Annotated in this window: 45 protein-coding genes and 2 tRNA genes; 19 read left to right on the forward strand and 28 right to left on the reverse strand. The window is 68.7% G+C overall.

Annotated features, from left to right (window positions below; translation table 11 throughout):
• From AAGI91_11555 to coaD, 11 genes are all read right to left on the reverse strand, one after another.
• On the reverse strand, positions 1–285 hold a 285-nt coding region (locus AAGI91_11555), incomplete at its 3' end, for a hypothetical protein (protein ID MEM1043252.1).
• A 154-nt stretch (positions 286–439) separates the two neighbouring features.
• Complete coding sequence (locus tag AAGI91_11560; GenBank protein ID MEM1043253.1) at positions 440–1000, reverse strand: hypothetical protein; 561 nt, start codon at positions 998–1000, stop codon at positions 440–442.
• 107 nt (positions 1001–1107) lie between these two features.
• Positions 1108–2277, reverse strand: a complete 1170-nt coding sequence (locus tag AAGI91_11565; protein ID MEM1043254.1) for an alanine--glyoxylate aminotransferase family protein — start codon at positions 2275–2277, stop codon at positions 1108–1110.
• Between the two features lie 80 nt (positions 2278–2357).
• Positions 2358–3650 carry an isocitrate lyase gene (gene aceA, locus AAGI91_11570; protein ID MEM1043255.1) on the reverse strand — a complete coding sequence of 431 codons (1293 nt, stop codon included), beginning with the start codon at positions 3648–3650 and terminating at the stop codon, positions 2358–2360.
• A 69-nt stretch (positions 3651–3719) separates the two neighbouring features.
• Entirely contained in the window at positions 3720–5444 is a 1725-nt protein-coding gene (locus AAGI91_11575) for a malate synthase A (protein ID MEM1043256.1), read from the reverse strand.
• A gap of 222 nt (positions 5445–5666) precedes the next feature.
• Complete coding sequence (locus AAGI91_11580; protein MEM1043257.1) at positions 5667–6731, reverse strand: hypothetical protein; 1065 nt, start codon at positions 6729–6731, stop codon at positions 5667–5669.
• A gap of 91 nt (positions 6732–6822) precedes the next feature.
• Positions 6823–8562: a FlgD immunoglobulin-like domain containing protein gene (locus tag AAGI91_11585; GenBank protein ID MEM1043258.1), complete on the reverse strand. Its 1740-nt coding sequence runs from the start codon at positions 8560–8562 to the stop codon at positions 6823–6825.
• On the reverse strand, positions 8559–9347 hold the full coding sequence (locus AAGI91_11590) for a choice-of-anchor X domain-containing protein (protein MEM1043259.1): 789 nt from the start codon (positions 9345–9347) through the stop codon (positions 8559–8561). Before AAGI91_11590 ends, AAGI91_11585 begins: the two co-directional genes overlap by 4 nt.
• A gap of 346 nt (positions 9348–9693) precedes the next feature.
• A complete protein-coding gene (locus AAGI91_11595; GenBank protein ID MEM1043260.1) occupies positions 9694–10944 on the reverse strand; it encodes a site-2 protease family protein in 1251 nt (416 codons plus the stop codon).
• Positions 10945–11226: 282 nt separating this feature from the next.
• Positions 11227–12441, reverse strand: a complete 1215-nt coding sequence (locus AAGI91_11600; GenBank protein MEM1043261.1) for a pyridoxal phosphate-dependent aminotransferase — start codon at positions 12439–12441, stop codon at positions 11227–11229.
• A gap of 131 nt (positions 12442–12572) precedes the next feature.
• Positions 12573–13064: a pantetheine-phosphate adenylyltransferase gene (gene coaD / locus AAGI91_11605; protein ID MEM1043262.1), complete on the reverse strand. Its 492-nt coding sequence runs from the start codon at positions 13062–13064 to the stop codon at positions 12573–12575.
• On the opposite strand from coaD, the gene infC reads away from it, so the two are divergent.
• The 15 genes from infC to AAGI91_11680 all read left to right on the forward strand — a co-directional run bounded on the left by infC (position 13063) and on the right by AAGI91_11680 (position 25128).
• A complete protein-coding gene (gene infC, locus AAGI91_11610; GenBank protein ID MEM1043263.1) occupies positions 13063–13791 on the forward strand; it encodes a translation initiation factor IF-3 in 729 nt (242 codons plus the stop codon). The genes coaD and infC overlap by 2 nt on opposite strands.
• Before the next feature lie 127 nt (positions 13792–13918).
• A tRNA-Ser gene (locus AAGI91_11615) sits at positions 13919–14004 on the forward strand.
• Positions 14005–14030: 26 nt separating this feature from the next.
• Positions 14031–14146: transfer RNA gene (locus AAGI91_11620), tRNA-OTHER, on the forward strand.
• 316 nt (positions 14147–14462) lie between these two features.
• Entirely contained in the window at positions 14463–14657 is a 195-nt protein-coding gene (gene rpmI / locus AAGI91_11625) for a 50S ribosomal protein L35 (protein MEM1043264.1), read from the forward strand.
• A 59-nt stretch (positions 14658–14716) separates the two neighbouring features.
• The gene (gene rplT / locus AAGI91_11630; protein ID MEM1043265.1) at positions 14717–15064 is read left to right on the forward strand and encodes a 50S ribosomal protein L20; all 348 of its coding nucleotides are present in this window, start codon (positions 14717–14719) and stop codon (positions 15062–15064) included.
• Between the two features lie 178 nt (positions 15065–15242).
• Entirely contained in the window at positions 15243–16268 is a 1026-nt protein-coding gene (gene pheS / locus AAGI91_11635; protein ID MEM1043266.1) for a phenylalanine--tRNA ligase subunit alpha, read from the forward strand.
• A 2-nt stretch (positions 16269–16270) separates the two neighbouring features.
• The gene (locus AAGI91_11640) at positions 16271–16663 is read left to right on the forward strand and encodes a hypothetical protein (GenBank protein ID MEM1043267.1); all 393 of its coding nucleotides are present in this window, start codon (positions 16271–16273) and stop codon (positions 16661–16663) included.
• Positions 16660–19143 carry a phenylalanine--tRNA ligase subunit beta gene (gene pheT / locus AAGI91_11645; GenBank protein MEM1043268.1) on the forward strand — a complete coding sequence of 828 codons (2484 nt, stop codon included), beginning with the start codon at positions 16660–16662 and terminating at the stop codon, positions 19141–19143. Before AAGI91_11640 ends, pheT begins: the two co-directional genes overlap by 4 nt.
• A 181-nt stretch (positions 19144–19324) precedes the next feature.
• Complete coding sequence (locus AAGI91_11650; protein MEM1043269.1) at positions 19325–19633, forward strand: hypothetical protein; 309 nt, start codon at positions 19325–19327, stop codon at positions 19631–19633.
• 12 nt (positions 19634–19645) lie between these two features.
• Positions 19646–19936, forward strand: coding sequence for a cell division protein ZapA (locus AAGI91_11655; GenBank protein MEM1043270.1), 291 nt, complete (start codon positions 19646–19648; stop codon positions 19934–19936).
• Positions 19937–20342: 406 nt separating this feature from the next.
• Positions 20343–22037: a ribonuclease Y gene (rny, locus tag AAGI91_11660; GenBank protein ID MEM1043271.1), complete on the forward strand. Its 1695-nt coding sequence runs from the start codon at positions 20343–20345 to the stop codon at positions 22035–22037.
• A gap of 99 nt (positions 22038–22136) precedes the next feature.
• On the forward strand, positions 22137–24644 hold the full coding sequence (gene ccsA / locus AAGI91_11665; protein MEM1043272.1) for a cytochrome c biogenesis protein CcsA: 2508 nt from the start codon (positions 22137–22139) through the stop codon (positions 24642–24644).
• Between the two features lie 21 nt (positions 24645–24665).
• Complete coding sequence (locus AAGI91_11670) at positions 24666–24845, forward strand: hypothetical protein (protein MEM1043273.1); 180 nt, start codon at positions 24666–24668, stop codon at positions 24843–24845.
• Entirely contained in the window at positions 24842–25057 is a 216-nt protein-coding gene (locus AAGI91_11675) for a type II toxin-antitoxin system RelE/ParE family toxin (protein ID MEM1043274.1), read from the forward strand. The genes AAGI91_11670 and AAGI91_11675 overlap by 4 nt, the downstream gene beginning before the upstream one ends.
• A complete protein-coding gene (locus AAGI91_11680) occupies positions 25000–25128 on the forward strand; it encodes a type II toxin-antitoxin system RelE/ParE family toxin (GenBank protein MEM1043275.1) in 129 nt (42 codons plus the stop codon). Before AAGI91_11675 ends, AAGI91_11680 begins: the two co-directional genes overlap by 58 nt.
• Before the next feature lie 17 nt (positions 25129–25145).
• Here AAGI91_11680 and AAGI91_11685 read toward each other — a convergent pair whose 3' ends face one another.
• The 6 genes from AAGI91_11685 to AAGI91_11710 are packed head-to-tail and all read right to left on the reverse strand — an operon-like array spanning position 25146 to position 30232.
• Complete coding sequence (locus tag AAGI91_11685) at positions 25146–26255, reverse strand: metal ABC transporter permease (protein MEM1043276.1); 1110 nt, start codon at positions 26253–26255, stop codon at positions 25146–25148.
• Positions 26252–27445 carry a metal ABC transporter permease gene (locus AAGI91_11690; GenBank protein ID MEM1043277.1) on the reverse strand — a complete coding sequence of 398 codons (1194 nt, stop codon included), beginning with the start codon at positions 27443–27445 and terminating at the stop codon, positions 26252–26254. The genes AAGI91_11685 and AAGI91_11690 overlap by 4 nt, the downstream gene beginning before the upstream one ends.
• A 26-nt stretch (positions 27446–27471) precedes the next feature.
• Positions 27472–27843, reverse strand: coding sequence for a four helix bundle protein (locus tag AAGI91_11695; GenBank protein MEM1043278.1), 372 nt, complete (start codon positions 27841–27843; stop codon positions 27472–27474).
• A gap of 34 nt (positions 27844–27877) precedes the next feature.
• A complete protein-coding gene (locus AAGI91_11700; GenBank protein ID MEM1043279.1) occupies positions 27878–28621 on the reverse strand; it encodes a metal ABC transporter ATP-binding protein in 744 nt (247 codons plus the stop codon).
• A 4-nt stretch (positions 28622–28625) separates the two neighbouring features.
• Positions 28626–29567 (reverse strand): zinc ABC transporter substrate-binding protein, encoded by a 942-nt coding sequence (locus AAGI91_11705; GenBank protein ID MEM1043280.1) that lies wholly within the window; start codon positions 29565–29567, stop codon positions 28626–28628.
• On the reverse strand, positions 29567–30232 hold the full coding sequence (locus AAGI91_11710; GenBank protein ID MEM1043281.1) for a metal-dependent transcriptional regulator: 666 nt from the start codon (positions 30230–30232) through the stop codon (positions 29567–29569). Before AAGI91_11710 ends, AAGI91_11705 begins: the two co-directional genes overlap by 1 nt.
• Positions 30233–30304: 72 nt before the next feature.
• Between AAGI91_11710 and AAGI91_11715 the strand changes: the two genes are divergently transcribed.
• Genes AAGI91_11715 through AAGI91_11725 form a run of 3 tightly spaced genes read left to right on the forward strand, consistent with a single transcriptional unit; the run spans position 30305 to position 33917 of the window.
• Positions 30305–30754: a thioredoxin family protein gene (locus AAGI91_11715; GenBank protein ID MEM1043282.1), complete on the forward strand. Its 450-nt coding sequence runs from the start codon at positions 30305–30307 to the stop codon at positions 30752–30754.
• 18 nt (positions 30755–30772) lie between these two features.
• Positions 30773–33055, forward strand: coding sequence for a TonB-dependent receptor (locus AAGI91_11720; protein MEM1043283.1), 2283 nt, complete (start codon positions 30773–30775; stop codon positions 33053–33055).
• A 1-nt stretch (position 33056) separates the two neighbouring features.
• On the forward strand, positions 33057–33917 hold the full coding sequence (locus AAGI91_11725; protein MEM1043284.1) for a class I SAM-dependent methyltransferase: 861 nt from the start codon (positions 33057–33059) through the stop codon (positions 33915–33917).
• Here AAGI91_11725 and AAGI91_11730 read toward each other — a convergent pair.
• From AAGI91_11730 to prmC, 3 genes are all read right to left on the reverse strand, one after another.
• Positions 33904–34857: a WD40 repeat domain-containing protein gene (locus AAGI91_11730; protein ID MEM1043285.1), complete on the reverse strand. Its 954-nt coding sequence runs from the start codon at positions 34855–34857 to the stop codon at positions 33904–33906. The genes AAGI91_11725 and AAGI91_11730 overlap by 14 nt on opposite strands.
• Before the next feature lie 65 nt (positions 34858–34922).
• Complete coding sequence (locus AAGI91_11735; protein ID MEM1043286.1) at positions 34923–35597, reverse strand: ATP-binding protein; 675 nt, start codon at positions 35595–35597, stop codon at positions 34923–34925.
• Positions 35598–35605: 8 nt separating this feature from the next.
• Positions 35606–36463, reverse strand: coding sequence for a peptide chain release factor N(5)-glutamine methyltransferase (gene prmC / locus AAGI91_11740; GenBank protein ID MEM1043287.1), 858 nt, complete (start codon positions 36461–36463; stop codon positions 35606–35608).
• A 67-nt stretch (positions 36464–36530) separates the two neighbouring features.
• On the opposite strand from prmC, the gene AAGI91_11745 reads away from it, so the two are divergent.
• Entirely contained in the window at positions 36531–37313 is a 783-nt protein-coding gene (locus AAGI91_11745) for an SDR family oxidoreductase (GenBank protein ID MEM1043288.1), read from the forward strand.
• Here the strand turns inward: AAGI91_11745 and AAGI91_11750 are convergent.
• From AAGI91_11750 to AAGI91_11785, 8 genes are all read right to left on the reverse strand, one after another.
• Positions 37310–37933: a PHP domain-containing protein gene (locus AAGI91_11750; protein ID MEM1043289.1), complete on the reverse strand. Its 624-nt coding sequence runs from the start codon at positions 37931–37933 to the stop codon at positions 37310–37312. The genes AAGI91_11745 and AAGI91_11750 overlap by 4 nt on opposite strands.
• A 150-nt stretch (positions 37934–38083) precedes the next feature.
• A complete protein-coding gene (locus AAGI91_11755; GenBank protein MEM1043290.1) occupies positions 38084–39148 on the reverse strand; it encodes an ATP-grasp domain-containing protein in 1065 nt (354 codons plus the stop codon).
• Complete coding sequence (locus tag AAGI91_11760) at positions 39142–39777, reverse strand: PIG-L deacetylase family protein (GenBank protein ID MEM1043291.1); 636 nt, start codon at positions 39775–39777, stop codon at positions 39142–39144. The genes AAGI91_11755 and AAGI91_11760 overlap by 7 nt, the downstream gene beginning before the upstream one ends.
• 7 nt (positions 39778–39784) lie before the next feature.
• A complete protein-coding gene (locus AAGI91_11765) occupies positions 39785–40093 on the reverse strand; it encodes an acylphosphatase (GenBank protein ID MEM1043292.1) in 309 nt (102 codons plus the stop codon).
• Between the two features lie 123 nt (positions 40094–40216).
• Positions 40217–40603: a hypothetical protein gene (locus AAGI91_11770; protein ID MEM1043293.1), complete on the reverse strand. Its 387-nt coding sequence runs from the start codon at positions 40601–40603 to the stop codon at positions 40217–40219.
• Positions 40604–40606: 3 nt separating this feature from the next.
• A complete protein-coding gene (locus AAGI91_11775; protein ID MEM1043294.1) occupies positions 40607–41449 on the reverse strand; it encodes a phenylalanine 4-monooxygenase in 843 nt (280 codons plus the stop codon).
• A 74-nt stretch (positions 41450–41523) separates the two neighbouring features.
• A complete protein-coding gene (locus AAGI91_11780) occupies positions 41524–41703 on the reverse strand; it encodes a hypothetical protein (GenBank protein ID MEM1043295.1) in 180 nt (59 codons plus the stop codon).
• Positions 41704–41748: 45 nt separating this feature from the next.
• Positions 41749–41976 (reverse strand): hypothetical protein, encoded by a 228-nt coding sequence (locus AAGI91_11785; GenBank protein MEM1043296.1) that lies wholly within the window; start codon positions 41974–41976, stop codon positions 41749–41751.
• Positions 41977–42184: the final 208 nt, after the last annotated feature.

Genomic DNA, 42184 nt, shown 5'->3' on the forward strand with positions numbered 1-42184 from the left:
CACGACGCGGGGTCCCTGCTTGAGCAAGTACGGCAAGTGCCAAAACTGCGAAGCGTACGGTCCTTCGAGGATGCCCGGGTAGTTGGTGCCGAAGACGTAGGTGAGCGGGGTGAACTGCGTGCCGTTGTTGGTGTCGACGCGTGACTTGAGGCAGAAGAAGAGGTCGTCGCCTTGGTTTTCCTGAACAAAGGCATCGATGAGCGCGATCTCGTCGGCGAACAAGGTGCCATCAATAATTTGCGCAAAGGGCGCGTCGAGAGTCAGCGTGTTCAACAGCAGCTCCATCAATTCCAACGAAGAGCACGCCGACGTTTGGAACTGCGGCAACGGCAAGTCGATCTTCTGGTCGATCTCGAGGAAGCGCGGCTGCTAGTCGGTGAGAAGGCGCACGCCCCTGTCAGGTGGCGTGCCGCGGCGGAAGGGGTAGAAGGCAGGACCATCAGCGCGGTGCCGTTCGCCAGAAGAGGTCGTTGTAGTCCGAGGCGCCGAAGCCCGCCCGGACCTGCGTGCCCCCGTAGGGGCTGTAGTAACCGTACGGGCTGGCATACCCGCCGAACGGACTCTGCTGCACCTGGAACTGGATCAGCGAGTTCTCGGTCGGGCGGTACGCGATCTGCGCGTTGCGAATGAAGACCCGGGCCGGCGTGTCCTGCCCGAAGCCAAGCTGCTGCTGCAGGCCGTCCGAGCCGAACGGCGAGTGGGCAACGCCCACGTCGACGCGCGCGGCGAGCCGGTTTGTCGGCTGGAATCGGAGGCTCGTCGTTAGCACGCCGAGGCCGAGGCTCTGGCCGCCGAAGCTCGAGAACGACATCTCGTACGAGTTGCTGATCTTGAAGTGCTCCGGGTTGACGAGCGAGCCGAGCGAGAAGCCCGTCGGGGCCTGGTAGACCGCGACCGGGGCCGCGCCGGTTTGCGGCAGGTCGGCGCGAAGCTGGGCGTGGGCGGGAGCGGCCAGGTAGAGCAGCGCCGCGAGGACGAGGACCGAGGAAGCGTAGCGCATCAGCGAAGCGATGGGGTTTGGGGCATGATAGACCGCACAGCGGGATTTGTCAATAACGAACGCTGCCCGCCGAGGTTCTGGTATTTCTGCCTGCCCCATCGCAGGCGCTACGCGACGGCGGCACCGAGAGCCTGCTCGGCTGCGTCCAGCCCGCCGCTGCGGTCCAGGACGGCTTCGAGGGCGTCGACGCACAGCCGGACGTTCTCGGGCCGGCAGGCGTAGCCCATCAGCCCGATCCGCCACACCTGCCCGGCGAGGGCGCCGAGGCCCGCGCCGATCTCGAGGTCGTACTCGTCGAGCAGCCGGCGGCGCACGGCGGCTTCGTCCACGCCCTCCGGCACGCGGACCATGTTGAGCTGCGGCGTCCGCTCCGCCTCGGGGACGACGTATTCCAGCCCGAGCGCTTCGAGGCCGGCCTTGAGTGCCTCGTGCGTCCGGCGGTGCCGCGCCCACGACGCCTCGATACCCTCCTCGCGCAGCATCAGAAGCGCCTCGTGGAGCGCGTAGACGCTGTTGACCGGCGCCGTGTGGTGGTAGGCCCGCGTCCGCCCTTCGCCCCAGTAGCCGACGACGAGCGAGAGGTCCATGAACCAGCTCTGCACTGGCGTCTCGCGCTGCTGCACGCGCTCGACCACGCGCTCGGAGAACGTCACCGGCGAGAGGCCCGGCACGCACGAGAGGCACTTCTGTGTACCAGAGTAGACCGCGTCGAGGCCCCAGGCGTCGACCTCCAGCGGCGAGCCGGCGAGCGAGGTGACCGTGTCGGCGACGATGAGGCAGGCGTGCTCGCGCCCGATCCGCGCCAGCGTCTCGGCGTCTGAGAGCACCCCGGTCGAGGTCTCGGCGTGGACGAACATCAGCACCTCGGCGTCGGGATGGGCCTGTAGCGCGGCCTCGACTTTCTCTGGCGAGACGGCCCGGCCCCACGCGTCCTCGACGAGCACGACCTCGCCGCCTGCGCGCTCGGCCATCGCCTTCAGCCGCCCGCCGAAGACACCGTTCTGGCACACGACCGCCTTCGTCCCCGGCTCGACGAGGTTGGCGACGCAGCTCTCCATCCCAGTCGTCCCGGGTCCCGAGACGGGCATCGTGAGCGCGTTCTCGGTGCGGAAGGCGTACTGGAGGAGTTGCTTCGTCTCGTCCATCACGTCGATGAAGCGCGGGTCGAGGTGGCCGAGCGTAGGCCGGGCGAGGGCGGCGAGCACGCGGGGAGACACGTCGGACGGGCCAGGCCCCATGAGCGTGCGTTGGGGCGGGACGAAGGACTGGAGTTCCATAGGGCGAGGCGGCTGAAACGGTGCAGGGGCGACGCGGTGCGCCGCCCCCACGGGTGTGATGCCGGAAAGGTAAGACCGGTTTAGTGGAACTGCTCAGTCTCGGTCGAGTCGGCCATGGCACCGGTCGAGGCCTCGCCGCCCGAGATCACGTCGCGCACGGCGTCGAAGTAGCCGGTGCCGACCTCGCGCTGGTGCTTGGTGGCGGTGTAGCCCTCGGCCTCGGCGGCGAACTCGGCCTGCTGGAGGCGCGAGTAGGCGGCCATGCCCTCGGCCTTGTAGCCCTTGGCGAGCTCAAACATCGAGAAGTTGAGCGCGTGGAAGCCGGCGAGTGTGATGAACTGGAACTTGAAGCCCATCGCCCCCAGCTCGCGCTGGAATGTGCCGATCGTGTCGGCGTCGAGGTGCTGTTCCCAGTTGAAGCTCGGGGAGCAGTTGTAGGCGAGCATCTGGTCCGGGTACTCCTTCCTGATGGCCTCGGCGAAGATGCGGGCCTGCGCCAGGTCGGGCTTGCCGGTTTCCATCCAGAGGAGGTCGGCGTAGGGCGCGTAGGCGAGGCCGCGCGCGATGCAGGCCTCCATCCCGTTCTTGACGCGGAAGAAGCCCTCCGGCGTGCGCTCGTCCGAGGTAATGAACGGGCGGTCGCGCTCGTCCACGTCGCTCGTGATGAGGGTCGCGCTCTCGGCGTCGGTGCGGGCGATGAGGACGGTCGGGACGCCCATCACGTCGGCGGCGAGGCGGGCGGCGTTGAGGGTCTGAACGAACTGGCTCGTCGGGACGAGCACCTTGCCGCCGAGGTGGCCGCACTTCTTCTCGGCCGCGAGCTGGTCCTCGAAGTGGACGCCCGAGGCCCCGGCCTCAATCATCGCCTTCATCAGCTCATAGGCGTTGAGCGGCCCGCCAAATCCGGCCTCGGCGTCGGCCACAATGGGGGCCATCCAGTAGGTGTCGTCGCCCTGGCCCTCGCTGTGGGCGATCTGGTCGGCGCGGCGGAGGGCGTTGTTGATCCGGCGGACGACGCTCGGGACGGAGTCGGCCGGGTAGAGGCTCTGGTCGGGGTACATCTGCCCCGCGAGGTTGGCGTCGGCGGCGACCTGCCAGCCGGAGAGGTAGATCGCCTTGAGCCCGGCCTTGACCTGCTGCACGGCCTGGTTGCCGGTGAGCGCACCGAGGGCGTTAACGTAGTCGTCGGTGTGGAGAAGGTCCCAGAGCCGCTCGGCCCCGCGCTCGGCGAGCGTGTAGTGGATCGGGAACGAGCCGCGGAGGCGCACCACGTCGGCGGCGGCGTAGCGGCGCTCGGCGTGCTGCCAGCGAGCCTCCTCGGCCCACTGGTGTTCGAGGTCGGCAGCCGACCGGGTTTGCGTGTTGATCTGCATGGGTTGTGAAGGTGAAGCGTTCGGAGGATGGAGGCAGGGGAGGAGCCTGCCCGTGCGTGTAGAAAGACGTCAGTGGCAGGTGCCGGTTTCCTTGACCCGGCGCTGCTGCTCGGCGTCGCCGACGCGGTCGGAGACGCAGGCGAGGAAGGGGCGCATCGTCTCCTCGGTGAAGACGAGCGACGCGTCGGCGGCGGCTTGGCGGTAGCGGTCGAGTTCTTTTCCGACGGCCTCGCTGGCCGCGCCGTTCATCGCCTCGCGGATCTCGCCGAGGATATTGTCCAACTCCTCCTCGAAGACTCGCCCAACGAGGTCGCGCGTGACCTGGGTGCCGCCGTCGAGCGTGATGCCGTGGTGGAGCCACTGCCACGTCTGGGCGCGCGAGATCTCGAGCGTCGCGAGGTCCTCCATCAGGTTGTCCCACGCCACGCAGCCGATGTCCTGGTTCCAGCCCTTCATGTAGGCGATCCCGACGCGGACGTTTGTGCGGAGGCCGTCCATCGTGCGCGGGCCGCCGCCCTCCGGGAGGAGGTCCGGCTGCATCTCGATGTCCGGGTCCACGCCGAGTTGGTTGCGCTTGCCGCCGAGCGCGTCGAGGAAGGGCTGCAGCGCGTGCTCGATAAAGTACGGGTGCGAGACCCAGCAGCCGTCGTGCCCGATGCCGGCCTCGAACTCCTTGTCGGCGACGACCTTCGCGGTCTGCTCGGCGCGGAGTTCGGGCGTGCGGCCGGGGGTGAACGCCGCCATCCCGCCCATCCCGAAGGCACCGTGCTTGTGGCAGACCTTGATGAGGCGCTTGGCGTAGTTCGACATCCACGGCCGGTTCATCCCGATTGAAGCCCGGTCGGCCATGACGCGGTCGGCGTGCTCGCGGAGAACCTTTATGTCGGAGAAGATCTTGTCCCACCGGCCGCCGTTGAGGCCGGCGGCGTGGGTGCGGTACTCGTAGAGGATCTCCTCCATCTGGAACGCCGCCGGCAGGGTCTCGATGAGGAACGTCGCCTTGACGGTCCCCTCGGGGAGGCCGAGGTGCTCCTCGGTGAGTGAGAAGAGGCGGTTCCACCAGCGCGCTTCGAGGTAGTGCTCGCACTTGGGGACGTAGTAGGTCGGCGTCTTGCCTTTGGCGATGAGCGTCTTGGCTGTGTGGACCATGCAGAGCGCGAAGTCGAGCAGGCCGCCCGAGACCGGCTCGCCGTCGACGCGGAGGTTCGACTCGTCGAGGTGGAGGCCGCGGACACGGACCATCAGGAGCGGCATGTCGTCCGGGTCGAGCGTGTACTCCTTGAGGACGTTGCCCTCGGCGTCGCGCTTGGCGAAGTGAAGCGTGCCCTCGGCCGCGCCGATGACGTTCTCTACCCCTTGCATGACGTTGGCCCACGAGGGCTTCATCGAGTCCTCGAAGTCGAGCATCGCGGCGTCGGCGCGGTGGCCGTCGGCGGTGCGGCTGAGCATGTTGATGACCATCTTTGGGTCCGAGACCGGCCCGGTGATCTCGACGCGGCGCGTGAGGAGGTCGTCAGGGAGGTCGGCCACCTGCCAGTCTCCGCGCGCCTCGGGGTGCTCGTCGGCGGGGAGGTAGCCGGGGAGCGCGCCGGCGTCCCACCGGGCCTGGCGCTCGCGGCGGGCGAAGAGGAGGCGCTGGCGCTCGCTCTCGAGCGCGCGGTGGAGCGCAGCGACTACTGGAAGCGCTTCCGAAGACAGCACACGTTCAGCCTGCGCGGTGTAGGCGGTATCGTTGATCGAGACGCCGTGCGTAAGGAGCCGGCTGGGCGTTGAGGTGAGCGGTTCGACGTTCATGGGACTGGAGGTAGAGGGGAGATCGGAGCCGGGAGGATACGACACGATCTCCAGGACACCGTGGAAATATTTCGGCGCGCGCTGCTTCCCGCGTCTCGCGGTGCACGCCGACCGCGGAACGGTCGCCTCTGCGGGTATCCTGCCGGAGTCCCGCGCGCCCCGATACCCGGCCTCGATGGAACCGCGCGTTGACCGTCCGCGCGGCAGTAGCAGAGGCCGCGCCTACAGGTCGAGGTGGAGCGCGACGAAGTGCATCACACCGAGACCGTAGGGTTCGAGCACGGCGGTGTAGTCGATCCGGGCGGCGATGTCGCCGAGCGGCTGGCGCACGGCGAACCCGGCGGCGGGCGAGGCAGCCTCGAAGGCTCCCGCCCCGAGCCGGTCCACGCCCGCGCGGATCCCGAACGGCTGGACGAGCCAGTACTCCCCGCCGAGGTGAAAGCGCGTATCGGTCAGGCCGACGGTCTCGTTCTCGGTAAAGACGGTCGGGATGCCGTTGAGCTCGCTCACGCGCTCGGTGCGCCGCTCGGCCGTCTGGAACTGCGTCTCGATCTCGGCGGTGATCGTGCCGCGCCCGCCGCCGAGGCGGTAGGCCCCGCCGAGGCGCACGCGGACCGGGAACTGGTCGGTCGTGGTCGTCCCGCCCGCGCCGAAGGCGTCGGACGTGTCCCACCGGTAGCGCCCGATGAGGTCGTCCACGGCGAGGCCGAGGGCGAGGTTCTCGGAGACCTGCGCCGCGAGCCCAAGCGAGAGCGCGATGCCCACCGCGGGGTCGACCGTGTCGAAGAGGTCGGCGTGGTAGAACCGCAGGCCGAGGCCGGCCGAGACGCGCTGGCTCACCTGGGCCCCGAAGGCGGCGAAGATGACGTACTCATTCGTCGAGAGGTCGTCGGTGTGGAAGCCGGAGTTGTCGCGCCCGTCGATGTTCTCGACGCCGGCCCGGATCACCCCGAGGGCCGCCCCGGCACGCGGCGGGAGCGGGAACGCGAACTGGAGGTACTGCAGGCTGCGGTCGAACGACAGGAAGCCCGCCGCCGCGTCGAGGCCCTGGCGCTGGACGCGCGGGGCGAGCGCGGGGTGGTAGTAGGGGCTGGACTCGGAAAACACGTCGGCCACGAGCCCGCCGCCCATCGCGATGCCGCGCGCGCCGAACCCGATGCGTGCGTACGACCCGGCGTACTGCGCCGAGACCGGGGCCGCGGCGAGGAGCAGGAGGAGAATAGGGAGAAGACGTTTCGTCATGGCGTAGGCTGCGAGGTTGCTCGCCGCTACCGTCTCAGCAGTCATCTCCGCGCAGGCGGGGACCCACTGGGTTGCAATCCCTCTGGACTCCCGCCTGCGCGGGAGCGACGTCGTGTTTGTTTGGGAGCGCATCTCTTTATTCCAAAACCAGAATCTTACCCCGCAGCGACTCGCCGGCGGCGTCCACCTCGTAGAAGTAGACCCCGTTGGCGACGCGGTTGCCGCTGTCGTCGAAGCCGTCCCACACCTGCTCGTTCGGCGTCGCGCTCGAGATCGTGCGGACGAGGTTCATGGCGAAGTCGAAGATGCGGATCCGCGCCGTCGGCCGGTCGTAGCGGATGCGGACGAACGTGTCGGCGTTCGGCGAGAAGGGGTTGGGGTAGGCGTAGGTCTCGACCTCGGGCGCGCGCTCGGTCGGCGCGGCGGGACTCGTGGGCACGTCGACGCGGAAGACGGTCCAGGTCACTCCCCCGTCCTCGCTCTTGAGCAGCCCGTCGCCGGTGCCGACCCACAGCGCGCTCGGCGTCGCGGCGACGGCGAACACGCGGGCGTCGCGGCTGACGAAGCGGCCCGGCACGTCGCGGTCGCGGAAGTCGCGGACGCTGCGCCACGTCCGGCCCTCGTCGTCGGAGATGAACAGCCCGTCGTCGCCCGCGGCGTAGACCGTGCCGGGCGTGCAGCCGGAGGTCGCACCGTCCGGGCAGAAGGCGAGGTCGTAGAACCGCCGCCCGCCGACGAGTACCGGCTCGAACGTCTCGCCGCCGTCCTTCGTCACGACGAGGGCAAAGCGCTCCGACGGCTCGCTCGCCCGCCACACCGACAGCCACACTGGGTTGCGCGGGTTCTCCGGCGTCCCCACCGCGAACGTCTCGTCGCCGACCGGCTGCTCCTCAATCGCAATCACCCAGTCGCCCGGCAGCCCCTGGCTCGTCCCGTCGAAGCTGGTGCGCTGCCAGCCTCGCTCCACGAGCGTGTCGATGGGCACCGTCCCCGTCGTGTCGAAGACCACCAACTCGACGACATCCTCGGGCCGCGAGCGGTTGACCCCGGCAACGGTTCCGGCCCAGACCGTCCCGGTCTCGTCCACGAGGACCGAGAAGCCCAGGAAGTTGAGCGCCTCCTCGTTTTCGTTGACCTCGGGCGCGAGGGGGAAGAAGTAGGGCTGGGTCGGCGAAATCGCGTCGAGGGTATCGGGCGGGAGGACAATACGCTCGAAGGACGGGGCGTAGGCGTTCGAGTCCGGGAGGAGCGAGAGACGCCGGATGCCGCTGGCGAAGCCCGCCACCCACACGTCGCCCGTGGTAGGGTCGAAGTCGATGTCGAATGGCGGGCTCTGCTGCGGGACGATGACGGGCAGCGCTGGGAGTTGGGGCGCTAGAAAATCACACCCGAGGATCGGATTGAGCGCACCGGTCTCCAGCGCCTCGGGCGTGAGGGCGTTGCAGCCGTAGACCTGGAGCGTGTCCTCGGGCTGGTCGAGTTGGGGGAACTCGTAGGTCCAGGTCTGGCCGCCGTCTTCGGAGTGGGCGAACCCGGCGGCGCTCTGCGGGCGGCTTGCGATCGCCGGGTCCTGGAAGCCGAGGCCGACCCAGATGTTCGGCCCCTCGATGTCGAGCGAGTAGACGATCGCCGACGGCGCAATCGGCGGCGTCAGCACGTCGTCGTCGACCAGGAACCACGATGCGCCGCCGTCGGCGGTGAAGGTGAGCTGCTGCCCGGCCCAGAGCGTGTCGCCCTCGGCGTCGAGGTTGTCGACGATGTTGCGCTGCGGGCCGCTGACCGGCCGCAGGTCCTGCGCGCGCGCCGCGTCGAACTGCGCGAGCGCCGGTGCGGCGACGGCCATCGAAAAGAGCAGGAGGAAGAGCGGCCGCGTCATCCGGGGTCAGGGCTCGTGAGCGGTTCGAGGATCGTGATCGTGAAGGGCACGTCGTCACTCACGAGCCCGTCGCGGTCGAAGGCGCGGAAGACGAAGGTCTGCGGCCCCGGCGTGGCCTCGGGCACGTCGAACGAGGCGGTGTAACGCCCGTCACCTGCCGTCTCGTCGCCGGACGTCTGCCCGTCGTCGAAGAGTTGGAAGATGGCCCCCGTGGCCCCGGTCACTTCCACGCGGGCGATGTCCGAGAGCCCGTCGGGGTCGGAGACGACGGCAACGAGCACGAGCAGCCCCGGCGGCTGGAACTCTGCCGGCGCGTCGATGGCCTCGACAACCGGCGGCCCGAGGCCCCGGCCCGCGAGTTCGAACTGGCCGCGCACCTGGTTGCTCAGCAGCCCGTCGTCGTCCACGGCGTAGACGAGCAGCGAGTAGAGGCCGCGCTGCCCCCGCCCGAGCAGAAGCGGTGCCGTCGCCGCGTACCGTCCGTCGTCGCCGAGCGCGAGCGCGCCCGAGGCAATGGTCCCCTCGAACTGACCCTGGACTGAGAACTGGACGCGGTCGACGGTCCCGTCGGGGTCGGCCGCGCGGACGCTGAGCGTGAGCTCGATGCCGGCCGAATCGCCGGAGACGAGGGCGTCGTCGAAGAAGACGCTGTCCGGGGAGAAGGCGAAGTCCGAGACCTCGGGGGGGCGCCCGCCGAGCGGCTGCGGGTCGGTGGCGGAATCGCAGCCGGCGAGCGCAAAAAGCGCGGCCAGCGACGCGCCGAGAAACAGACGGAGACCGTGCATCGAGAGCAGAAGGTGGAGCCGCGAGCAGAGCGGCGGGAAGATAGCGTCTCTCGTAGCGAAAGGTCCGGGCGGCGCGGGGTCAGGTCGAAGAAGGTTGGACTAGAAACGGCTGCGAACCTACGAACGGCAGTGGCCTGGAACAAGCGCAGGGCCGGGGTTTTACCCTACCCCACAGACTGGGCACGGCCCTCATTTTCCTGTCAGCCTGAGCGAAGGTCCACAGGGGCTAGAGTCGAATGGGTCTCTACCGGCACGTCACCAAAGACCTGTTCGACCGCGCTCGCTGGCGCTCGCTCCGCTCAGGGTGACAGAGGGGAAACGGCGCGCCTCCCTTTTCATTGCCCGCTCACGCGATGTAGAGCGGCTTGAAGCTGAAGCACAGCACGAACAGCAGGAGCGCCAGGATGCCGAGCACCCGGCGGCCCCGCGTCAGCGTCTCGGGGTGCGTCACCGGCGGGTGGTCCACCCGGATCAGGAGCAGGATCAGCAGGCACCAGAAGAACCAGCCGGTGTAGCCCACCGCCTCGGCCACGCCCTCGATCCGCAGCGCGAAGGCCGCCGCTGCGACGAGGCCGAACAGCCCGCCGACGCGGGCGCGCAGGTCGTCGAAGAGGCGCCCGAGGAAGAAGTAGAGCAGCGTCGCCGCGATCACCCACACCCCGACCCCGCCGAGGGCCTCGGCGTAGCGGTAGCTCCGCGCGAGTTGCCGCAGCAGCGGCTCCGCGTCCAGCACCAGCCCGAGCGTCGCCGAGAACAGGAGCACGATCACGAACGCCCGCGCGATCCGCCCGTGCCAGCGCGGCCCGACGAGCGCGTAGACGATGTGCCCGCCGTCGAGCTGCCCGACCGGGAGCATGTTGAGCGCCGTGAAGAACAGCCCGAGCCACCCGGCGAAGAGCACCGGGTAGTGGTACATCTCGTACATCGGCGGGACGTTCGGGAAGAACTGCGTGAGCACCCAGTAGAGCGGGGTCTGCCCGATCGTGAGGCGGCCCACCCCGGTCACATCGGGGAGCGGAAAGTCGGGAAACGCTCCGAAGCGGTCCACGAACAGCTTGAGCGGCTCGTGCCCGCCGAGGTCGAAGATGTACGCCGGCGGCGGCAGCGTGGCGAGGGCGTAGAGCAGCACGCCCAGCGCCGCGACGAACCCTGCCAGCGGACCCGCTGCCCCCACGTCGAACAGTTGCCGCGTCGTCCTGAGCGGCTCCCGAATCCGGATCACCGCCCCGAACGTCCCGATGTTGGGCTGGAGCATCGGGGCCGGAAACGGGACGTAGTACGGCAGCGACACGTCGAGGCGGCTGCGCCGGGCGGCGATGTAGTGGCCGAACTCGTGGACCGTCAGGAAAAAAAGCAGCGGCACCGCGTAGCGCAGCCCGTCCCACACGAACATGCCCCGCCCGAACTCCTCGTAGAGCAGGTCGCGCCCGACGAGCGAGCCCCCGGCCCAGGTCGTCGTCACCGCTGTCAGCAGGAAGAGGAGCGCGTGCAGCCAGTACCGGTCCTTCGCCGGCGGGGTCGCGCCGACGAGCACGCTCTCCGCCTCGGACGGAAACGGGGGGCGCGCCGGGGGCTGCGACGGAAGAGAAGGCTCCAACGAATCGGCTGAGGTCGAGGCGGAAAAGGAGGAGCGCCTACGCCCACTTCTTGGTGATGTTCGGCGGGGAGAGATTTGCCGGCGTGGGGGGAAAGGGCGGGTGGGCGAAAGGGAGAAAGGGGGAACGGGCGAAAGGGGGAACTTTTACAGCGTCGCCTTTCAACACTCGCCCACTCGCCCACTCGCCCACTCGCCCACTCGCCCACTCGCCCACTCGCCCACTCGCCCACTCGCCCACTCGCCCACTCGCCCACTCGCCCACTCGCCCACTCGCCCACTCGCTCAGCGCAGCGCGGCCAGCCCCGTCTCGATCCGCTGCATCGCCGCCCGCAGGTCGCCTGCCGAGGCGGCGTAGGAGAGCCGCACGCCAGACGGCGCGCCGAACGCGTCGCCGGGGACGAGCGCCACGTCGTGCTCTTCCAGCAGGTAGAAGCACAGGTCCGTGCTCGTCTCGATGGAGCGGCCGCTCGGTGCCGTCGTCCCGAGGTAGTGCGAGATGTCGGGGAACAGGTAGAACGCCCCCTCCGGCCTGGGACACGCGACGCCGGGCATCCGGTCAAGGGCGGCGAGGACGAAGGCGCGGCGCTCGCGGAAGGCGCGGACCATCTGGCGCACCGGCTCGGGGTCCATCTCCAGCGCAGCGATCCCAGCCTGCTGGGTGACCGCGCTCGGCGCGCTCGTGAACTGGCTCTGCACCTTCGCCGTAGCCTCGGCGATCCAGCGCGGCGCGGCGAGGTAGCCCAGCCGCCAGCCCGTCATCGCGTAGGCCTTCGAGAACCCGTTGATCGTCACCGTCCGCTCCTTCATCCCCGGCCGGGAGGCAAACGACACATGCTCGGCGTCGTAGATGACGTGCTCGTAGATCTCGTCCGCGATCACGATCACGTCTTCGTACCCGCGCAGCACCTCAGCGAAGGCGTCGAGTTCAGCAGCCGAGTAAACGGCCCCGGTCGGGTTGGAGGGCGAGTTGAGCATGAGGAGGCGGGAACGCCCGGAGAGCGCAGCCTCCAGGGCTTCGGGCTGCATCTTGTAGCCCTGCGCTGCCGAGGTTTCGACCGTGACCGGCTCGGCCCCGGCGAGGCGCGTCATCTCGGGGTAGGAGACCCAGTACGGTGCCGGGATCACCACCTCGTCGCCGGGCCGGCAGAGCACGACGACGGCCTGCGCCACCGACTGCTTGGCCCCGTTCGAGCACACGATGTCGCCCGGCTCGTAGGCCAGTCCGTTGTCGGCCTCGAGCTTGCGGGCGATGGCGGCGCGCAGCTCCGGCGTGCCGGGGTTGGCGGTGTAGTGCGTGTGCCCCTCCTGGATGGCGCGCTGGCCGGCCTCGCGGATCGGCTCCGGCGTGTCGAAGTCCGGCTCGCCCGCCGAGAGCGCGATCACCGGACGCCCCTCCCGCTTCAGCGCCTTCGCGCGGGCCGACATCGCGAGCGTCGCCGACGGCTGCATCGCCTCGACGCGCGGGTTCAGATCGTGGTCCATCGTCGGAGATTCCATAGCGGGCGCGGGCGGGGTGAGCGACGGTCCGAAGGTACGACCGTATGAGAAAGAGAGACCGGGCGCAGGGGAGACGGGGCAAGGGAGGACCGAGAAACCTTTCCGGCGATAGGTTTGCCCTCTCGCCCCCGTCAGCCGCGCTCGCGCAGCCGCGCCAGCACAGGCGGCGGCACGAACGACGACACATCGCCGCCGAAGCGGTGGATCTCGCGGACGAGCGAGGCGCTCGTAAAGGCCTGCTCCGGCTCCGGCGTCAGAAACAGCGTCACGACCTCGCCGGCCATCCGGCGGTTGGCGACGGCCATCCGCATCTCGTAGTCGAAGTCCGACACCTGCCGCAGCCCGCGCACGAGGGCGACCGCCCCGCGCGCCTTCGCCCGGTCCGCGATCAGCCCGCCGAAGGTCTCGATGCGGAGGCGCGCACGCTCGTCCTCGGTCCAGTCCGCCGTCGAAGCCTCGATCAGCTCGACCCGCTCCTCGGCGCTGAAGAGGCCGCGCTTGGCCGTGTTCACGCCGACCGTCACCTCGACCCGGTCGAAGAGGCGGAGGGCGCGGCGGAGCACGTCGAGGTGCCCGTTCGTGACGGGGTCGAACGAGCCGGGGTAGAGCGCGAGGCGGGACATGGGCAGGCGAGGGCAGCGAAAGGGCTATGAAAATAGGGAACGCGCGTATCTTTACCCACCCTTTACCTACGGGGATACGCAGCGGGAAACCTCAGCGTCGGCCCCGGCTTTACCTACCACGCCGAGCACGCACCCCCGCTCGGGTTCTGATTACCAGCACGGAGACAACGCCATCGCCAGACGCTACTCCCGGCCGCAGAAGCAGCGCGGCCCCAAGACTCGCATCAACGACCAGATCCGCGCCAGCCGCGTCCGCGTCGTAGACCCCGCAGGCGAGCACGGCATCTACGAGATCGACAAGGCGCTCGAGCTCGCCCAGCGCCGCGGCCTCGACCTCGTCGAGGTGGCCCCCGACGCCGACCCGCCCGTAGCCAAGATCATGGACTACGGGAAGTACCGCTACGAGCAGCAGAAGAAGGAGAAGGAGCAGCGCAAGCGCGCCCACAAGGTCGAGCTCAAGGAGATCCGCTTCCGCCCCAACACCGACGACCACGACTTCGACTTCAAGACGAAGCACGCCCGCGAGTTCTTGGAGGAGGGCAACCAGGTCAAGGCGTGGGTCCAGTTCCGCGGGCGCGACATCATCTACAAGGAGCGCGGGGCCAACCTCCTCTCGCGGTTCATCGAGACGCTCTCGGACATCTCCCGCGTCGAGCAGCTTCCCAAGATGGAAGGCCGCCGCATGACGGTCATGCTCACGCCGGACAAGTCAGCGAAGAAGGGTTGAGCTTCCATCCTCCTGCGAGTTGCTATCCTGCCTCTTGTGGCTTAGTTTGCTGACATGATTTCCACCCTCTCCGTTTTCTTTGCCCTACAATCCCGAAGTTCCCGGTGAACTCGGGGGTCTGCACGTTGGAGAGGTGGCAGAGTGGTAATGCAGCGGCTTGCTAAGCCGTACACCGCGTCAAGCGGTGCGAGGGTTCGAGTCCCTCCCTCTCCGCAGGTTAAGCTCAATTTGCACCAACGGAGGAAGTGACTGAGAGGCTTAAGGTGGGCGGCGGCTCCCTCGGGAGCACCGCCCGTCCGCGTGCCGGACGTACGGGCCGGTTGGCGGCACGCAGATTCGAATCCTGTCTTCCTCCCTCTCCTCGTAGGTAGATCAACCGTGCTGCTACCGTAGTGAGTGACGGGGCAACCCGAAGGCTCGGCGAAGACAGTCTCCTCCGATCTGCTAAAGTCGGGAGATTGCCACGTCGCCTCCGGCTCCTCGCAACGACAGCTTTCGGAGAACGTCTCCCTCCCCACCCTCCTTCCCCTCCACGCCCTTTTTTACTCCCCCTCTTCAAACTCCGGCGTTGCGGCGGTAGGAGTGGCCCCGTATTTTAGTCGGTCTGAACGCGCGGAGGCGACGCCCGGTGGCTCGCCTCCTTCTTTATCGCACCACGCTCGGAGCACGCCATGCCGAAGATGAAGACCAACAGCGGAGCCAAGAAGCGCTTCGGGCGGACCGCCAGCGGTCGGCTCAAGCGGAAGAAGGCGTTCGCCAGCCACATCCTCACGAAGAAGTCCCCCAAGCGGAAGCGCAACCTCCGCAAGGACACCCTCGTGCACAAGGCCGACGAGAAGCGCGTCAAGCGCCTCCTCGGCGGCTGACCCACTAGGTCAGAACTGACCTGCTCACTGTCTCTCTCACGACCTAACCTCGCCATCAAATGCCACGCGCACGCAACACCGTGGCTTCCCGTCGCCGCCGCCGCAAGCTCCTGAAGCAGGCGAAAGGCTACTGGGGTCGCCGGAGCAACGTCTACACCGTTGCCAAGCACTCGGTCGAGAAGGCCATGCAGTACCAGTACCGGGACCGCCGCCAGCGTAAGCGGCAGTTCCGGCGCCTGTGGATCGCCCGGATCAACGCCGCCGCGCGGCTCAACGGGACCACGTACTCGCGCCTGATCGCCGACCTCCGCCGAGCGGACATCCCGCTCAACCGGAAGGTGCTCGCCGACCTCGCCATGCACGACGCGGACGCCTTTACCAAAGTCGTCGAACGAGCCGCAGCCTAGCCTGCCTCTCTCGTTCGACTCCCTTTCCCGTCCAGCCCCAGGCTCGGCGGGAATCTTTGTTATTGGAGGATTGAGCGATTTCATGATTGAGGGATTGGGACTTCGGCCCTCAGCGTGACCTTTGCCTCAGCACGTTCCAATCTCCCGATCCCTCAACCATCCGACCCCCCGACACCCCATGTCCCTTCACCGAGCGATCGACGCCCTCCGCGAAGAGATCGACGCGGCCGAACTGGCGAGCGCCGACGCCATCGAGGCGTTCCGCATCCGCACGCTCGGGCGCAAGAGCGGCGCGATCACCGCGCTCTTCGGACGTATCACCGAGGTCGAGCCGGCGGAGCGTGGCAAAACGGGCCAGGCGCTGAACGCGCTCAAGCAGCACGCCGAGGCCCGGATCGACGAGGCCCAGGCGGCGCTTGTAAGCACAGACGGGGCCGAGGGGACCGACCTCGACCTGACGCTGCCGGGCCGCGTGCCCGCGCCGGTGGAGCCGGGAAGTCTCCATCCGCTCACGCAGACGCTGGACGAGATCAAGGCCATCTTTCGCCACTTCGGGTTCGAAGTCGCCGAGGGGCCGGAGATCGAGGACGACTGGCACAACTTCACCGCGCTCAACTTCCCGCCCGAGCACCCGGCGCGCGACATGCAGGACACGCTCTTCGTCGAGCCGCCGCCGCCCGCGGGCCGTGGGATCGTGATGCGGACCCACACCTCGCCCGCGCAGATCCGCGTCATGGAGCGGCAGGCCCCGCCGATCCGCGTGATCGTGCCCGGCCGCGTCTACCGCAACGAGGCGATCTCGTACAAGAGCTACTGCCTCTTCCACCAGGTCGAGGGCCTCGTGGTCGACGAGCACGCGACGTTCGCCGACCTCAAGGAGATGCTGCACGTCTTCGCCCAGGCGCTCTTCGGGGACGACGTCAGGATGCGCTTCCGCCCGAGCTTCTTCCCCTTCACCGAGCCGTCGGCCGAGGTCGACATCTGGTGGCAGGACGACAACCTCGGCGGCGGTGGGCGCTGGATGGAGATCCTCGGCTGCGGGATGGTCGACCCGAACGTCCTCGAAGCCGTCGACATCGACCCCGAGCGCTACACCGGCTACGCGTGGGGCATGGGCGTCGAGCGCCTCGCGATGCTGAAGTACGGCGTCGACGACATCCGCCTGTTCTACGAAAACGACACCCGCTTCCTGAAGCAGTTCTGACGATGCCTTTCATCGAGACACAACTGGCAACGGACTGGACCCCTGCTACCGTTCCCTCGAAATGGGCGCGGCTCGTGGAGCGCTTCCTGGCGAGGCTGCTCCCGGCCGGCAGCCCGGACTTCAGTGCCCGCGACTACGAGCGTGTGCAGCGGTGGTGGATCGAACTTGACCCAAAGCACCACCGTCCCGAGCGCGAGATCGGCCTCGACGATCAGGGACAGCCTGTCGTCGTTGGGCCGCTGGGAGACAACCTCGGCTTCTGGACTGACTCGGACATGCAGTTCGACCCAGCCGCCCACGACCGCATCTCCAAGAACGATTTCGAGACGATGTGGACGCAAGCCGTTCAACAAATAGTCCGCGACAAGGGACTCGTGACCAAGGACCCATCATGAACATCTCCACCAACTGGCTCGCGGACTACGTCGAGCACGACCTCGCGCCCGACGACCTCGCCGAGGCGCTGACGATGCTCGGCCTGGAGGTCGAGTCCGTCGAGACGCACGGGCGCGATCTAGGGGGCGTCGTCGTCGGGCACGTCCTCTACACGCAGCAGCACCCGAACGCCGACCGGCTGCGGTTGTGCGAGGTGGACCTCGGCCCGGAACACAGTGCCGACGGGTCGCCCGTGCAGATCGTCTGCGGCGCGCCGAACGTGGCGACCGGGCAGAAGGTGCCCGTGGCGACGGTCGGGACGACGCTGATGCTGCCGTCGCGGAAGACGGGCGAGCTGGAGCCGGTGACGCTCAAAAAAGCCAAGCTGCGCGGCGAAGAGTCCAACGGCATGATCTGCGCCGAGGACGAACTCGGCCTCGGGACCGACCACGACGGGATCCTGGTGCTCGACGCCGACGCACCCGCTGGGCAGCCCTTCGCCGACTACCTCGCCGAGCGAGGCCGGACGGCGAGCGACGCGGTACTCGACGTTGCCATCACCCCGAACCGGCCCGATGCCGTCAGTCACATCGGCGTGGCACGCGACGTGGCGGCGGTGACCGAGGGCAGCCTGACTAAGCCCGAGGTCGAGATTCCGGCACCGGGCGGCGAGGCGGCCGAGGCGTTCGCGGTCGAGATCGAGGCCCCAGAGGTGTGCCACCGCTACGTCGGGATGCTGGTGCGCGGGGTGACGGTCGACGAGTCGTCGGACTGGCTCAAGGCGCGGCTCGAAGCCGTCGGCCTCCGCCCGCGCAACAACGTGGTCGACGCCACCAACTACGTCATGCACGAGGTCGGGCAGCCGCTCCACGCCTTCGACTTCCAGACCCTCGCCGGGGCGAAGATCGTCGTCCGGCAGACCGAGGGCGAGGCGACGTTCACCACGCTCGACGACGCCGAGCGCACGCTCCCCGCCGGGACGCTGATGATCTGCGACGCCGAGCGGCCGGTCGCGATCGCGGGCGTGATGGGCGGCCAGAACTCCGAGGTCTCGGACGCCACGACCGACGTGCTGATCGAGAGCGCCTACTTCGACCCGACCTCGGTCCGCACGACGGCGAAAGCGCTCGGGATGCAGACCGACGCGTCGTACCGCTTCGAGCGCGGCGTGGACCCGGCCGGGCAAGCGTGGGCCGCCGCCCGCGCCGCTGAACTGATCCGCGACCTTGCGGGCGGCACGATTGTCCCCGGCAGCGTGGACGCGCACCCGGTTCCGCCCGAGCCGCGCGAGGTGACGCTACGCCCGTCGCGCCTCACCCGCCTCCTCGGGGTCGAGATTCCGACCGGCGAGGTCAAGCGCCTCCTCACCGCCATCGGGTTCCAGATCGAAGACGCCGGCGCCAACCTCAAGGCGACCGTGCCGACCTTCCGCCCGGACGTGGAGCGCGAGATTGACGTGATCGAGGAGGTAGCCCGGCTGTGGGGCTTCGACCGGGTGCCGACGCCGGGCGGTGCCGTCGTACCCTACGCTCCGCCCCGCCCGGACCGGGCGGCGCAGCTCCGCGAGCGCGTCCGGCAGCACCTTGTCGGGCTCGGCTTCCGCGAGGTCTACACCAACAGCCTCATCCCCGCCCCGACGGCCGCGGCGTTCGCCGATGTCGAACTCGTAGGCGTCGAGATGGACCCGGTGGAGACGGTCAACGCGATCAGCCGAGAGATGAACGCGCTCCGCCCGAGCCTCCTCCCCGGCCTGCTCGGGGCGATGGCCTACAACCAGAACCGCGACGCGGGCGCGCTCCGCTTCTTCGAGTTCGGGCACGTCTACGGTCGCACCGATAGTCCGGCGAACGTGATCGAAGGCTACCACGAGCACACGGCGCTGATCCTCGGGATGAGCGGTCCCGCCCAGGTCAGCGGGGCGGACCAGGACGAGCGCGGCGTCGACTTCTTCGACCTCAAGGGGGTGGTGCAGCACCTGCTCCGCTCGCTCGGGATCGAGGACACAGGCGAGGTCGCCGGGCCCGAGGCCAACGAGCGGACGGCCTACCGGCTGTTTCTCGACTACGCCGGGCAGCGCCTCGGCGTGCTCGCCCGTACGTCGGACGCGCTCGGCGAGGCCTCGGACCTGCAGGAGACGGTCTACTTCGCCGAACTAAACTGGAATGCCCTCGCCGGGCTTCTCACCGCCAGACCTGCGACGCGCTACGCGCCGATCTCCCGCGCGCCCGCCGTGGACCGCGACCTCGCCGTGATCGTCGAGCAGTCCGCGCCGGTCGGCCCCCTCCTCGCGACGATCCGCACGGCCGGCGGCGACCTCCTCCAGAGCGTCCGCGTCTTCGATCTCTACGAAGGCGACCGCATCGAGGCTGGCAAAAAGAGCGTCGCCTTCGCGCTCCGCTTCGGGGCCGACAAGACGCTGACAGACAAGGTGGTCGACAAGCGCGTCCGGGCTATCGTCGACCGCCTCGGGCGCGAGCACGGCGCGGAGCTACGTGGGTAGGGCCGGGAGTTTTTCGGCGTGGATGGGAAGGAGGGCGAGGAGGGAATAAGCGTTGGTGCGAAGCGCGATGGCCTCGGTAGCTTTCTTGGCTTTGCATTCCACACCCTCCACACCCTCCACACCCTCCACACCCTCCACACCCTCCACACCCTATATTCCTGCCCCACCCTTTCCTGCCCCAATGAGCACGCCTCCGCCTCCACCCGACGCCCCGAACCACGGCATCCGCGCCCTCGAAACCTTGCGCGAGCGGGTCAAGCGCGCAGCCGCCGAAATCGCGCGGCTGCGCAGCGAGAACGCCCGGCTCGCCAGCCGAGTTGGGGAGCTAGCCGACCTCGCGGGCGAAGCGGGCGGTGTCACGATCGAGGGCGAGCCGGCCGCGCTCCGCGAGCAGGTCGAGGACTTCATCGAGGCCATCGACCGGATGCTCGCCGAGCCGTCGCCCGGCGAGGCTGTGTCCGACCGTGCTCCCGGCGGCTCGCCCGACTAACTACATCGCTCCATGTCCCAGACCTCGCTCCGCGTCGAAATCCTCGGGCACGAGTACCCGCTGCGCGTCGACGAAGCCGACGCGGCCCTCACCCGCGAGGTCGCCGCCTACGTCGACGAGCGGATGCACGCTTTCCGCAACGAGGTCCCCGGCGTCTCCGACATGACCCACGCCGTGCTGAGCGCCCTCGCGATTGCCGAGGAACTGCACCTCGCCTGGGGCGAGCTCGAGCGGCTCCGCACCGCTGTCGGTGCCGACGCCGACGCGCTCGCAGAACGTCTCGACGAAGCGCTGGCCGGCTAGGCGGCTTTCAACGAATCCAAAAAGAGGTGCCGGAACTCAGGGGCGCGCTTGCTCGATATAAGGCCCGTGCTTCTCGCTGCGCAGGCCGAGGATTCGGAGCGTGGCGAGGCGACACCCCATCACCGGTCTGCAGCTCCTGTTAAAGAAGCCTTACACCGCGTAAAATGGGAGCCTATCTTCGGGTTTGACCTCCAGGCCTCACACCGGCACCCGCCGGTGCTTCGGCGCTCAGCGCCGGAGCGGTGGAAGGAGCGAGAGTCCGAGCGGCACCCACTGTGTCATGAAGAGGCTTCTTCATACACCGCGCTGTAGGCTGGTGTCCTTTTTCGGCGCGGTGCCCCTGCAGCGCCTGCGCTAGCGCCCCGGAAGTCAATGCATCCGGGGCGCTTTTGTAGGTAACGCCCCCATGCTCCCCTCTGCCCTCCTCCTGATTGTCGCCGTCCTCGTCGCCCTCAGCGTCGGGGTGGTGCTGGGGCGATGGGCGCGTGCGGGGTGGGTGGGGAAACGGCTCGACGAGGCGACGCGCGAGGCCGAAGCGCTCATCGAGAAGGCGCGGCAGGAAGCCGACGCGTTCCGGCAGCAGCACGTCGTGGTAGTCCGCGAGGCGCTGGAGGCCGAGCGGCAGCGGCTCGACGCGGAGACGGCGGAGCAGCAGGCCAGGCACCAGCGCCTCCGCCACAAGCTGGACGTCCGGCAGGAGAAGCTGGCGCGCCGGGCCAAGCGTAGTGCCAAGCGCGAGGCAGCAGCCAAAAAAGCCCTCGACGCCGCGGAGGCTCTCCAGGCCGAGGCCGAGCGCCGCCGGGCCGAGGCCGAGGAGCTGCGCGCGAGCGTGCAGAAGCTCGCCGGCTCGATTGGCAGCCGGCAGCAGGCCCTCGCGGCGCGCGAGCAGGACGTGGACGAGCTCGAAGAAACCCTCGCCGCGAAGCACAACCGCCTCGACCGGCTCATCGGCGAGCACGTCCGCAAGCTCGAGAGCGTCACCGGCATCTCGAAGCAAGAAGCCCTCGACCGGCTCGTCGAGGAGCTGGAGAACGAAGCCAAGCTCGAAGCCTCCGCCGCCATCAAGGAGATCCGCGACGAGGCCCGGATGACGGCCAACCGCGAGGCGCGCAAGGTCGTCCTGACGGCGATCCAGCGGACCGCCGCCAACCACGCCGTCGAGCACACCGTCTCGCTCGTCCAGATCCAGAGCGACGACATGAAGGGGCGCATCATCGGGCGCGAGGGGCGCAACATCCGGGCGTTCGAGGCCGCCACCGGCATCGAGGTGATCGTGGACGAGACGCCCGAGGCCGTGCTCCTCTCCGGGTTCGACCCCGTCCGCCGCGAGGTCGCCCGGCTCTCGATGGTCCGGCTCGTGCAGGACGGCCGCATCCACCCGGCGCGCATCGAGGAGGTCGTGGACAAAGCGCGGAGCGAGATCGAGGACGAGGTCATCGAGGCAGGCGAAAAAGCAGCCATCGAACTCGGGCTCCACGGCCTCCACGCCGAGCTCGTCCGGCTCGTCGGGCGGATGAAGTACCGCTTCAGCTACGGCCAGAACCTGCTCGCGCACTCGGTCGAGGTCGCCCAGCTCGCCTCGCTCATGGCGGCCGAGCTCGACCTCGACCCGCGCAAGGCGCGCCGCGCCGGGCTGCTCCACGACATCGGCAAGGTGATCGACGGCGAACTCGAGAGTCCGCACGCGATCGTCGGGATGGAGCTGGCGCAGCGCTACAAGGAGCACCCCGAGGTCTGCAACGCCGTCGGGGCGCACCACGACGAGATCGAGATGACGACGCCGCTCGCCCCGATTGTGCAGGCCGCCGACGCCATCAGCGGGGCGCGGCCCGGGGCGCGGCGCGAAGGGCTCGACCACTACATCCAGCGGATCAACGCGCTCGAAGACCTCGCCGCTGGCTTCGACGGCGTCCAGCGGACCTACGCCATCCAGGCCGGACGTGAAGTCCGCGTCATCGTCAACCACGACGTCGTCTCCGACGCCCGAGCTAGCCAGCTCGCGCGCGACATCTCGAAGAAGATCGAGCACGACCTGCACTACCCGGGCCAGGTCAAGGTGACCGTGATCCGCGAGGTCCGCAGCATCGCCTACGCGAAGTAGGCTGCATCGGGCGTCCAGAGCAAAAAACGGTGAACCCGGGTCTCCAGCGCCGCTTACGTGTATGCTAAACGTCCTCTGTTTCACTAGCCCCTGCCGAGCATGATTGGGACCGTTGGGAGCCTGCTGATTCTGATTGCCCTCGTCGCGACGATCGTCTCCGGCGTGGCCTACGTCCAGGCTATGCGCGTGCCGGACGAGGCCGCCTGGTGGAAGCGGATCGGGCGCGGCGCGTGGTTCGTGATGGTCGGCGGCAGCCTCACCGCGTTCGGGCTGCTGGTGTACCTCTTCGCGACGCACCAGTACCAGTACGCCTACGTCTACTCGAACTCCGGCAACGACCTCCCGACCTACTTCACGATTGCAGCGACATGGGCCGGGCAGGAGGGCTCGTTCCTGCTCTGGATCGCTTTCAACGCGCTCCTCGGGGTCGCCCTCGTCCGGTGGGGGTCGCGCGCGTCGACGGGCCGCGACGCAGAGCTGAGGCGGACGTTCGAGCCGCCGGTGCTTGCCGTGTTCGCGCTCGGGCAGGCATTCCTGCTCTCGATGGTGGTCGGCCTCAAGCTCGGCGGACTCGAGATCGGGGCCTCGCCGTTCCAGACGCTCGCGGCGAAGTTCCCCGAGGCGCCCGTGCTCCAGGTCGCGGGCTACGTCCCGCCCGACGGCAACGGCCTCAACGACCTCCTCCAGAACTACTGGATGACGATCCACCCGCCGACGCTCTTCGTCGGGTTCGCGTCGATGATGGTGCCGTTCGCCTTCGCCGTGGCGGCGCTCTGGACGCGGCAGTACACGCAGTGGGTCAAGCCCGCGCTGCCGTGGACGCTCTTCGCCAACCTCGTGCTCGGCGTCGGGATCGTGATGGGGGGCTACTGGGCGTACGTTACACTTTCGTTCGGCGGCTACTGGGCGTGGGACCCGGTCGAGAACTCGAGCCTCGTCCCGTGGCTCTTCGGGATCGCCGCGATCCACTCGATGATCGTGCAGAAGCGGAGCGCGGCCGGGCACAAGAGCGCGCTCATCCTGAGCATCGCCGCGTTCATGTTCGTCGTCTACTCGACCTTCCTCACGCGCTCCGGCATTCTGGGCGACGTGAGCGTCCACTCGTTCGTCGACCTCGGGCTCTACAACCAACTGCTGATCTGGATCGTGACGATGGGGGTGGTCGGGTTCGGCCTCTTCGCCTACCGCTACCGCGAACTGCCCGCGCCGCAGCGACCGCCGGCCACGCTCAGCCGCGAGTCGATGATCTTCACCGGCGCGCTGACGCTATGCCTGATGGGCCTCGTCATCATCGTCGGGACGAGCGCGCCGATCCTGGGGCGCATCTTCCGCGACAACCCGGCCGGCGTGGCGATCTCGTTTTACAACAACTGGACGCTCCCGCTCGCGGTCATCACGGCGAGCCTCGCCGGGCTGGGGCAGCTCTTCTGGTGGAAGAAGATGACGGTCGAGAACGTGAACCGGGCCCTCCTCCGGCCCCTCGCGCTGACGGTCGTCTCGACGGCCGCCGTGATCGTCCTGACCCCGTTCGTCCCGGTGACGACGAGCGCGCCTCCGCTCATGGCGGCGGAGTCGGTGGAGGCCATCGAGGCCGGCCTCGGCGGCGGCCTGGAGGCGTTCTGGGCGAGCTACGGGCAGAGCCTGATGCTGCTGCTCCTGCTCTTCGCGTCGTTCTTCGCCTTCTACGGCAACGGGTCCGTGCTGTGGCGCATCGCGCGCGGCAACCTCAAGCTCGCCGGCGGCTCGGTCACCCACGTCGGCTTCGCCCTCATGCTGCTCGGCATCTTCTCGTCCTCCATCTTTAACAACCCGCTCACCGACGGCCATGGGGCCGACCTCCGCGGCGACCGCGACAACTTCATCCTCCAGCTCGGCCAGGAGAAGACCGTCGAGGGCTGGACCGTCGGCTACGAGGGCAAGTACTTCAACGACCGGGGCCGCATGGTCTACGCGCTCGACGTGGCCGCGCCGACTGGGCGGACGTTCACGACCGCGAACGTAGTCTACCAGTCCGACTCCGAGCAGTGGATCCAGCAGCCGCACGTCGAGAAGTTTGTCGACGAGGACCTCTACATCGCCATCTACCCGAGCGCGATGATGGGCGGCGGGCAGAACCAGAGCGCCCCCGGCGAACTCCTCCTCCGCCGGGGCGAGACCGCCCCGCTCGACGGCGGCGCCTACACCGTCGAGTTCACCGAGTACCAGCTCGACCCCGAGGTCACCGACCTCCCCGCCGACTCGCTCGACCTCGCGGTCGGGGCGGTCCTGAGCGTCACCAACACCGCGACGGGCGAGACCGAGACCGTGCGCCCGGTCTACGTGATCCGCACGGACCGGAGCCAGACGTTTGCCCCCGTCCGCATTCCGGACTGGAACCTCGGCTTCGCCTTCACCGGCATGCAGGTCGACAACGACGCGGTGCAGATCGTCGTCGAAGGCGCGCGAACGGTGCCGGAGGACTGGGTGGTGGTGCAGGCCTACCGCAAGCCGTTCATCAGCCTCCTCTGGCTCGGGACGATCGTCCTCGGCGTCGGCTTCGTGCTCTCGATCGTCCGCCGCGTCCGGGAGCAGAAGTCTACCGCCTCTCAACAGCGCGAGGCGAGCTAGTCCAACCCTCTCCAGCTTTCCATGTCCGACCCTGTATTCTCCAGCGGCGCACTCAAGCAGGCGCTCAACGAGGCGCTGAGTGAAGCTATCGTCGCGGACGTGCTGGAAGACCTCGCCTTCGGCGAGGCAATGCGCGAGGGCGAGACGACCGACGAGGTCAGCCGAGAGCGGATCTTCGACCTGCTGGAGGGACGCTCTTGAACGTCGTCTTCCGCGAGAGCTTCGAGCGCGACCTGAAGAAGCTCAAGGGCGACGCAAGGCTACTCGGCCGACTCCAGAAAGCTCTCGAGCAGATTGAGGATGCTGAAGCGCTCGGTACACTGGCGAACGTGGAGCGAATGCAGGGCTGGAGCGAATGCAGGGCTGGAGCGACTACTATCGTCTCCGCATCGGTGACTACCGCCTTGGGCTGAAGCTGGAAGAGGAGACGGTGATCGTTCTATGCTTCCTCCACCAACGCGACATCTACCGACGGTTCCGGTAGTCGGCAAGACGTGCCTGCTAGTCCACCATCGACTCCTGCGCCCAGGCGCGGCCGGGATCGGTGAGGCGGAGGCGGTCGGCGTCGCGCAGGACATAGCCGTCGCGCACGGCGGCGTCGACGGCGAGGCGGGCGAAGTCGGGCGACCAGCGGAGGTGCTCCTGGAGGTGCGGCACGCGGCACTCGCGCGCCTCCTGCGGCGTGTGCTCGTGGTGGAGCAGGTGAACCGTCAGCATGGTCGAGGCGAAGGTCCGGCGCTGGCTGCGCCGCCGCTGCGCCTGGGCGACGAGGCCGCGCTCCGGCGCGAACGCGAACGCGAGCGCAAACGCGACGCCCGCCATCGTCGCCATCGCTCCGGCGATCGAGGTGTCGAAGAGGTTAGCTGTCCAGTAGCCGGTGATCGCCGCGAGCACCCCGATGCCCGCGCTGAGGCCGAGCATCACGGTCAGCCGGTCGGTCAGGAGGTAGGCCGTCGCCGGCGGCGCAATCATCAGCGCGACCACGAGAATCGATCCGACCGCGTCGAAGGCACCGACGGCCGTCACTGAGACGAGCGTCATGAGGGCGTAGTGCAGCGCGCCCGGCGCGAACCCGAGCGCCGCAGCCAGCCCCGCGTCGAAGGTCGAGAGCTTTAGTTCTTTGAAGAAGACCGCGAGGAAGACGAGGTTGAGCGCGAGGACCGGTCCCATCACCCAGAGCGCCTGCGGGCCGAGGTCGACGCCGCCGACCTCGAACCGGTTGAACGGTGCAAACGCGAGTTCGCCGAGCAGCACGGCGTCCACGTCGAGGTGGATGTCCGAGGCGAAGCGGGCGATCAGGATAACGCCGACCGAGAAAAGGACCGGGAAGACGATGCCAATCGCGGCGTCCTCCTTCACGCGCTCGGTCCGGCTGAGCGCTTCGATGAGGACGACCGTCAGGATGCCCGTCGCGGCTGCCGCGACGATCAGGAGGGGGCTAGCGAGGTTCTCGGTTGCGAAGAACGCGAGCACGAGGCCGGGGAGGATCGCGTGGCTGATGGCATCGCTCATGAGGGAGATACGGCGGAGGACGAGGAACGCGCCGGGGAGCGCGCACGCCGCCGCCGTCACGGCCGCGATGAGCTGAATTTCGAGTTGTGTAGAGGTCACGCTCCCGGTTTCTCGCTTCTGGTTTCCCATTTCTGGTTTCTCGTCCTCTGCCCTCGGTCTGCTGTCCTCTGTCCTCCGTTCGCTGGAACACGGGCGAAGGCTTGCGCCGCCGCGAGGCCCCGGTCCGTCAGCGTCCAGCCGTCGTCCACCGGTTTGGCAAGTCCGCGGGCCGCGAGCGCGTCGAGGCCGGCGGCGACGCTCTCGGGCCGCGCTGTCATCGTCTCGAGGGTGGCGACGGGGTGTGGACGCTGCGGCTCGGCCGGGTGCTGGAGGGCAAGGGTGTAGAGGTCTTCGAGGACGCCGATCTCGCGGAGGTTCGTCCGGTTGCGCCGGGCGCGGAGCCACGCCGCCACCAGCCCCCGGCCGGGCGCGAAGAGCAGCGAGACGACGACGAGGGCACCGGCGAAGAGGACAATCGTCGGGCCGGTCGGGAGGCGGGCGGTCGTCGCGCTGAGGATGGCACCGCCGGCACCGGCGAGGGCACCGAAGAAGGCAGCGAGCGCCATCACCCCGCTGAGCCGGTCGGTCCACTGCCGGGCCGCGGCGGCGGGCGCGACGAGGATCGCGCTCATCAGCACCACGCCGACCGTCTGCAACCCGATCACGATTGCGACGACCAACAGCGTCGTCAGGACGATGTCGAGCCGCCGCATCGGAAAGCCGAGGGCCGCGCCAAATTGCTCATCGAAAGCGAGCAGCTTGAACTCTTTCCAGCACACGAGCGCAACGCCGAGCGCAACCACACCGAGCGTCGCCATCACCACGAGATCGCTCGCGACGAGCGCCGCCGCCTGCCCGAACAAGAATGTATCGAGGCCTGCCTGATTCCCGCCCGGCAGCCGCTGCACCGAGACGAGAAGTACAAGCCCGAACCCGAAGAACACCGAGAGCACGAGGCCGAGCGCCGCGTCGTACGGAATCCGCGACCGGCGCACAACTGTCATCACGGCGAGCGTCCCGACCCACCCCGCAAGCGCCGCCCCTACGACGAGCACGAGCGGGGCCTTGCTCCCGGTCAGCAGAAACGCGAGCGCGATTCCTGGCAGCGCCGCGTGGCTGATCGCGTCGCCGAGGAGCGACTGCCCCCGCAGCACGGCGTACGTCCCGAGCGACCCGCTCACGATCCCGAGCGTCGCCGCGCCGAGCGCGACGGTGCGGAGCGTGTAGTCGAAGAGGAGGTCGTGGAGCACGGGGGGCCGTGGTCAGTGGTGGGTGGTCAGTGGTTCTTGGTTCGACCGATAGAGCGGAGGTAGGCGTTGAGCGTTGGGGCGAGGTCTTCGATGAGCGGGCGCAATGCCTCAACCTGATCCTTGGTGAGCAGGCTGCGCTTGTAGGCGCGGCGGAGGAAGAACTTGGTTTCGTAGAGCGAGCCGCGGGCGATCCGAACGAATCGCTTGTTGTCGGCGTAGGTGCCACGTCCGGCCCCTTCTGCGATGTTAGCCCCCACGCTGTCGGCTGCCCGCACGATCTGCTGGCCCACGGTGCGCTTCGCAAATCCATCCCACGGTTTTACGACTTCCCACACCTCGTCCGCAAGCTGTTCTGCCATCTGAAACACCCGCAGATTCTCGAAGTCACTTTTAGCCATAGCACAACTCTCGTCGGTGAAAAGCCACGGACAACTAACTACGGACCACAGACGAACTCACAAACGGAATCCGCCCGCCGTAGGTTAGCCGCAGGTTGTCCTCGGTGAACACCTCATCCACCGGTCCGGCGGCGATGCGGCGGACGTTGAGGAGCAGCACCCAGTCGAAGTATTCGGGCACGGTCTGGAGGTCGTGGTGGACGACGACGAGCGTCTTGCCCGCCTGCCGAAGCTCTTGCAACAGGGTGACAATCGCGCGCTCGGTCGTGGCATCGACGCCCTGGAACGGCTCGTCCATCAGGTAGACCTGAGCATCCTGGACGAGCGCACGGGCGAGGAAAACGCGCTGCTGCTGCCCGCCCGAGAGCTGCGAGATCTGCCGGTCCGCGAGGTCCCGCATCCCGACTTTGTCGAGGGCTTCGAGCGCCGCCTGCTTCTCTTTCTTGCCGGGTCGCCGGATCCAGCCGAGCCGACCGTACAGCCCCATCATCACGACATCGAGCACGCTCGTCGGGAAGTCCCAGTCGACCGAGCCGCGCTGCGGGACGTAGGCGACGAGCGAGCGCTGCCGGGCGTAGGGTTCGCCGTAGATCAGCGTCTGCCCGGCGGCCACGTCCACGAGGCCGAGCATCGCCTTGATGAGCGTCGTCTTCCCCGCCCCGTTCGGCCCAACGATCGCCATCAGCACGCCCTCGGGCACGGCGAGATCGATGTCCCACAGCACGGGCCGGTCGCGGTAGGCGACCGTGAGGTCGGTGACGTCGATGGCGTTCGGCATCGCGCTACCGCCCGGCGACCGGCTCGCCCGCGAGCGCTCCGACGATCGTGTCCACGTTGTGGCGGATCATGCCGACGTAGGTGTCTGCACCCGACCCCTCGCCGCCGAGCGCGTCGGAGTACAGATTGCCGCCGATCTCGACCTCGAAGCCCCGCGCCCGGACGGCCTCGCGGACGGCCCGGATGGAGCGCTCCGACACCGACGACTCGACGAACAGCGCCAGAATCTGCCGCTCGGCGACGAAACGGGCGAGGTTCTGCACGTCGGCGGTCCCGGCCTCGGCCGTGGTCGAGAGGCCCTGCAGGCCGCGCACCTCGAAGCCGTAGGCACGGCCGAAGTAGCCGAAGGCGTCGTGGGCGGTGACGAGCACGCGCTGACCTTCGGGGACGCGCGCAGCCTCCGCCCGCACGTAGGCATCGAGGCTGTCGAGCTGTGCCGCGTACGCCCCAACACGCTGACCGTATGCTTCGGCGTGCGCCGAGTCGAGCGCGGCGAGGCGGCCGCCGACCGCCGCCGCAGCTGTCTTCCACATTGAGACGTCCATCCAGACGTGCGGGTCGAAGCTGCCCTCGTACTCGGGCGGCGTGTCCAAGAGCGCCCGGTCGATCTGGTCGGTCACAGCCGTCGCCCGGTCCTCCATCCGGTCGAGGAGGTCGGCCATCTTGCCTTCGAGATCGAGGCCGTTGTAGAAGATCAGGTCGGCATCGGTCATGCGGCGCACGTCGCCCTCGCTGGCGTTGTAGAGGTGCGGGTCCACGCCCGGCCCCATCAGGCCCTCGACCTCGACGCGGTCGCCGCCGATCTGCCGGGCGAGGTCGGCGATCATGCTCGTTGTGACCACGACGCGGACGGGCCGCTCGCTGAGATCGTCCTGCGGAGGACCGGCGTCGGGTCCACAGCCAGCGAGCGGGAGAAGAAGCAGAGCGCAGCAAAGAAGTCGAGGCATCAGGCGTCCTGGATATCAGTGATAAGAACGAAGCGGGCGGCGGTGCGGCCGACGGTCTGCTCGGTACCGCCGACGTCGAGCGTGAGCGGCCCGTCGAAGGGGGCGACCTCGACGACCGCGACCGGGGTCTGTGGGTAGAGGCCGAGACCGCCGACGTAGCGCAGCAGGTCGGCGTCGTGGTCCGAGACCTCGGCGACCGTCCCCCGCTGCCCAGCTTCCAGGTCGGCGAGCGGCGTCACGTCGCGCTCCTCGATTTCGAGCGCGAGCGTCGGGATCGGCGCGCCGTGCGGATCGACAGTCGGGTTGCCGAGGGCGTCGGCCATGCGGGCCTCGAGGTCTTCGGAAAGGACGTGCTCGATCCGCTCGGCCTCGGCGTGAACGCGGTCCCAGGGGACGCCGAGCGCTTCGTGGAGGTAGGCCTCGATGAGCCGGTGGTGGCGGATGACTTCGAGCGCAATCTTCCGTCCGGCCTCGCTCAGCCTCACCCCGCGGTAAGGCTCATGCGTCACGAGGTTCATCTCGGCCAGCTTCTTGACCATCCCGGTGACCGACGCCGCGGTCACGCCGAGCCGCTCGGCGAGGGCCGAGGTGGCGACGGCCGCGCCGCGCCCGAGGTCGTAGATCGCCTTGAGGTAGTCCTCGACGGCCTGGGTGTGTGGAGACATGACAGATAATTAGGATGCACACCAAGATACTCTTGACAGGAACCAGAGTTTGTTTTAGGTTGTCCTAAAATCATGATTCGCCGAACACTCATACTGCTCCTGCTCGCCGTAGCGGCTTCGGCCCAGCCCGAACCGCAGGCCGACCTGCCGTGGACGACTCTGCCGGGGGCGTTCGCGGACGCCGCCGCGACCGACCGCCCCATCGTGGTCTACGCGCACGCCGACTGGTGCGCGCCGTGCCACCGGATCGAGCAGACCACGTTCGCCGCTGCCGCCGTGCGCGCGCGCTTCGAGCGGTTCGTACTCGCCCGGCTTGACCTCGACGACCGCGACAGCAAGCAGCAGGTAGGCCCCTACCGGCTCAGCCCGGCCGCGTGGGCTGGGCGGCTCGGCGTCGAGGCCCCGCCGTCGCTCGTCCTGCTCGCGCCCGACGGGGCCGTGCTCGGCCGCGTCACGGGCTTCCTCGAACCCGACGCTCTCCTACCTATTCTCGACGCGGCCCTCTCGGACGCGCAATCGTAGCCCAGACGGCACCCAGCCATGCTCCATAGACACCTCCCGGCTCTCCTGTTTCTCCTCGCCGTCCCGCTCGCTGCGCAGCCGGCCGTCGAAGGCCGCGTCACGTCGGGTGGCGAGCCAGTGGTGCTCGCCACGGTTCAGGTCGCTGGCACGGTCCTCGGCACCGCCGCCGACGCCGATGGGCGCTTCCGGCTTACCCTCCCTGCGGCCGGAACGTACACACTCTCCGTTTCTGCTGTCGGGTTCGAGCCTGCCGAGGAAGCGGTGACCGTCGTCACCGGCGATACGGCGCAGCTCGACGTCGTGCTGGAGGCGGCGACGTACGAGGCGGGCGCAGTCGTGGTGACCGGGACGATGCAGGAGGTCGGCCTGCGCGAGTCGCCGGTGCGCGTCGAGGTGCTGCCGGCGCGCTTTCTGGAGACGGTCCCGTCGGCCAACGTGATGGACGCCGTCGAGCGCGTCAACGGGCTCTACCAGCAGATCGACTGCGGCGTCTGCTACACCAACAACATCCGCATCAACGGCATCGAGGGGCCGAACACGGCGGTCCTGATCGACGGGATGCCGGTCATGTCGAGCCTCGCGACGGTCTACGGGCTGAACGGGATTTCGCCGATGCTCATCAGGCAGGTCGAGGTCGTCAAGGGGCCGATGTCCACGCTCTACGGCTCCGAGGCGCTCGGCGGCGTGATCAACATCATCACGAAGGACCCGCGCACCGCACCGCGGCTCTCCGTCAATGCCTTCGGGACGACCCACACCGAGCTGGCTGGCGAGTTCGCGGTCGTCCCGACGCGGGGCCGCCTCGCGACGCTCGTCAGCGGCACCGTCCAGCACGCGCCCGAGTTCCACGACAACAACGGCGATGGCTTCTCCGACCGCGTGCTCGACACCCGTCTCGCACTGTTCGGCAAGGCGAACCTCGCCGACGCCAGCGGCTTCGAGAAGGCCAGCCTCGCGGCGAAGGTGTACTACGAGGACCGCGCGAACGGCGTCGAGGCGTTCCTTGCCGATCCCGACGGGCTGCGCGGCTCCTCCGATATCTACGGCGAGAGCATTCGCACAAACCGGTTCGAGGTCCTCGGCCTCGTCAAGCTCCGCCCGGACCTCACGCTCCAGGCCGCGACGAGCGGGCACTGGCAGGACTCGTTCTACGGCGACGAGGGGTACAGGGCGCGCCAGTTCAACGCGTTCTCCCAGGCGCTCTGGACGCCCGACCTGTCCAGCACTGTCTTCGGCAGCCACGACGTCCTCGCCGGGGCTACGCTCCGCTTCGACCGCTACGACGACGAGTCCGGCGCGACGGGCGTCTTCGACGACGCCGGCATCCTCCTCGAAAACCAGCCGGACGACCGGTTCATCCCCGGCGTGTTCGTGCAGGACGAGGTGCCCGTCGGGGCCAACGTCCGCGTCCTCGGCGGGCTGCGCGTAGACTACCAGAGCGAGCACGGCTTCATCCCGTCGCCGCGGGCTGCGATGAAATGGTCGCCCGGGCGCTACACGACGGCGCGGCTCAACGCCGGCACCGGCTTCCGGGTGGTCAACCTCTTCACCGAGGACCACGCCGCCTACACCGGCGGACGGGCAACGGTCATCCTCGAAAACCTCGACCCGGAGCGGAGTGTCAGCGCGACAGCGAGCCTCCAGCAGATTCTCCCGCTCGGCACCAGCCCGCTCACGCTCGACCTCGACGCGTTCTGGACGCAGTTCTCGAACAAGATCGAGCCGGACTACTCGGTGCCGGGCGAGATCCGCTACGCCAACCTCGACGGCAGCGCGACGACGCGCGGCCTCGCACTTCAGGCGCAGCAGGCGCTCTTCGGCACGCGTCTCCGCTACACGCTCGGCCTGACGCTCCTCGACGTGTTCGTGGAGGAGGGCGGCACCACCCGCCCGCTGGAGTTTGCCGCCGAGGTCCAGGGCACGGCAACGCTGACGTGGGACGCGCCCGCCGCCTTCACCGTCGACTACACCGCCCGCCTCACGGGTCCGATGCGCCTGCCGGACTACGCCCCGGAGACGCGCATCGCCTACGAAGCCGCCACCGGCGAGCCGCTACGCTCCGAGTCGCCGACCTACACCGTCCACGACCTCCAGCTCACCCGCGACCTCACACTCTCCAACGGCACACTCGGGCAACTCTACGTCGCCGTGCGCAACGTCTTCGACTACCGGCAGCCCAGCCCGCTCGTCGGCTACTACGACGGCACCCCCGGCTTCGGCGACACCTTCGACACGGCCTACGTCTACGGCCCCATCGAGGGCCGCCACCTCGGTGCCGGCCTCCGCATCACCCTACCCTGAGATGCCTGCCGATCCTGCCTCGGCCTCGCGGGTCCCGACCGGCCACCTCGGCGCGGTCGAGGAGACGCTGATGATCCCGCTCGTCGGGCGGGCGATGGAGATGGATCGCTCCCGGCCGGTCCTGCGCGACCCGAAGGCGCAGGCCATCGTCGCCGCGCTCGACTACGACTTCGCCAAGTTCGACGGGCCGAGCGCACGGGGGGCCGTCCTGCGGACGCGGATCTACGACCGGATCGTCGAGCGCTGGATGGCGGCGCACCCCGGCGGAACGGTCGTCGAGATCGGGTGTGGGCTCAACACGCGCTTCGAGCGGGTCGACGACGGGCGCGTCCGCTGGCGCGACCTCGACGTGCCCGACGTGATCGCGCTCTGGCACCGGTTCTTCGACGAGACCGAGCGGCGGCGGGCGATTGCCTCGTCGGCGTTCGAGACCGAATGGATGGACGCGCTCGCAGCCGAGACCGACGGGCCGGTGCTGTTCGCGAGCGAGGCGAGCACGCTCTTCGTCCCCGCCGAGACCAACCAAAAACTCTACGCGGACCTCGCCGCGCGCTTCCCCGGCGCGCACGTCTTCTTCGACACGGCAACGCGCTATTTCGCCGAACGCCAGGACGGGCGCGACGCGTTCCGCCACTGCACCGCACGCGTCACATGGACGGTCGAGGAGGTGTCCGAACTCGAAGCGTGGGGGCTGCAGGTCGAGGAGTCGTTCCCGCTGTTCCGGCCGAGCCGGTGGCTGCGCGGCGAGGTCCCGCGCCTCTACCGCGTGATGGGGGCCGTGGCGTCCGTCGTGAAGCCCGCGTTCGTCCGGCAGTACCGCCTCACGCTCGCGCAGCTTCCCGGCACCGTCACCGTTCGATGACGCGCAGGCGCTCGCCGGTGGCGGCGTCCCAGAGCCGGATGCGTGTGTCCTGGCCGACCGTCGCGAGCGTCCCGCCGTCCGGCGAGGCGGCGACGAAGAAGGCGATCTCGGGGTCGGCCTGCACCTCGTAGTCGAGCGCGCCCGTGTCGGCGTTCCACACGCGGAGCCGGCCGTCGCCGTAGGCGCCCGCGATGCGCGTCCCACCGCGTGCGAACGTGAGCGAGTTGACGAACACATCGGTCTCCAACCGGGTGCCCTCTCCCGTCGTGCGGTCGTAGACGTGGATCGTCCCGCTGCTGCCACCACCTGCCACGCGGCGACCCTCGGGACCAAAGACGCCCGTCGTGAAGGTCAGCCCAGGCGGCGACCACGCCTGCTGCAAGGTGGCGTCGCCGACGTGCCAGAGCCGCAGGAGCGTTCCGCGGCCGGCTGTGAGGAGCGTACGCCCGTCGGGCGAGAAGTTCGCCGAGGCGGTGACCTCCTCGTGCGCCGTGAACTGACGCTTGGTCTCGCCGCTCGCCGTATCCCAGAGGATCACTTCACCTTCGGTGGCTGCGCTGGCGAGGTGGCGCCCGTCGGGCGAGAACGCGGCGTAGAACAGCGTCCCCTCGTGCCCGCGGAGCGTCATGCGCTCGGCGCCTGTGGCAGCGTCCCACAGCTTGACCGTCCCGTCGTAGCTGGCGCTGGCGAGCGTCTCCCCGTCAGGCGACCACGCGGCGAAGACGACGTACTCGTCGTGCCCGGGTAGCGTGCGCGCGAGGTCGCCGGTAGCCACGTCCCAGATGCGGAGCGTGCGGTCCGAGGCAGCCGTGACGAGTTGCGTCCCGTCGGGCGAGAACTGCACGGAGTTGACCGCGACGCCCTGCGCCTGCGCGGCCGGTGCGACGCCAAGTGAGGCCACGGTGAGGATGAAGAGAGGAAGGCAGATGCCACGTAGCATGACAGAGTCTCCAGATGATAGACGGAGGGCGCCGGAGAGTGTGGCACTCCGCTCGCCTCCCTAATCTACACAGCCCGAGTGTGCCGAGGTCGGACGTCGGCGAACCAGAAGCCGCTGCGCTCGACGGTCTCCCCTGTCTCGATGGGGATCGGACGGACGAACATCGGCCCGGCGTGACAGAGGGTATGGAACTCGCCGTGCTCGCCGCAGGGGTCGATGCCTTCGGGGAGCGCCGCTAAGAGGTCCGCGTCGTACGGACGCCCGGCAAAGCTCGGGTCGAGGCGGGCCGGGTCGATGCAAGTCAGCACGGCTCGGAGCCCAGCACCCAGCATCTCGCGGGCGAGGAGATGCGTGTCACGGCCCCAGAGCGGGAAGAGCGGGTCGAGGCCGGTCGGTTCGAGCTGGCGCTCCCTGTAGGCGCGAACGTCGTCCAGGAAGAGATCGCCGAAGGCGACGTGCGTCACGCCGTCGGTACGAGCAGCAGCGAAGGCGTCGGCTAGGCGCGCTTCGTAGGCCTCGTTCGAGCACGGCCACGGCAGGCCGACTGTCCGAAGCGGGAGCCCCGCGGCCTCGGCCTGCACTTCGACGAGCGAGCGGCGCACGCCGTGCATCGCCACGCGGTCGGCGGCCTCGTTCAGCGTCGTCAGCAGCCCGACCACCTCCACGTCGGCGCGTTGCCGGAGGACGTGGAGCGCCCACGCCGCGTCCTTCCCCGAACTCCACGAGAGGAGCACGCGCATCGGCCTACTCATGACCTGAAGTGTCCCCAGGCGATGCGAGGCCGGCCCGCGAGGTCGTCCTTGACGCCGGCGTCGGCAAAGCCACTCTCGGCGAGGAGGTCGCGGACGGCGTCGGCGTAGTCCGCGTGCGTTTCGACGACGACGAGGCCGCCGGGCTTGAGCACGCGCGCGGCGTGGCCGGCGATGGCGCGGTAGTGCACGAGCGGGTCGTCGCCGGTGAAAAGGGCGGCCGGCGGCTCGAAGTCGCGCACCTCGGGTTCGAGCATGGCCGCCTCAGCATCGGGGACGTAGGGCGGGTTGGAGACCAGCAGGTCGAAGCACGGGGGGACGCCCTCAGCGAAGACCGGCGCGAGGATGTCGGCGCGGATGAACGACACGTCGAGCGCAAGCCGGTCGGCGTTTTCGGCCGCGACGGCGAGGGCGTCTTCGGAGAGGTCGCAGGCGAAGACCTCGGCGTCGGGCCGCTCGTGCTTGAGGGCGAGGGCGATGGCTCCGCTACCGGTCCCGAGGTCCAGCACCCACGGCTTCGGCACGTCTTCGAGCCGCTCGAGCGCGGCCTCGACGAGTTCTTCCGTCTCGGGGCGCGGGATGAGCACGGCGGGCGTGACCCGGAGCCGGATACCGTAGAAGTCGGCGTGGCCGATGACGTACTGGAGCGGCTCGCGCTTCAGCCGACGGCTCATCATCGTCTCGAAGACCTCGGCCTCTTCGGCAGTCACCGGCTCGTCGAGGCGTGTTAGCAGCGAGGTCCGGTCGAGCCCGAGCGCACCTTCGAGCATCCACTCTGCGTTGCGCCGCACGTTCTCGATCCCGGCCTCGCCGAGCCGCTCGGTCGCTGCGTCGAGCAGGGTGCGCCGGGTTTTCATGGGATCAACCCTTCTGGGGTGCGATACAATCTCCCTCAAACATACGCCGCCCACGCTCCCCTCTCCCATGCGCTCCTACCACAGCCGTACCGTCCTCGTCACCGGTGCCTCCGGCGGCATCGGCGAGGCGATGGCCCGCCAGCTCGCCCGCGACGGAGCCCGCCTGCTGCTCACCGCCCGCTCCGAAGACACCCTCCACCGGCTCGCCGACGAGTTGCGCGTCCAGGGTGCCGAGGCTGAGGTGTTTGCCCATGACCTCGGCACGCCCGGGGCCGCCCAGGGGCTGTTCGACCGGATCACCGAGGCGGGGCACGCCCTCGACGTGCTCGTCAACAACGCCGGGTTCGGCAAGATCGGGACGTTCATGGAGTACGAGGCCGGCGTCTACGAGGGCATGGTGACGCTCAACGTCACGAACCTCGTCACGCTCACGCGGCTCGCCCTCCCGGGCATGTTGCAGCGCGGCACCGGCGGTGTCCTCAACGTCGCCTCGACCGCTGCCTTCCAGCCCGTCCCCTACTTCGCCGTCTACGCCGCTACGAAGGCGTTCGTCAAGTCGTTCACCGAAGCGCTCCACGCCGAGGTCGGGGGCACAGGTGTCGCCGTGACCTGCCTCTGCCCCGGTCCGACAGATACGGGATTCTTCGAGCGCGCCGACATGGACGGCGTCCCCGGCGGGCGGGCCGCGGAGACGCCCGAAAAAGTCGCCCGCGTCGGCCTCGAAGCCCTGCTGGAGAACGAGCACACCGTCATCAGCGGCCTCAACAACAAGGTGATGGCTGCCGCCGCCCGCTTCGCCCCGACGAAAGCTGTGCTCGCCGTCGGCAAGAAGATGATGCAGGAATTCTAGGGCGCGAAGAACCGCTCTACGTCCTCGATCCGGTGCGCGTCAATGCCCCGGACGAGACACTCCGGCCGGACGAGCGGCAGCACGTCGTCAGGCACGAGCCGGTAGCGGGCGTTCTGCTCGACGAGCAACCCAGCGTCTTGCGCGGCGTCGAGGAGCGACGCGTAGCGCGCCTGCTCCGCGTCGAGCCGGTGCCACTTCTGCAGGCGAAGGCCCGGATGAACCCATACGGCCGGAACGTCCAGGGACCCGGCAAAAGCAAAAGCGGCTCGGAGCGACGCGTCCCACAGGGTGATGTCCTCGGGAAACGCGTGCTCGGCGACGCCGATGACAGCGGCGAGGGCAAGGTGCTCGTCGGCGATGTCGAGTGCGCCGCCCGGCAGCACCTTCGCCTCGAAGCCAAGCACGACAGGGACCTCGTGCCGCTTCCCCGCTTCCTGGACTTCCTCGGCGAAGGTACCGACATCGTACGTCGGCGCGCGGCGGATGTGTTCGAGGAAGACGACGCGGTCGAGGTCGCGCGCCGCGGCCCAGCGCACGTAGTCGTCGGCCGTCGGCGTGCCGTCGGTGTAGTGGGTGTGGCAGTGGAAGAGCACGCGGCCCTGGAAGAGGTCAGGCAGCATGGAAGAGCGGAAGAGCGGAAGAGCGGAAGAGCGGAAGAGCGGAAGAGCGGAAGCTAGGCGCGGAGCGCAACAGTCTCGGTAGTTTTCTCGGTTTTTATTCCATTCCCCCCATTCCCCCCATTCCCCCCATTCCCCCCATTCCTCCCATCCTCAAACCTCAGTCACCTCGTCGTCCACAATCCCGAGGCCACCCCAGTAGCGGCGGAAGGTTGCGGTGCGGAGGGAGTCCGGCAACGCACGGGGCGTCTCGCCGAGGCACTCCTGGACGCCGAGCCAGACGGCGTTGAGGCCGCCGAAAACGCTCGCTACCATCGTCCCCTGCACGCGGGGGTTGCACTCGAGCACGCGCGGCACGCCGTCTGCGTCCTCCTTGAACTGGAACCCGAAGGCGTAGCGGAGCCCGAGGTGCTGTGCGGCTCGTAGCGTCGGCTCGGTCAGGTCGGCGCGGTCCGGCAGGAGCGTAGTCTCGAACGAGATGCCGCTGCGGATCGCGTCCCGGCGGCGCGGCATCGCTGCGGCGAGGCGGTCACCCGCGAACGCATCGACGGAGTATTCCGGGCCGGGCAGATAGTCCGTCACGAGGAGGTCGGGCCACGCGTCGCCGCGCCGGAGGACGGCGAGGAGGTCGCCGAGCGAGACCTCGACCCCGTTCGGCTTTTCGGTGAGGAAGCGGCGGGCGTCCCACGCGGCCTCGCGCAGAATGCGGAGCCCGCGCATCCCGTTCGAGACCGGCGGCTTGACCGCGACCGGCACGTCGGGATACCCGAGCGCTTCGGCAGCCTCGACGAGGCCGGCTTCGCTCCGGGCGAGGTGCCACGCGGGAGCCGGCAGGCCGAGGCCGTCGAACGCACGCAGCACGGCCCCTTTGTCGTTGGCGGCCTCGACCGCCTCGGCTCCGCTCACCATCACCCGCGCCTCGCTGAACGCGTTGCGGTGGCGCGAGAGGACGGCAGTCTCCCGGGTCGTCTGGGGGAGGACGAGGTCGACCCGCTCGGCGCGGCAGACGGCGCGGAGGGCGTCGAGATAGCCTGGCGACTCCGGCGGCGGGACGGGGTGAAAGGCATCGACGAGGTACCGCCCGACCGCCTGCTCGCTCAGGTCTACCCCAACGGTGACGAGCGGCCGGTCGCCGGCTCCGGCGCGTAGCGCGTAGAGCGTCCCCCGGATGCCGGGGGCCCCGGCCCCGGTGACGAGCACCCGGAGCGCGGCTACCACTTGACCCGGACGACCTCGAACGCCTCCGCGATCTCGACCTTGACCTGGGTGCCGCGCACGCGGGCAAGGCCGTCGACGAAGTCCCGCGAGAAATACGGTCGCTGCAATTCAAACTGCGACCGGTAGGCCTGAAGCGCCGCCCACTTGGCGTCGAGGTGGCGCGGGGCGAGGGTGACGAACGCCTGGGCGTCGAACGTGACGTGGTTCCAGGGCAGTTCGTAGCCCAGCGCCGTCACGTCCTTGAACGCCCGCAGCCCCTCGGCGTGGACGACCTGGTGGTCCTGGTGAAGGTCGTGCCCCGAAGGCAGCAGCACGAGGTCCGGCTCGACCTGGTGCCGCACGCTGACCATCTCTTCGAGCACCTCCTGGCGCGAGTACGAGAGCCGGCGGACCTGGTAGTCGTAGACGTGGCGGTGCGCCTCGGGTATGCCGAGCGTCTCGGCAGCCTGGGCGAACTCGCGGCGGAGCGTGTCCGGCGGCTCGTCGGCCGGGAGCGAGTCACTGGCGGTCGAGAAGACCATCACATGGACCTCGGTGCCGGCCTCGAGGAGGCGGGCGAGCGTGCCGCCGCAGCCGAGTTCCGCGTCGTCGGTGTGGGGGGCGAGGACGAGCGCGCGGCGGTAGTCCATGCGGTGCCTAGTAGTACTCGATGGAGAACCCGTCGAACCGGCCGCGGGCGGCCTCCCAGGACTCGTCGACCTCGTCGACCTCGGCGAGGTCCGGCCCCTGGTGGAGCGCGCTCAGGAACTCGTTCAGGGCCTCGCTCGGCCCCTCGGCGACGACCGTGACGATGCCGTTGGGGTCGTTGCGGACGAGGCCGCGAATGTTGAGCTTGCGGGCGACGCCGCGCGTGAAGTACCGGAAGCCGACACCTTGCACGTGACCGTGGACCTCGACGACGAGGCGTTCCTGATCGTCAGGCGTGTGAGATGGAGTGGTAGTCATAGCAGAGATGGGATGGGCTATGCCGTAGAGTAATAACGCGCTCACGACATAAACAAGGGCGGCGGCCTGATATTGCCGTAGCCTTCGCAGAAAACAGCGCAGGCATGCGGAAGTGCCTCCGTCCTATCCCGGCGTAAAAAGCGTGCGCCACGGAATCGCAAACGGAAGGACTACCACCCAGAGTGCAAAGCTGACCGCGACGCCGCTGGGCACGGCCGCCTCGCCGGCACGCCACGCAGGCATAGCGAAGGCGAGGAGCCAGAGCGCCTTGTAGACCAACTGTACGACGAGCAGGACGGCCATCTGCTCGGGCAAAAACAGTCCGACCGCCGAGAGAATCGCCACGGTGCACCAGAAAGCCCCCACCACGCCGAGCGCTGCATCCGGTGACGCGGTTCCTGCAAACACGCTGTTCTGTGCCTGGTCCGGCGCGAAGAGGCTGGACCAGCCTACGCTGCCCGCCAGCAGGATATTGGCAGCGTAAACGAACCGGAGCAGCGGGGCCTCCATCACTCAGAGCAGCTTGCGGCTTTTGGCCCAACCCTCGAACTCCTCAACGAGTTGCTCGAAGCTCTCCAGGACGAACAGGATGGGCTGGAGGTGCCACACGTCGTAGTCCTGGCTGACGACGCCCTCCGGCGAGAACGGCCGGTGCTCCACGTTGTCCGAGAGCGCGTTGAGCACCTCGCCCTTCGACGACATGATGCCGGCCCCGAAGAGGCGGTACCCCGACGGGTCCTGGACGAGACCGAACTCGACCGTGAACCAGTGGAAGCGCTCCAGGCTCTGCCGGTCCACGCCCTTCGCATCGAGCGCCGCCTGGCCGAAGAGCTGGTAGAAGTCGGCAAACGCCGGCTGGGTCAGCGTCGGCATGTGCCCGAAGATGTCGTGGAACATGTCGGGCGCGGGGGTATAGTCGAGCTCTTCTTTGCCGCGAATGTAGTCGGTGGAGGGGAACTTGCGCTCGGAGAGGAGGCGGAAGAAGTCGCGCTCGTGGAGGAGGCCGGGGATGCGGGCGATGGTCCAGTCGGTCGCGCGCGTCAGGACGCGGCTGAGGTCGCGCAGCGCGGGGATGCCGGTGGCTCCGAGGCCGAGACGCTCGACGCCGTCGAGGTAGGTCTCGCTGGCCCGCCCGGGCAGGAGGTCCAGCTGCCGGCTGAAGAGGAAGTTCCACGTCTCGTGGTCGCCCTCGGGGTAGGTCGGCGGGGCGATGGCGTCGCCGAGCGGCGGGTCGCCGTCGAGGTCGTGCGGGATGCAGCGCGGGTCGAGGCCGGCCTCGTCGCCTTTCTCGTAGGCCGACTTGTACTCGGCGAGATCGCTGGGACGAGCTTCGAGCGTAGTCTGGTCGTCAGTCATCAGTCCGGGTCGGTAGGTGTAGAAAGCGCTTCCGAGCAGAGCGCAGTATAACCCCTGAACGGACTGCCGGGTCCCTATTCGTCTGGCTGGTCGCCGTGCGTTTCGGTAGAATCCCGCTTCGCATACCCGAGCACGGTGACGGCTAGCCCTATCGCCACCCCCACGGCCACCGTCACCCACCAGCTCAGTGCGTCGAGCGCGAACAGGCGCGGGGCCAGCACCACCAGAACCACCCCCGCGAGGCCGAGTGCCACGAGCCGAACCGAACCAGACGAGCCAGGCAGCATCGGTGCGCGACTTCAGGGTTTGACCGTGTCCTGGTGCGTCACGAGGAGCGCGAGGCGGAGCACGATGTAGAGCGCGAGCACGGCGCAGAGCACGAACACCGCCCGCTCGATGCCGGTCGTAGTCCACTCGCCGTAGCGCATCCAGTCCGCCATCGTCCAGCCGACGAGGTTGGCGGCAGCAACGAGCGCGCCGAAGAGCAGCAGCAGCCGGCGCGGCGCACGGAGATCAGAGGCAGACATAGACGCGGAACCAGAGAAGTCTGGCGTGGGACGGGTCGGGACGACGCGAGGTTTCTCCCTGACCTCGCTAGAGCTTGTTAGCAACTTGACCTCCTCAGACAGCGCAGAAACGCCGTTCTGATGTCACAAGCCCCGAAACCGAGTCATTCCCGACCCAGATCGGGAATCCATGCAGCGTCGGCACGCGGTGCCATCGTGGCGTGGATTC

It is taken from the genome of Bacteroidota bacterium (assembly GCA_038746285.1).
Classification (GTDB): Bacteria; Bacteroidota; Rhodothermia; order Rhodothermales; family JANQRZ01; genus JANQRZ01.

Excerpts from the sequence above, each read along its gene's own strand:
- AAGI91_11585 (MEM1043258.1), bottom strand. The coding sequence starts at position 8,562 with ATGACGCGGCCGCTCTTCCTCCTGCTCTTTTCGATGGCCGTCGCCGCA.
- AAGI91_11725 (MEM1043284.1), top strand. The coding sequence starts at position 33,057 with ATGCCTGCCGATCCTGCCTCGGCCTCGCGGGTCCCGACCGGCCACCTC.
- prmC (MEM1043287.1), bottom strand. The coding sequence starts at position 36,463 with ATGAAAACCCGGCGCACCCTGCTCGACGCAGCGACCGAGCGGCTCGGC.
- AAGI91_11735 (MEM1043286.1), bottom strand. The coding sequence starts at position 35,597 with ATGCGCGTGCTCCTCTCGTGGAGTTCGGGGAAGGACGCGGCGTGGGCG.
- AAGI91_11750 (MEM1043289.1), bottom strand. The coding sequence starts at position 37,933 with ATGCTGCCTGACCTCTTCCAGGGCCGCGTGCTCTTCCACTGCCACACC.
- AAGI91_11590 (MEM1043259.1), bottom strand. The coding sequence starts at position 9,347 with ATGCACGGTCTCCGTCTGTTTCTCGGCGCGTCGCTGGCCGCGCTTTTT.
- AAGI91_11745 (MEM1043288.1), top strand. The coding sequence starts at position 36,531 with ATGCGCTCCTACCACAGCCGTACCGTCCTCGTCACCGGTGCCTCCGGC.
- AAGI91_11655 (MEM1043270.1), top strand. The coding sequence starts at position 19,646 with ATGTCCCAGACCTCGCTCCGCGTCGAAATCCTCGGGCACGAGTACCCG.
- infC (MEM1043263.1), top strand. The coding sequence starts at position 13,063 with ATGGGCAGGCGAGGGCAGCGAAAGGGCTATGAAAATAGGGAACGCGCG.
- pheS (MEM1043266.1), top strand. The coding sequence starts at position 15,243 with ATGTCCCTTCACCGAGCGATCGACGCCCTCCGCGAAGAGATCGACGCG.
- AAGI91_11705 (MEM1043280.1), bottom strand. The coding sequence starts at position 29,567 with ATGCCTCGACTTCTTTGCTGCGCTCTGCTTCTTCTCCCGCTCGCTGGC.
- AAGI91_11640 (MEM1043267.1), top strand. The coding sequence starts at position 16,271 with ATGCCTTTCATCGAGACACAACTGGCAACGGACTGGACCCCTGCTACC.
- AAGI91_11770 (MEM1043293.1), bottom strand. The coding sequence starts at position 40,603 with ATGGAGGCCCCGCTGCTCCGGTTCGTTTACGCTGCCAATATCCTGCTG.
- AAGI91_11730 (MEM1043285.1), bottom strand. The coding sequence starts at position 34,857 with ATGCTACGTGGCATCTGCCTTCCTCTCTTCATCCTCACCGTGGCCTCA.
- AAGI91_11580 (MEM1043257.1), bottom strand. The coding sequence starts at position 6,731 with ATGACTGCTGAGACGGTAGCGGCGAGCAACCTCGCAGCCTACGCCATG.
- rny (MEM1043271.1), top strand. The coding sequence starts at position 20,343 with ATGCTCCCCTCTGCCCTCCTCCTGATTGTCGCCGTCCTCGTCGCCCTC.
- coaD (MEM1043262.1), bottom strand. The coding sequence starts at position 13,064 with ATGTCCCGCCTCGCGCTCTACCCCGGCTCGTTCGACCCCGTCACGAAC.
- AAGI91_11710 (MEM1043281.1), bottom strand. The coding sequence starts at position 30,232 with ATGTCTCCACACACCCAGGCCGTCGAGGACTACCTCAAGGCGATCTAC.
- AAGI91_11695 (MEM1043278.1), bottom strand. The coding sequence starts at position 27,843 with ATGGCTAAAAGTGACTTCGAGAATCTGCGGGTGTTTCAGATGGCAGAA.
- AAGI91_11785 (MEM1043296.1), bottom strand. The coding sequence starts at position 41,976 with ATGTCTGCCTCTGATCTCCGTGCGCCGCGCCGGCTGCTGCTGCTCTTC.
- AAGI91_11600 (MEM1043261.1), bottom strand. The coding sequence starts at position 12,441 with ATGGAATCTCCGACGATGGACCACGATCTGAACCCGCGCGTCGAGGCG.
- AAGI91_11775 (MEM1043294.1), bottom strand. The coding sequence starts at position 41,449 with ATGACTGACGACCAGACTACGCTCGAAGCTCGTCCCAGCGATCTCGCC.
- AAGI91_11765 (MEM1043292.1), bottom strand. The coding sequence starts at position 40,093 with ATGACTACCACTCCATCTCACACGCCTGACGATCAGGAACGCCTCGTC.
- AAGI91_11760 (MEM1043291.1), bottom strand. The coding sequence starts at position 39,777 with ATGGACTACCGCCGCGCGCTCGTCCTCGCCCCCCACACCGACGACGCG.
- AAGI91_11560 (MEM1043253.1), bottom strand. The coding sequence starts at position 1,000 with ATGCGCTACGCTTCCTCGGTCCTCGTCCTCGCGGCGCTGCTCTACCTG.
- ccsA (MEM1043272.1), top strand. The coding sequence starts at position 22,137 with ATGATTGGGACCGTTGGGAGCCTGCTGATTCTGATTGCCCTCGTCGCG.
- pheT (MEM1043268.1), top strand. The coding sequence starts at position 16,660 with ATGAACATCTCCACCAACTGGCTCGCGGACTACGTCGAGCACGACCTC.
- AAGI91_11715 (MEM1043282.1), top strand. The coding sequence starts at position 30,305 with ATGATTCGCCGAACACTCATACTGCTCCTGCTCGCCGTAGCGGCTTCG.
- rplT (MEM1043265.1), top strand. The coding sequence starts at position 14,717 with ATGCCACGCGCACGCAACACCGTGGCTTCCCGTCGCCGCCGCCGCAAG.
- AAGI91_11700 (MEM1043279.1), bottom strand. The coding sequence starts at position 28,621 with ATGCCGAACGCCATCGACGTCACCGACCTCACGGTCGCCTACCGCGAC.
- AAGI91_11575 (MEM1043256.1), bottom strand. The coding sequence starts at position 5,444 with ATGAACGTCGAACCGCTCACCTCAACGCCCAGCCGGCTCCTTACGCAC.
- AAGI91_11650 (MEM1043269.1), top strand. The coding sequence starts at position 19,325 with ATGAGCACGCCTCCGCCTCCACCCGACGCCCCGAACCACGGCATCCGC.
- AAGI91_11720 (MEM1043283.1), top strand. The coding sequence starts at position 30,773 with ATGCTCCATAGACACCTCCCGGCTCTCCTGTTTCTCCTCGCCGTCCCG.
- AAGI91_11565 (MEM1043254.1), bottom strand. The coding sequence starts at position 2,277 with ATGGAACTCCAGTCCTTCGTCCCGCCCCAACGCACGCTCATGGGGCCT.
- AAGI91_11680 (MEM1043275.1), top strand. The coding sequence starts at position 25,000 with ATGCAGGGCTGGAGCGACTACTATCGTCTCCGCATCGGTGACTACCGC.
- rpmI (MEM1043264.1), top strand. The coding sequence starts at position 14,463 with ATGCCGAAGATGAAGACCAACAGCGGAGCCAAGAAGCGCTTCGGGCGG.
- aceA (MEM1043255.1), bottom strand. The coding sequence starts at position 3,650 with ATGCAGATCAACACGCAAACCCGGTCGGCTGCCGACCTCGAACACCAG.
- AAGI91_11670 (MEM1043273.1), top strand. The coding sequence starts at position 24,666 with ATGTCCGACCCTGTATTCTCCAGCGGCGCACTCAAGCAGGCGCTCAAC.